Annotated in this window: 46 protein-coding genes, 1 tRNA gene and 3 pseudogenes (2 of these 50 cut by a window edge); 29 read left to right on the top strand and 21 right to left on the bottom strand. The window is 44.0% G+C overall.

Annotated elements, in window-relative coordinates:
• A protein-coding gene (locus CS948_RS19775) for a carboxypeptidase-like regulatory domain-containing protein (RefSeq protein ID WP_099293915.1) crosses the window boundary here: on the top strand, positions 1–423 show its final stretch. The gene continues 465 nt to the left of window position 1, outside the view; only the last 423 of its 888 coding nucleotides appear in the window; its start codon lies beyond the left edge, outside the window; it ends in the stop codon at positions 421–423.
• Positions 424–514: 91 nt separating this feature from the next.
• Here CS948_RS19775 and CS948_RS19770 read toward each other — a convergent pair whose 3' ends face one another.
• Positions 515–1,765 (bottom strand): aminotransferase class I/II-fold pyridoxal phosphate-dependent enzyme, encoded by a 1,251-nt coding sequence (locus tag CS948_RS19770; RefSeq protein ID WP_099293913.1) that lies wholly within the window; start codon positions 1,763–1,765, stop codon positions 515–517.
• Between the two features lie 348 nt (positions 1,766–2,113).
• Here CS948_RS19770 and CS948_RS19760 point away from each other — a divergent pair, with 348 nt between their 5' ends.
• The 5 genes from CS948_RS19760 to pyrI all read left to right on the top strand — a co-directional run bounded on the left by CS948_RS19760 (position 2,114) and on the right by pyrI (position 6,361).
• Complete coding sequence (locus CS948_RS19760) at positions 2,114–2,926, top strand: outer membrane protein assembly factor BamD (protein WP_099293909.1); 813 nt, start codon at positions 2,114–2,116, stop codon at positions 2,924–2,926.
• Positions 2,927–2,956: 30 nt separating this feature from the next.
• Positions 2,957–3,310, top strand: coding sequence for a DNA-directed RNA polymerase subunit omega (locus tag CS948_RS19755; RefSeq protein WP_099293907.1), 354 nt, complete (start codon positions 2,957–2,959; stop codon positions 3,308–3,310).
• 69 nt (positions 3,311–3,379) lie between these two features.
• Positions 3,380–4,588 (top strand): bifunctional phosphopantothenoylcysteine decarboxylase/phosphopantothenate--cysteine ligase CoaBC, encoded by a 1,209-nt coding sequence (gene coaBC, locus CS948_RS19750; protein ID WP_099293905.1) that lies wholly within the window; start codon positions 3,380–3,382, stop codon positions 4,586–4,588.
• Positions 4,589–4,973: 385 nt separating this feature from the next.
• A complete protein-coding gene (gene pyrB / locus CS948_RS19745; RefSeq protein ID WP_099293903.1) occupies positions 4,974–5,885 on the top strand; it encodes an aspartate carbamoyltransferase in 912 nt (303 codons plus the stop codon).
• A gap of 17 nt (positions 5,886–5,902) precedes the next feature.
• Complete coding sequence (gene pyrI / locus CS948_RS19740) at positions 5,903–6,361, top strand: aspartate carbamoyltransferase regulatory subunit (RefSeq protein WP_099294725.1); 459 nt, start codon at positions 5,903–5,905, stop codon at positions 6,359–6,361.
• Between the two features lie 72 nt (positions 6,362–6,433).
• Here the strand turns inward: pyrI and CS948_RS19735 are convergent, their stop codons facing one another.
• Positions 6,434–6,727, bottom strand: coding sequence for an HU family DNA-binding protein (locus tag CS948_RS19735; protein WP_099293902.1), 294 nt, complete (start codon positions 6,725–6,727; stop codon positions 6,434–6,436).
• 339 nt (positions 6,728–7,066) lie between these two features.
• Here CS948_RS19735 and CS948_RS19730 point away from each other — a divergent pair, with 339 nt between their 5' ends.
• On the top strand, positions 7,067–7,663 hold the full coding sequence (locus CS948_RS19730) for a recombinase family protein (protein ID WP_099293901.1): 597 nt from the start codon (positions 7,067–7,069) through the stop codon (positions 7,661–7,663).
• A gap of 63 nt (positions 7,664–7,726) precedes the next feature.
• Here the strand turns inward: CS948_RS19730 and pruA are convergent, their stop codons facing one another.
• Positions 7,727–9,358 (bottom strand): L-glutamate gamma-semialdehyde dehydrogenase, encoded by a 1,632-nt coding sequence (gene pruA / locus CS948_RS19725; protein ID WP_099293900.1) that lies wholly within the window; start codon positions 9,356–9,358, stop codon positions 7,727–7,729.
• Positions 9,359–9,547: 189 nt separating this feature from the next.
• On the opposite strand from pruA, the gene abc-f reads away from it, so the two are divergent.
• The gene (gene abc-f / locus CS948_RS19720) at positions 9,548–11,494 is read left to right on the top strand and encodes a ribosomal protection-like ABC-F family protein (RefSeq protein WP_176555146.1); all 1,947 of its coding nucleotides are present in this window, start codon (positions 9,548–9,550) and stop codon (positions 11,492–11,494) included.
• 51 nt (positions 11,495–11,545) lie between these two features.
• Positions 11,546–12,286 (top strand): 23S rRNA (guanosine(2251)-2'-O)-methyltransferase RlmB, encoded by a 741-nt coding sequence (rlmB, locus tag CS948_RS19715; RefSeq protein WP_099293899.1) that lies wholly within the window; start codon positions 11,546–11,548, stop codon positions 12,284–12,286.
• A 4-nt stretch (positions 12,287–12,290) separates the two neighbouring features.
• Here rlmB and CS948_RS19710 read toward each other — a convergent pair whose 3' ends face one another.
• Complete coding sequence (locus CS948_RS19710) at positions 12,291–14,972, bottom strand: putative LPS assembly protein LptD (protein ID WP_099293898.1); 2,682 nt, start codon at positions 14,970–14,972, stop codon at positions 12,291–12,293.
• Positions 14,973–15,142: 170 nt separating this feature from the next.
• Between CS948_RS19710 and CS948_RS19705 the strand changes: the two genes are divergently transcribed.
• From CS948_RS19705 to CS948_RS19680, 5 genes are all read left to right on the top strand, one after another.
• Entirely contained in the window at positions 15,143–16,297 is a 1,155-nt protein-coding gene (locus tag CS948_RS19705; protein ID WP_099293897.1) for an N-acetylmuramoyl-L-alanine amidase, read from the top strand.
• Positions 16,298–16,314: 17 nt separating this feature from the next.
• Complete coding sequence (locus tag CS948_RS19700) at positions 16,315–17,502, top strand: MlaD family protein (RefSeq protein WP_099293896.1); 1,188 nt, start codon at positions 16,315–16,317, stop codon at positions 17,500–17,502.
• A gap of 376 nt (positions 17,503–17,878) precedes the next feature.
• Entirely contained in the window at positions 17,879–19,306 is a 1,428-nt protein-coding gene (gene dnaA, locus CS948_RS19690) for a chromosomal replication initiator protein DnaA (RefSeq protein WP_099293894.1), read from the top strand.
• Positions 19,307–19,312: 6 nt separating this feature from the next.
• The gene (locus tag CS948_RS19685) at positions 19,313–19,912 is read left to right on the top strand and encodes a YigZ family protein (RefSeq protein ID WP_099293893.1); all 600 of its coding nucleotides are present in this window, start codon (positions 19,313–19,315) and stop codon (positions 19,910–19,912) included.
• A gap of 119 nt (positions 19,913–20,031) precedes the next feature.
• A tRNA-Lys gene (locus tag CS948_RS19680) sits at positions 20,032–20,104 on the top strand.
• A 191-nt stretch (positions 20,105–20,295) separates the two neighbouring features.
• Here CS948_RS19680 and CS948_RS19675 read toward each other — a convergent pair.
• From CS948_RS19675 to CS948_RS19650, 6 genes are all read right to left on the bottom strand, one after another.
• Positions 20,296–22,635, bottom strand: a complete 2,340-nt coding sequence (locus CS948_RS19675; protein ID WP_099294719.1) for a DUF4906 domain-containing protein — start codon at positions 22,633–22,635, stop codon at positions 20,296–20,298.
• Between the two features lie 46 nt (positions 22,636–22,681).
• Positions 22,682–23,824 (bottom strand): hypothetical protein, encoded by a 1,143-nt coding sequence (locus CS948_RS19670; RefSeq protein WP_099294721.1) that lies wholly within the window; start codon positions 23,822–23,824, stop codon positions 22,682–22,684.
• A 14-nt stretch (positions 23,825–23,838) separates the two neighbouring features.
• Complete coding sequence (locus CS948_RS19665; protein ID WP_176555145.1) at positions 23,839–24,873, bottom strand: FimB/Mfa2 family fimbrial subunit; 1,035 nt, start codon at positions 24,871–24,873, stop codon at positions 23,839–23,841.
• 109 nt (positions 24,874–24,982) lie between these two features.
• Positions 24,983–26,719, bottom strand: coding sequence for an Mfa1 family fimbria major subunit (locus CS948_RS19660; protein WP_176555144.1), 1,737 nt, complete (start codon positions 26,717–26,719; stop codon positions 24,983–24,985).
• 47 nt (positions 26,720–26,766) lie between these two features.
• The gene (locus CS948_RS19655; protein ID WP_099293892.1) at positions 26,767–28,203 is read right to left on the bottom strand and encodes a DUF3868 domain-containing protein; all 1,437 of its coding nucleotides are present in this window, start codon (positions 28,201–28,203) and stop codon (positions 26,767–26,769) included.
• Positions 28,204–28,214: 11 nt separating this feature from the next.
• Positions 28,215–28,814, bottom strand: coding sequence for a DUF3575 domain-containing protein (locus CS948_RS19650; RefSeq protein WP_099293891.1), 600 nt, complete (start codon positions 28,812–28,814; stop codon positions 28,215–28,217).
• 412 nt (positions 28,815–29,226) lie between these two features.
• Between CS948_RS19650 and CS948_RS19645 the strand changes: the two genes are divergently transcribed.
• From CS948_RS19645 to CS948_RS19635, 3 genes and pseudogenes are all read left to right on the top strand, one after another.
• Positions 29,227–30,399 carry an AraC family transcriptional regulator gene (locus tag CS948_RS19645; RefSeq protein ID WP_099294713.1) on the top strand — a complete coding sequence of 391 codons (1,173 nt, stop codon included), beginning with the start codon at positions 29,227–29,229 and terminating at the stop codon, positions 30,397–30,399.
• Positions 30,400–30,413: 14 nt separating this feature from the next.
• Positions 30,414–31,532: an AraC family transcriptional regulator gene (locus tag CS948_RS19640; protein WP_099293890.1), complete on the top strand. Its 1,119-nt coding sequence runs from the start codon at positions 30,414–30,416 to the stop codon at positions 31,530–31,532.
• A 25-nt stretch (positions 31,533–31,557) separates the two neighbouring features.
• Positions 31,558–31,767, top strand: a pseudogene (locus tag CS948_RS19635) (winged helix-turn-helix transcriptional regulator); the annotation flags it as partial.
• Between the two features lie 119 nt (positions 31,768–31,886).
• Here the strand turns inward: CS948_RS19635 and CS948_RS19630 are convergent.
• The 10 genes and pseudogenes from CS948_RS19630 to CS948_RS21770 all read right to left on the bottom strand — a co-directional run bounded on the left by CS948_RS19630 (position 31,887) and on the right by CS948_RS21770 (position 41,179).
• Entirely contained in the window at positions 31,887–34,220 is a 2,334-nt protein-coding gene (locus tag CS948_RS19630) for an outer membrane beta-barrel family protein (RefSeq protein WP_099293886.1), read from the bottom strand.
• A gap of 107 nt (positions 34,221–34,327) precedes the next feature.
• Complete coding sequence (locus tag CS948_RS19625) at positions 34,328–34,912, bottom strand: TetR/AcrR family transcriptional regulator (protein WP_099293884.1); 585 nt, start codon at positions 34,910–34,912, stop codon at positions 34,328–34,330.
• Positions 34,913–35,601: 689 nt separating this feature from the next.
• Positions 35,602–36,015: pseudogene (locus tag CS948_RS19620) on the bottom strand (PDDEXK nuclease domain-containing protein); the annotation flags it as partial.
• Between the two features lie 212 nt (positions 36,016–36,227).
• Complete coding sequence (gene rsgA / locus CS948_RS19615) at positions 36,228–37,238, bottom strand: ribosome small subunit-dependent GTPase A (protein WP_099293882.1); 1,011 nt, start codon at positions 37,236–37,238, stop codon at positions 36,228–36,230.
• Complete coding sequence (locus CS948_RS19610; protein WP_099293880.1) at positions 37,235–38,014, bottom strand: class I SAM-dependent methyltransferase; 780 nt, start codon at positions 38,012–38,014, stop codon at positions 37,235–37,237. The genes rsgA and CS948_RS19610 overlap by 4 nt, the downstream gene beginning before the upstream one ends.
• Positions 38,015–38,360: 346 nt before the next feature.
• Positions 38,361–39,287 carry a DUF1848 domain-containing protein gene (locus CS948_RS19605; RefSeq protein WP_099293878.1) on the bottom strand — a complete coding sequence of 309 codons (927 nt, stop codon included), beginning with the start codon at positions 39,285–39,287 and terminating at the stop codon, positions 38,361–38,363.
• Between the two features lie 67 nt (positions 39,288–39,354).
• Positions 39,355–39,990, bottom strand: coding sequence for a flavodoxin family protein (locus tag CS948_RS19600; protein ID WP_099293876.1), 636 nt, complete (start codon positions 39,988–39,990; stop codon positions 39,355–39,357).
• A 134-nt stretch (positions 39,991–40,124) separates the two neighbouring features.
• Complete coding sequence (locus CS948_RS19595; protein ID WP_099293874.1) at positions 40,125–40,667, bottom strand: RNA polymerase sigma factor; 543 nt, start codon at positions 40,665–40,667, stop codon at positions 40,125–40,127.
• Between the two features lie 6 nt (positions 40,668–40,673).
• On the bottom strand, positions 40,674–40,979 hold the full coding sequence (locus CS948_RS19590) for a hypothetical protein (protein WP_099293872.1): 306 nt from the start codon (positions 40,977–40,979) through the stop codon (positions 40,674–40,676).
• Between the two features lie 53 nt (positions 40,980–41,032).
• Entirely contained in the window at positions 41,033–41,179 is a 147-nt protein-coding gene (locus tag CS948_RS21770; RefSeq protein ID WP_176555142.1) for a hypothetical protein, read from the bottom strand.
• A 411-nt stretch (positions 41,180–41,590) separates the two neighbouring features.
• Between CS948_RS21770 and CS948_RS19585 the strand changes: the two genes are divergently transcribed.
• The 9 genes from CS948_RS19585 (at position 41,591) to CS948_RS19545 (ending at position 54,719) form a co-directional block, all read left to right on the top strand.
• The gene (locus CS948_RS19585) at positions 41,591–42,154 is read left to right on the top strand and encodes an RNA polymerase sigma factor (protein ID WP_099293870.1); all 564 of its coding nucleotides are present in this window, start codon (positions 41,591–41,593) and stop codon (positions 42,152–42,154) included.
• 88 nt (positions 42,155–42,242) lie between these two features.
• On the top strand, positions 42,243–43,424 hold the full coding sequence (locus CS948_RS19580; RefSeq protein WP_099293868.1) for a FecR family protein: 1,182 nt from the start codon (positions 42,243–42,245) through the stop codon (positions 43,422–43,424).
• 139 nt (positions 43,425–43,563) lie between these two features.
• Positions 43,564–47,082, top strand: coding sequence for a SusC/RagA family TonB-linked outer membrane protein (locus CS948_RS19575; protein WP_255302087.1), 3,519 nt, complete (start codon positions 43,564–43,566; stop codon positions 47,080–47,082).
• Between the two features lie 18 nt (positions 47,083–47,100).
• Positions 47,101–48,495, top strand: a complete 1,395-nt coding sequence (locus CS948_RS19570) for a RagB/SusD family nutrient uptake outer membrane protein (RefSeq protein WP_099293864.1) — start codon at positions 47,101–47,103, stop codon at positions 48,493–48,495.
• Between the two features lie 18 nt (positions 48,496–48,513).
• Positions 48,514–49,368, top strand: coding sequence for a putative zinc-binding metallopeptidase (locus tag CS948_RS19565; RefSeq protein WP_176555141.1), 855 nt, complete (start codon positions 48,514–48,516; stop codon positions 49,366–49,368).
• Positions 49,369–49,400: 32 nt separating this feature from the next.
• Positions 49,401–52,070, top strand: coding sequence for a zinc-dependent metalloprotease (locus tag CS948_RS19560; protein ID WP_099293860.1), 2,670 nt, complete (start codon positions 49,401–49,403; stop codon positions 52,068–52,070).
• Between the two features lie 183 nt (positions 52,071–52,253).
• Positions 52,254–53,528 carry a uracil-xanthine permease family protein gene (locus CS948_RS19555; RefSeq protein ID WP_099293858.1) on the top strand — a complete coding sequence of 425 codons (1,275 nt, stop codon included), beginning with the start codon at positions 52,254–52,256 and terminating at the stop codon, positions 53,526–53,528.
• A gap of 27 nt (positions 53,529–53,555) precedes the next feature.
• On the top strand, positions 53,556–54,278 hold the full coding sequence (locus tag CS948_RS19550; RefSeq protein ID WP_099293856.1) for an MBL fold metallo-hydrolase: 723 nt from the start codon (positions 53,556–53,558) through the stop codon (positions 54,276–54,278).
• A 66-nt stretch (positions 54,279–54,344) separates the two neighbouring features.
• Positions 54,345–54,719 (top strand): VOC family protein, encoded by a 375-nt coding sequence (locus CS948_RS19545; RefSeq protein ID WP_099293854.1) that lies wholly within the window; start codon positions 54,345–54,347, stop codon positions 54,717–54,719.
• A gap of 72 nt (positions 54,720–54,791) precedes the next feature.
• Here CS948_RS19545 and CS948_RS21935 read toward each other — a convergent pair.
• Positions 54,792–54,887 (bottom strand): annotated as a pseudogene (locus tag CS948_RS21935) (AraC family transcriptional regulator); the annotation flags it as partial.
• 91 nt (positions 54,888–54,978) lie between these two features.
• Here CS948_RS21935 and CS948_RS19540 point away from each other — a divergent pair.
• The 3 genes from CS948_RS19540 to CS948_RS19530 all read left to right on the top strand — a co-directional run.
• Positions 54,979–55,557, top strand: coding sequence for an RNA polymerase sigma-70 factor (locus tag CS948_RS19540; protein ID WP_099293852.1), 579 nt, complete (start codon positions 54,979–54,981; stop codon positions 55,555–55,557).
• Between the two features lie 92 nt (positions 55,558–55,649).
• Positions 55,650–56,810 carry a FecR domain-containing protein gene (locus tag CS948_RS19535; RefSeq protein WP_099293850.1) on the top strand — a complete coding sequence of 387 codons (1,161 nt, stop codon included), beginning with the start codon at positions 55,650–55,652 and terminating at the stop codon, positions 56,808–56,810.
• Between the two features lie 99 nt (positions 56,811–56,909).
• A protein-coding gene (locus CS948_RS19530) for a SusC/RagA family TonB-linked outer membrane protein (protein WP_255302086.1) crosses the window boundary here: on the top strand, positions 56,910–57,671 show its 5' end (the start). The gene runs 2,637 nt beyond the window's last position; the window shows 762 of its 3,399 coding nt (coding positions 1–762); the start codon lies at positions 56,910–56,912; its stop codon lies off the right edge, out of view.

Here is a 57,671-nt window from a genome sequence, read left to right as displayed (position 1 = left end):
GAAACGAAAGAGGTTTGGGTGCCGAAGTGTGGGTTTTCTGATTTGAGGGTTGTGTTGAATACTGAAGTCATTGCATTGAATGAAATTGAATCAGATAATTATTTGCGTGTCCATAAAAAGTATGTTTTAACAGGGGCGGTTGTTACCATGGGGGCATCGCCTTTACAAGCAGACGGAACGTTTCGGGTAGAAGGGCGTGTGGTGGATGAGAATGGAATCCCTTTGTTGGGGGTTGAAATCTATCGTAAACGGTGTAAAAAAGAAATCCACGTGTGTTATGTCAAGCATAAGGGAGAGTTTGAGTTTCCCTTGAAACGGTGTAGGCAACTTTGGTTTGTTAAGGAGGGGTATTTGCCGCAGAAGGTGAAGGTCAAGAAGAAAAATGCCAAAGGTTTGCAGGTGGTGCTGAAAAGAGAAGAATGATTTTGCAGGAGAGTGGATATAAATTAACCCCGGAAGTTCGATAACGACTTCCGGGGTTAATTTGTTTTATTTTTACGGCTTTCAGTAAGTATTATAGCGCATTGGCATCAACCACCACGTCTTTGCTGTATTCTCCGTTAGCTAATTTTTGAGCCACGTTCTTGAACGCTTTCACCGTGTAATCTACGTCTTCCAGCGTGTGCATAGCGGTCGGGATCAGGCGGAGTAACAATTGTCCTTTCGGGATTACGGGGTAAACCACGATAGAGCAGAATAAGTTGTAATTCTCACGTAAATCCATAGCCACTTGGGTACCCTCGGCAACGCTACCGGACAGGTAAACGGGGGTTACAGGTGAATTGGTAACACCGATGTTCAGTCCGTCTGCTTTCAAACCGGCTTGCAAGGCACGAACGATAGTCCATAATTTTTCGCGTAATTCCGGACGGGTTCTCAATAATTCCAATCGCTTGATCGCACCTTCAACCATCGGCATGGGGAGTGATTTGGCGAAAGTCTGAGAACGCATATTGTATCTTAAATACATACAGATGTCTTCATCGCAAGCGATAAATGCTCCGATACCTGCCATCGCTTTGGCGAAGGTGGCGAAATAAAGGTCAATTCCGTCCATTACCCCGAAATGGTCGCCCGTTCCGGCTCCATTGGGCCCCATGGTTCCGAAACCGTGAGCATCATCCACGAGTAAACGGAAGTTAAAGTCTTTCTTCATGGCGACGATTTCGTCCAATTTACCGAGGTCACCGGCCATACCGAATAGACCTTCGGTCACAACCAAGATACCGCCACCGGTGTTCTCAACCCATTTGGTTGCTCTTTCCAGTTGTTTGCGGAGGCTATCCATGTCATTGTGCTGGTACACGTATCTTTTCGCGGGAGATAAGCGAAGACCGTCCATGATACAAGCGTGGTCTTCCGCGTCATACACGATGCAATCGTGACGGCTGGTCATGGCGTCGATGATTGACACCATTCCTTGATAACCGAAGTTCAGCAAAAATGCATCCGGTTTGCCGACAAATTCGGCTAACTGTGATTCCAGATACTCGTGACGAGAAGTCTGTCCGCTCATCATACGGGCACCCATCGGGTATGCCATTCCGTATTTAGCAGCGGCTTCAGCATCTGCTTTCCGAACTTCCGGGTCGTTAGCAAGACCGATATAATTGTTCAAACTCCAGTTTAATACTTCCTTACCGCGGAATTTCATGCGAGGACCTATTTCGCCCTCTAATTTCGGGAAAGAGAAATAGCCATGAGCTTGTTTGGCATATTGACCAATGTTTCCCTTCTGTTTTCTTACTCTTTCAAAAATGTCCACTTTGATAATATTTTGAAATTCTTAATTTTGTATTTCTAATATGGAAACAAAGGTAACTAAAAAAATGTATTCCGAATAGGTTCTGCCGAAAAGTTGTGGGGCAGGGAAACGAAATACGCTTAAATACTTAGTCTTTTTTCGCCGGTGGCGAAAGTTACTAGTTGCAGGTTACAGGTTACAAGTTTTTTAGTCGAAAATTTATTGATTTTAGATTTACGATTTATGGTTCTTCGACTTACTCCTCGCTCGTTTGTTTTATCCAATCTGAAATCGTCAATCATAAATCTGAAATTATTTTGTAGTTTGATTTTATTCATATATCTTTGCCTGATGCAAAAAAGGCACTTTATGATGAAGAATTTTATAGGATTTCTGCTTGTAATATTTTTGATGAGTTCATGTGGTGAATACCAGAAACTTCTGAAGAGCGGTGACAATCAACAGATTTATAAAAAAGCTGTGGAGTACTATAACAACGGGGATTACACGAAAGCGTCCAACTTGTTTGACGCTGTTCGCTTGGCTTTCCGAGGAAACACGAGGGGGCAAAGTGTGGCCTATTACCGGGCGTTCTGTAGTTTCAACCAGAAAGATTATGAAGTTGCTGCCGAGTTGTTCAAAAATTTCGTGTCACAATACCCGGAAAGTTCTTATGCTGAAGAATGTCTTTACATGATCGGGTATTGTAATTACAAGGCATCCCCGAAAGCCCGTCTGGATCAAACGGTGACTCAAAGTGCTATCGAGAGTTTCAATTTGTATTTAAGCCGTTACCCCAACAGTACCCGTAAGGAACAGATTAACGCGTATATGGATGAAATGCGGGATAAATTGTCATATAAAGATTATCTAAGTGCCCGGAATTATTACTTGAGAGAAAGATATAAAGCTGCCGTGGTGAGCTTGGAAAACTGTTTGAGAGATTATCCCGGTTCCAAATACCGTGAGGAAATCATGTACATGTTGTTCAATTCCAAGTACGAGATGGCTGTAAATAGTGTCGAAGACAAGAAATACGAGCGTTACAATGCGGCGAAAGAGGAGTACTATTATTTCGAAGAGGAATACCCGGAAAGCCGCTATGCCAAAGAGATGGCTAAGAAGTACGAGGATATCAACGAGTTCTTGAAAACGTATGATATCAATGAAGAGGATGATTAACCAGATAAAATAATAATATTCAAATTAACCATGGTAGATTTTAAGAAAGTTAAAGCGCCGAATAATACTATTACTCGCAATCCGGCTGTATTGGCTAGTAAAGCTGATAATATTTATGAGGCTGTTGCGGTAATCGGTAAGAGAGCTAATCAGATTTCGGTTGAAATGAAAGAGGAGTTAAGCAGGAAACTTCAAGAGTTTGCCTCTTACGCGGATAATTTGGAGGAGATATTTGAAAATCGGGAGCAGATAGAGATTTCCAAATATTACGAGCGTTTACCTAAACCGGTATTAATTGCTACTCAAGAGTTCGAGGACGGGGATATCTATTTCCGTGCATCATCCAAGGACAAGGTTGAGGCAAATAGTGCGGGAGAGGAATAGTTCGATTTTTAAAAGAATAATATACCTGAAAGTGATCCGCTTTCAGGTATTTTTAATTTTGAGCGCGTTATGCTAAAAGGGAAACATATTATACTGGGAATTACGGGTAGCATCGCGGCTTATAAGGCTGCAACGCTGACTCGTTTGCTCGTGAAAGAAGGGGCTACCGTGAAAGTGGTCATGACACCGTTGGCGAAAGAGTTCATCACCCCGTTGACGATTGCCACGTTGTCCAAAAGTCCGATTATGGTCGATTTTTATAATCCGGAAAACGGGGATTGGAACTCTCATGTTGATTTGGGATTGTGGGCGGATCTTTATTTGGTGGCGCCCGCCTCGGCTAACACGATCGGGAAAATGGCGAACGGGATAGCCGACAATCTGCTGCTGACGACTTATCTTTCCGCCAAATGTACGGTGATGGTTGCCCCGGCAATGGATTTGGATATGTATCGTCATCCGGCGACGCAACGAAATCTGGAGATATTAAGGTCATTCGGGAATATTATTATTGAACCGGAAAGCGGAGAACTTGCCAGTGGGCTGATCGGGAAGGGAAGAATGGAAGAGCCGGAACAAATTGTCGAATTTTTGAAAAGGCATTTTGAACGGCAGGAAGATTTCAAGGGAAAGAAAGTGTTGATCACGGCGGGACCTACTTATGAAAAAATTGATCCGGGTCGTTTTATCGGGAATTATTCTTCCGGTAAGATGGGAATAGCTTTGGCGGAAGAGTTAGCGGGACGCGGGGCAGAGGTATTGCTCGTTTGTGGTCCCGTGAATCAGAAGACAAGTCACCCTGCTATCCGTCGGGTGGATGTGGAGTCCGCTTCACAAATGTGTGAGGTTGCCGTGAAGGAATTTCCCGGTTGTGATTTGGCTATATTAAGCGCAGCAGTAGCTGATTTTACCCCGAAAGAGAAGGCAAATTGCAAGATAAAACGGGAAAAGGAAGATTTGCTACTGGAGTTGATGCCGACTCAAGATATAGCGGCAGAGTTGGGACAGATGAAAAAGGATTCGCAATTGCTGGTGGGATTTGCGTTGGAGACGAATGACGAAGAGAGTAACGCGCGTTCTAAAATGCAGCGGAAGAATTTGGATATGATCGTGCTGAATAGCTTGAATGATAAAGGGGCCGGTTTCGGTGGTGATACCAATAAGGTTACAATCATGCACCGGGAGGGAGAAAAGAACGTCTACGAGTTGAAGACGAAAGTGGAAGTGGCAAAGGATATTGCGGATCAAATAGCTGCAAGATATTTGATGGGTTTATAAAGTTGAGCTTTCAGCTCTTAAAGTTTATAAGGTTTATAAGGTAACGGGAGTCCTTCGGACGAGTTCATAGACTTTGTGAACCTTATAAACTTTATAAACCTTTGACTGAAAGGGCAAATACTTTTGCCCTTTTCGATGGGTGAAATATTTTGAAAAATAAAAATGAAAATCACTTTGTTCGGATAGAAATTATATCTAATTTTGTATTCCGATATGAAGATAGAACATCAAAATATTCGGCGAAGATTGTTATTATGCCTACAGTTCAGGCAAAAACATGATCATTGCTGTTTTAAGATACAGAAAACCAACATTGTCGTTAGTTGACAACGTTGGTTTTTTTTTATATGGATGAGAAAGAACATAAACACTTAAATGTAGCAATATGAATAAACGTAGCTTAGTATCCATTACCGACTACTCGAAAGAGGACATTCTGGAAGTATTGAAAATCGCTTCTGAATTTGAGAAAAACCCGAATCGCAATTTGTTGGAAGGGAAGGTAGTAGCATCATTGTTTTTTGAACCGTCTACCCGTACGCGATTAAGTTTTGAAACGGCCATCAGTAGAATGGGAGGCCGCATCGTGGGATTTTCCGATGCATCGTCTTCCAGTACAACGAAAGGAGAATCTTTGAAAGATACGACCAAGATGGTGGATAACTACTGCGATCTGATCGTGATGCGCCACCCGTTGGAGGGAGCTGCCCGTTTCGCAAGTGAAGTTGCCAACGTGCCGGTGATTAATGCCGGTGACGGAGCCAACCAACACCCAACGCAGACGATGTTGGACTTGTACTCGATCTACAAGACACAAGGTACGCTTGAAAACTTGAATATATTCATGGTGGGTGACTTGAAGTACGGGCGTACGGTTCACTCTTTGCTACAAGCCATGAGTCACTTTAACCCCACTTTCCACTTTATTTCACCGAAAGAGTTGGAAATGCCTCAAGCTTACAAGTTGTTCCTCGACAAATTGCACATTCCTTATTACGAGCATTCGGAATTGGATGACGTGATTAATGATGCGGATATTCTCTACATGACTCGGGTGCAACGCGAGCGTTTCGCTGACCCGTTGGAATATGAGAAAGTGAAAAACGTGTATATACTGAAGAATTCCATGTTGGCAGGCACGAAAGACACGATGCGTATTCTCCACCCGCTACCCCGTGTGAACGAGATTGACGAGGATGTGGACGACAACAAGAAAGCATACTATTTCCAACAGGCTCTGAACGGCGTGTTTACCCGTCAGGCAATTATTTTCAAGGCATTAGATTTAAAATGGTAATTAAAGAAGAAAAAGATATGGCAGCAAAAAAAGAATTACAGGTGAGCGCCGTGGAAAACGGTACGGTAATAGACCACATTCCTGCTGGTAAATTGTTTGACGTGATCAACGTGTTGGGGATCCAAGATCTGGAGAACACGGTTACTTTCGGGTATAACCTTGTTAGTAGTAAGCTGGAGAAAAAAGCGATTATCAAAATCTGGGATAAATTCTTGAAGGATGATGAGGTGAATAAATTGGCTTTGGTTGCTCCTACTGCCAAAATCAATATTATCCGGGATTTTGAAGTAGCAGAAAAGAAAGCGGTGATGGTACCGGAGCACGTGGAAGGTATTGCTAAATGCGTGAACCCGAAATGTATCACGAACAACCAAAAGGTACGCACGAAATTTGATGTGGTAGGTAGTTCTCCGATCGTTTTGAAATGTCATTATTGCGAGAAATTGACCGATCAAGAGCATATTGTGATTATCTAAGATAGACACTCGAAATTGAAAATGAGGCTGACCGCTTGCCGGAAAGCCTCATTTTGTTTTTATCAGACAGGATTATTCCTTCTTGACCGATTTTTCTTTTTGTTTTATTTTCACGGACTTGCTGGCTGTAAATTTGATGTAATCGTAGGGTAAATAGGTTTCTACTTTGTTCGTTGCCAGATTGAAACGTTCTCTTTTCTTTTGCTGCTTCACGCTTAAGGTTCCGAAATCTTGAATAGTTATCTTTTCTCCAGCTTCTAAAGATTCCAAAATGCAAGAGATGAAAGTGTTGATAACAAGAGTAGAAACTACTTGGCTTTGCCCGCATTTCTCGGCAACTCTTTTGGCTAATTCTCTTTTGTTCATAATTAATTCTTGCGTGGTATTTGAGTTTATATTTTAATTTTGAATGATTTAACGCTATTTTGGCAATAATCTGTCAAAATATTCGTTCATTTGCACAGACAAATATACCAATTTTTGAAAAAACTGAGTCAATCGTTACTAAAAATATTACGTATAAGTCGTTAGATTGTAAATTCAAATAGCTAAAATACCTGTTATCCACGCTAAAATGGGTGTCCAATTAAACGAACGTTTTTATTGACAACTGTATTGCTGTGTATTTGATGATTATGACTTTGTAGTTATAAAATTGCGACCCTTTGTCTGAAGGTTCATATTTTATTTTTTAAAGTTTTGATTATGATAATAGGTTATTTGCGGGTCAGCACGGGGAAGCAACATATTGAAAACCAAAAAGAAGAAATTCAGAAATTCGCGGCCCGAAGGAATTTGAAAATTGATAAATGGGTAACAGAAGTTGTTAGCGGTAAAAAGAATGAACACGATCGTAAGCTTGGAAAACTATTGAAAAGTTTAAGGAAGGGAGATGTGTTAATTGTGACGGAATTGTCCCGTCTAAGTAGGACTTTGTTGAATATCATGTCTATCCTGCACCGTTGTTTGGAAAAAGAGATTATCATTTATAGTACGAAAGATGGCTACGCTTTTGATAATAGTATAAACAGCAAGGTGCTGGCATTTGCGTTTGCGCTAGTGGCAGAGATCGAGCATAATTTGATTTCTATGAGAACGAAAGAAGCGCTGGCGCATCGGAAGTCGGAAGGTGTTCGCTTGGGACGTCCCCTTGGGGCTATAAAGCAGCAGGTTATATTGGAGAACAGAGAAGAGATACATCGCTTGTTGAAGAGTGGAGTTTCGGTTTCGGCTATCTGCCGGATGTATAATGTATCGCGGGAAACATTCTATACCGTGAATCGGAAACATCCGTTGATATAATAAAAAGGCTGCCAAAAAAGTGAATTGGCAGCCTCGTTTTGTTTTACAAACGTGTAAACTTTATTACTCTTCCAAGAAGTTAGGATACATATAATTTGTAGCCGGTACAAATGTTTCTTTAATCGCTTGCGGGGAAACCCAACGCAATAAATTAAAGATTGTACCTGCTTTATCGTTTGTTCCGGATGCGCGTCCGCCACCGAAGGGTTGTTGGTCAACAACCGCACCTGTCGGTTTGTCGTTGATGTAAAAGTTCCCGGCGGTATGTGTCAGACGCTCTGTCATTCGCTCAATATTAGTCCGGTCTTTTGAGAAAATAGCCCCGGTAAGAGCGTAAGTGGAAGTTTTATCCAGAATATCCAGTGTTTCATCCACTTTCTCCGGATCGTAAACATATGTCGTGAGAATCGGGCCGAACAGTTCCTCGCGCATAGTGATATAATCCGGTTTAAACGCTTGGATTACGGTCGGTTGTATGAAATATCCCGCGCTCATATCATAATGACCGCCGGCAATAACTTCGGCATCAGACGATTTGTTTGCTTCGTCAATAGCGTTGGCTAATTTAACGAAAGAAGCCTCGTCAATAACAGCGTTCACGAAATTCGTGAAATCTTCGACACCGCCTACTTTGATAGCAGCCAAGTCTTTTTGCACGTAGCTTTCGACTTCCGGCCAGATATTTGAAGGTATGTATGCACGCGAAGCGGCAGAACATTTTTGTCCTTGATACTCGAATGCTCCCCGTACGATAGCGGTAGCTATTTCTCTCGGGCAAGCTGTCGGGTCAGCGAAGATATAATCTTTACCTCCGGTTTCACCAACGATTCTCGGGTAACTCCGGTATTTTTCGATATTCTTCACGATGGTAGCCCAAATGTCGTTGAATACTTGGGTGGAACCGGTGAAGTGAATACCTGCAAATTCTCTATGTGAGAATATCACTTCGGAAGCCGTAGGCCCGGAGCAGTACACCAGATTGATTACACCGTCGGGTAAGCCTGCTTCTTTCAGGATTTCCATGATCAAGTGAGCGGAATAAACCGCGGTCTTCGAGGGTTTCCACACGCAAACATTACCCATAAGAGCAGGTGCTCCCGGAAGGTTTCCGGCGATAGAGGTAAAGTTGAACGGGGTTAATGCAAAGATAAATCCTTCTAACGGACGCCAAACCGTACGATTCCAGATTCCGGGGGCAGAATTTGGTTGCATGTGATATATTTCATACATATTCTTCACGTTGAAACGGAAGAAGTCGGCTAACTCGGCGACAGCATCAATCTCGGCTTGAAAAGCATTCTTGGATTGTCCTAACATAGTCACGGCGTTCATTCGTTGACGGTAGGGACCCGATAATAAATCGGCTGCTTTCAAGAAAATCGCGGCACGGCTCTCCCAGCTCATTTTTTCCCATTCCGGTTTTGCCTTTAATGCGGCGTCAATAGCCATTTGCACGTGGCTCGCGTCACCTTGGTGATAATGTCCCAGCAAATGATGGTGATCATGCGGCGGACGGATATCCATTAATTTATCGGTGCGGACTTCTTTGCCCCCGATGATCATTGGAATATCCACAACTGTAGCACGCAAAGCATTAAGTTGTGACTTCAACTCTTTTCTTTCCGGAGAACCCGGCGCGTAGCTCTTGATGGGTTCATTGGTAATGTTAGGTAATTTGAATACTCCTTTGGACATATTTTATTCTTTTTTGTAGTTAGTATTTTTCAAGATTTCCCAAATATACAAAAATATTTTAAGGATAAAACATGACATATGTTAGTTTTCGCATTTTTAAATGTAAATTTAGTTGTTTCGTGCAACAAAATAAGTTTCGTATATTTGCATCCGTTAAATACGGAAGGTTTCAATTTTCAAGTTATTGTAATGATTTCAATTAATAATGTAAGTGTTTTATTCGGGGATTACGTGTTGTTGGATTCCATTTCGTTTTTGGTAAACAAAAGGGACAGGATTGGTCTGACCGGACGTAACGGAGCGGGCAAGTCTACTTTGTTGAAAATTCTTGCCGGGGTGCAGGAACCGTCCGAAGGAAGTGTGTCGATGCCCTCCGGTTTGAAGGTCGGTTATTTGCCGCAGACGAAAGTGTATGCGGAAGGGAAAACCGTGCGGGAAGAGGCGAGGACGGCTTTCAATGACGTGTTGGGATTGCAACGGGAAGTGGAGAGATTGCATGCCGAGTTGGCGGAAAGGACTGATTATGAATCCGACAGTTACATGTCTTTAATTGATAAATTGAACGAGAAAACCGAGATGTTGCATATGCGGGGAGCCGATAATATGAACGGAGAGGTTGAGGTCGTGTTGAAAGGATTGGGATTCCGTCAAGAAGATATGGATCGTCGTTGTGAAGAATTCAGTGGAGGGTGGCGTATGCGTATCGAGTTGGCGAAGATATTATTGGCACGTCCGGATGTTTTTTTATTGGACGAGCCGACGAACCACTTGGATATAGAATCCATTTCATGGTTGGAATCATTCTTGCAGGGATACCCGGGGGCGGTAGTGCTTGTTTCGCACGACCGGGCTTTTTTGGATAATATCACGAGCCGTACTGTCGAAATATCTTTGAGTAAGATATACGATTATAAAGTATCTTACACGAAATTTACCGAGTTGCGCAAGGAGCGGATCGAGCAGCAATTGCGTGCTTACGAGAATCAACAGAAACAGATTAAAGATACGGAAGACTTTATAGAGCGTTTCCGCTACAAGGCGACGAAAGCGGTACAAGTGCAATCGCGCATTAAACAACTGGAAAAGATAGAGCGGATTGAAGTGGAACAGGAGGATTCCGCACGAATTAACGTGCGTTTCCAACCGGCTGTACGTTCGGGTGATGTGGTGGTGAGCGGTCGTGATTTGACGAAAGTTTATGGCAATCACGTGGTATTGCAGGACGTGAATTTGGACGTGTTGAGAGGGGAGAAGGTGGCTTTCGTGGGAAGGAACGGAGAGGGAAAAACCACTTTGGTGAAAATGATAATGGATCAGATCCCTTACGAGGGGACGCTAAAGATCGGACATAACGTGAATATCGGGTACTTTGCGCAGAATCAGGCGGATTTACTTGATCCCTCATTGAGTGTACTCGACACCGTGGATCAAGTGGCAGTCGGGGATATACGGAAAAAGATACGGGATATTCTGGGGGCTTTTTTGTTCTCGGGAGAGGATGTTGACAAGAAAGTGAAAGTGCTTTCCGGGGGAGAACGAACCCGGCTTGCTATGGTACGCCTGCTGTTGGAACCCTACAATGTGCTGATTCTCGACGAGCCGACGAACCATTTGGATATGCGCACGAAAGACATTTTGAAAGATGCCTTGAAGAAATTCGAAGGTACCATTATCGTCGTGTCGCATGACCGTGATTTCCTGATTGGGTTGGCTGATAAAGTGTATGAATTCACGAATAAGAATATAAAGGAGTATTTGGGTGGGGTGACTCACTTCTTGGAAGCGAAAAAGTTAGAGTGTTTTCGGGAGTATGAACAGATGCATCCCCGGAAAGTGCAGGCGGAAGAGAAGGTGGCGGAAGAACCCGTTTCCGAGAATAAAGCTGCTTTCGAGGAACGTAAACTGTGGAATAAGGAAATCAAACGTTCGGAGGTGAAAATTGAAAAATCGGAGTTGGAGATTGCCGATTTGGAACAAGCGATAGTGGATGCCGAGGGAAAAATGGCAACAGGGACGATTAGCGATGAGCTACTGAAGACGTATGATGAAGTGAAAAAACGCTTGGAAGCGTGTATGAGAGAGTGGGAAGAAGAGAACGAACGCTTGGAAATACTGAAATCGAAGGTCGGGAATTAATCGGCAATAGTCAAATCACGAAATTATTAAATTGTAAATTGAATAGGTAAGATGGCAAAGTTTAAACAAGAATGTATTTTCGGAATCCGTGCCGTACAGGAGGCGATACTGGATGAAAAAGAGATTGATAAAGTAATGTTCAGACAAGGGATAAAGGGTGATTTATTCCAACAGTTGTTCGCGTTGGTGCGTGAACGTCAGATTCCGTTCCAGTATGTTCCGGAAGAAGTATTTAAACCGTTTGCCGGACGCAACCATCAAGGGGTGTTGGCTGAGGTTTCCCCGATACCTTATCAAGATATCGATGAGGTAATCGGTAGCGTGGTTGCGGCAGGAAAGACCCCGTTCGTTTTGGTGTTGGACAGAATCACGGACGTGCGCAATTTGGGTGGAATTGCTCGTACGGCGGAATGTGCCGGGGTGGATGCGATTCTGATTCCCAATAAAAATTCAGCGAAAATATCATCCGATGCCATCAAGACATCAGCGGGAGCGTTATATCATTTACCGGTGTGTCGGGAGAAGAACCTGAAGAAAACAATCCGGGAATTAAAACGGAGGGGATTGACCGTGTTTGCCGCCACAGAGAAAGCCGATAAGTTCTACACCGAGGCAAACATGAAAGACGGATGCCTGCTTATCATGGGAGCGGAGGATACCGGTATAGATGAAGAATTGTTGGCTTTGGCAGACGAACGTATCAAGATACCCCAACTCGGTAAAATCGAATCGCTGAATGTTTCCGCCGCCGCGGCTATATTGATGTACGAAGCCGTACGACAGAGGTCGTAATTTATTATCGATTGTATAACCTTGAGTCGGTAAAGGATTCCCGTTTGGTCAGTTTCAAGTCTCTCAACATGGAAGAACGCACGTGTATCTCGAAGTTGTAGGACTGGTGCTGACCGAACGGCATACAATTGAATACCATTTCCCAACAATGCAAGTCCCGCGTGATACTGAAACTTGTTGAGGTAACTTCATTGGCTTTGAAATCATATCCCGATTGGAAAGATATTTTCCATTTCGGTGTCAACGAGAGATCTCCGTTGATACTTAAAATTTGTCGAATATCTCCTTTTCCCTTTGGGGAGGCCGAAGAGTAAGTTTTGGTATAATTCAGGTTGTACCCCAGACTCAGGTTCCAAGGAACATCAAAATCCATATAGTCATCGTAATAACCGCCCACCATTTCGTTTTTCTTCTCTTTGTTTTTTCCGTTGTCACCCGATAGACTAAAGTTACTGGATATGGTAGCATTTGTCAATCGCCCGATTCCACCGTGGTATTTATTGATTTTACGTCCGTTCCCATCGACAGCGTAAGGATCCAACGTTCCGGAGAAGTTCAAATCGACCTTATTGTTGAATACTTTGGTACGGGCGCTTAAACCGATAGTGGAAAATCTCATGCTATCCGCAAAAGGATTGTAAGAAACCCTTATCTGGAAACTCTCCAGTAGTTTTACTTTTTTGAATTGCTCATCCCCGGTCGTGTCATTATCGTTACGGACTTTCATCTCGACATTGTTGTCCAAGCTGAAACTGATGCTTCCCGATTGTGTGCCGATAGTCGTCTTTGGGGTATAAGGCAATCCCTCGTGAATAGCGTATTCGACGTATTTTTCCCCGTCAAAATATTCCTTCGTGTATTTGCCCAAAGGCTTTAACGCGGGCGTGTAGGACGCCGAGAAAGACGGTCGTATCATGTGACGGATAGCGGCAACCTTACTGCCCGGTTTGAACAAGAACATACCGTAAATGGTCGGCGTGTAGCCAATGGAGGCACTTGCCGAATAGTCATGCGAATAGTTTATACCCGGTATGACTCTTTTGACAACTTGTCCCCCGGCACGGCTGGTATCCGGTATCCATATTTTCTCGAAAGTCTTCGTGTTGAGGTACCCGTTATAGTTTAGAGAAGGGGTAAATGTCACGTCTTTCGCTATTTTGAAAGACAAGCTCAGCGGGATATTGTGCTTGAATCCGTTATCCCAATCTCTTTCAAAAGACGATTTGAACAGTTTGTTTTCTTTTGTCTGGATATTGTTTCTTAGCTCTGCCGAATAGGAGATACCGATATTGTCGTACCATTTCATTTCTCCCACCTTGTCTTTTTTACGGAAAGGATAGATTTGTGTCATGCGCAAGCTGATGTTTGGTAGCGTGAGGGAGATAGAGGTGTCCCGACTGTTCTGGCTGTGGCTGAGTGAGCCGCTTAAACTGAAAGGACTTTCCGGCCATTTCTTGCTCCAAGATATACTGGATTGCTTCCGTTGATTGGCAATATCATTTATATTGTTTCCGTTATAGTAATTATTGCTCGCGGAAGACATATCCACCGATGCCGAGAAAGAACTGTAAGGGTTGGCTTTACCGTCTTGCGAGTGAGTCCAGCGGACAGACCAGTCGGAAGATTCCTGATAGTCGGGCAGCCCTTTCTCGCTCACGTGGTTCTTGCTCATCGTGGCGTTGAATTGCCCGTTGTATTTATATCTTTTTCTATACGTGGTGGCATATTGCAATCCCCATGAACCGTTGGTATATATGTCACCCGTGAGAGTCATATCAATATAGTCATTGATATAGAGGTAATATCCACCACCCCGGAGGTTGAAACCTCTCATTCGTTCCTCCCCGTATGTCGGCATGATGATACCTGACGTCCCCTTGTTCGTGATCGGGAAGAAACCGAACGGGATAAACAAGGGCAGGGGAACATCTTCGAGTTCCAAGTAGGTGAAGCCCACGAAGATTCTTTTGTCTTTAATCATTTTCGCCCGGCTCATCCGAAGACGGAAGTGAGGATGGTCGTGATTGTCACACGTGGTATATGAACCGTGTACCACGCAATACACCGAGTCGCTCATTTTTTTCGTGGTTTGTCCCTGCACGTATCCTTCGCCTTCTTGCGTGATGATTTCTGTAATAAGTCCTTTTTTCGAATCAAAATTATATCTCAACTCTTTCCCCTCGAATTCTTGTGCCCCGTCTTTGAATTTCGGGGTACCTGTAAGTTCTCCGACGGAATCGGGAACCCCGGTAGCGTATGCTTCTTTTTTTTCCATATCCAGTACGATATAATCAGCCTTCAGTTCGCTCGTGAGGTATTTCACGAACCCGTTACCGTACAAGTAAACTTTCTTGCCGTTGATGGAAAATTTCACGGAGTCGTCCGCGTTATAAGTGATTAAATCATTAAATAACGGTTTTGAAACCGTGGAGTCATTCCGGATCGTGTCAATTGCCATACCTGTTGAATCATACACGATACGAATGCTGTCGCCCGGTTGCCCGGACGTGTCGCGGGCGAGGACGGGAAGTCTTTTAGGAGTCGGAATCGTGGTATCGAGATTGATGACAGGCCACTGATCTCTGACTTCTTTCGTGGTGTCACTGACAAATACATCAATTCCGTCTCCGAAAAGAAGCTCGGATGCAACACCGTTGGATGATAGTATTATCGGCAGGGCGATCATCGTTAAAATGATACATTTCTTAATAAAAAGCCCTGTATATAATCTAATTTGCAATTTAATATATTATTTTTGTGACTAATATTGCATGACGCATATAGCATTTTTGCTTTGCAAATGTAAGAAATAATGGTTGTTAATGGTCATGATTCTTTTTAAAAAGTTTTAAATACATGATAAATCAGTGCAGGTTTGTAGGTTTCTTGTTGGTTATCTTTCTGTTAGGGGGAATAAAAACTCTCGATGCTCAAGATAATTTGGGTAGAATTACTTGTATTTGTATTGACGCGGGACACGGGGGGAAAGACCCGGGTGCGATAAGCGGACGCTTGAGAGAGAAGGATATAACTTTGGCTGTTGCCTTGAAGTTGGGGAAAATGATAAAGGATGCTTATCCGAATATCAAAATAGTGTATACCCGAACAAAAGATGTTGCGGTGGACTTGAGGGAACGGGGAAGAATAGCGAATAAAGCAAAAGCGCAGTTGTTCATTTCCATTCACGTGAACAAGTTTTCCAAGTCTACCGTGCGAGGGGTAGAAACTTACGTGTTGGGATTGCATAAATCGGAAGCGAGTTTTCAAGTTGCCATGAAAGAAAACGAGGCGATTCATTACGAGGAAGACTATTCGGTGAAGTACGACGGCTTTGATCCCAAGAAAGCAGAGTCCTACATCATGTTCAATTTTCTGAAGAACAGTCATTTGAAAAATAGTATGGAATTTGCGGCTCCCGTGCAGAATGAACTGGTGAAACGCACGAAAATGCCGGACCGGGAAGTACGGCAAGCCGGGTTTATCGTTTTGATGGATGTCGGGATGCCTGCCGTGTTAATAGAAACGGGTTTTATCTCGAACCCGCATGACCAGAAAATATTGACGTCGGAATCCGGGCAGACAAATTTGGCGCGTGCTATTTTTTCGGGATTCCAATCGTATAAAAATAATGTGGAGCGGAATAGTGTCGTGATAAAGGTGGAAAACCCTGTCACTCAGTCTGAAGAAAAGAAAGTAACCGGAACGGAGAAGAAAAAAACGGAGAATGTTGTTGCTCCTCAAAATAAAAATGACTTATTTTACGCTGTTCAAGTAGCCTCGTCCAAGACAAGAATCAAGGATTTCGGGTATCTGAAGTTGAAAGAAAAGATAGAGGAGTTGAAAGGAGAAGAGCGTTACCGTTATTACGTCGGGAAAACTTCTACCTACGAAAAAGCGTTGGAAAACCAGAAGAGTATCCGGAAGGCGGTGAAAGACTGTTTTATCATTGCTATATATAAAGGTAAACAGATAACGGTCGCGGAGGCAAGAAAAATAGAACAAAAGAAGTAAAGAATAAAATTATACTCATGAAACTAAAAAGAGAAGCCAAACTGGCATTAACTGCAATAGCCGCGGTGCTTATTTTAATCTGGGGAATCAATTTTCTGAAAGGTTCGTCACTATTTGAATCTAAAAGTATATTTTACGGGGTATATAATAGCGTGGAAGGATTGAAAGTGTCCAGTGGTGTCGTGTACCGGGGATATCAGGTGGGGCAGGTCATCTCTATTCAGTTCACGGGTGAACGGTATGATAAAGTGCTGGTGAAGTTCTCCGTCAACAAGGGATTGGAGTTACCTTCCAATAGTTTGGCGATGATTCAGAGTGCCGATCTGATGGGTTCCAAGGTGGTGGATTTGATTCCGGGCGATTCTCCCGTTTTTGCCGTTAGCGGTGACACGTTGACTTCTAAAATAGAACAGGGATTGATGGAGCAGGTAAGTCGTCAAATGCTGCCTTTAAAGCAAAAAGCGGAACGTCTTCTGGGTTCTCTCGATTCCGTTATGGTTATTGTACAAGGCGTCTTCAATGAAGAAACCAAAAAGAATTTGAGTAATAGTTTTGCCAGTATAGATCGCACTTTACGGAATCTTGAAGGTGCTTCCGGTAATTTGGATACACTGATGCAGTCGGAATCCGCGCGTGTCAGCGAGATATTGCGGAATATAAATAGTATTACGGCCAATCTGTCGGATAACAATGAAGAAATATCCAATATACTGGGTAACTTCTCGGCGATCAGCGATTCCTTGCGTGGTGCCAGTTTGGGTGAGATGTTGACTAACGTCGATAATATACTTGCACATGTTGATACGATCTTTGCTAAAATAAACCGGGGAGAGGGAACGATTGGTGCTCTCGTGAATGATAATGACCTTTATTATAATCTGAATCAAGTGAGTGAAAATCTCAATCGTCTGTTAGTCGAATTCAGGTATAACCCAAGACGCTTCATTAACCTTTCCTTAATAGATTTTTCTTCCGGCAAGATCGGCTTGGATGAGTACGGAATAGTGATTTTCGAGTCGTCCGAACGTCTGGATATAAATTCGGAATTATATGTACAAAACTCTGAATTAAAGGAGATTAAATATAAAGATAAGTATCTGTATATAATTGATAGTTTCAAGAAATTGAAAGCCGCGCAACGGAAATTAGATGATGTTATGAAACGTTACAAAGACGCTTATATAGTTAAAATTGACTTTGTCTGAAAAAATAGAATGATTCTAAATAATGCATGTAAGGCATCTATTTTTATTAACATAAACCGAAACTTTTTAAAACTCTATTTTGATATTTCGAATCAATTTTTAGACCTAAGACTTAAAGCTTTATCTAGGAAAATCGCTCAAAATATTGTTACGTTTATGTTAAGATTGCAAAGGCAATTTTGTAATGCGGTCAATATGTAACAAATGAATTAATCTATTGGTTGTTAGTGTGTTATATCTAAAGGATTGATACCTAACCCGTAAGCCATTCTTGGTAAAAAGCAAGCAAAAGGCTCATTTTTTTTAGAGAAATATTTTTTCGAATTTAGCGTTCTATTTCATATAGGATGAATAGGGAATAAAACGATATATATAAATGAAAAGGGATTGTAAAAGTGTTTGGTCGGAATGTCTGGACCTAATTAAAGAACAAGTGGCGCCAAGAACATTTAAAACGTGGTTCTTGCCTATACGTGCTTTGAACTTTCAGCAGGACGTGTTGACAATTCAAGTTCCGAGTCAATACGTGTACGAGTGTCTGGAAGAACACTTTGTGGAGATTTTGCGGAAAGCTATTCGTACCGTGATCGGTCCGAAAGCTAAACTGGAATATTCTGTTGTGGTAGAGGAGAGTCACCCTCGTGACCCGATATCAGTGACGATGTCTTCCACGCACGTGAAGAAGGTTGAGCCAAGTACCGTTTATCTGAACGGTAAAACAGGAGATAATGCCCCGAAAAATCCTTTTGAGCGTAATAATAATCGTGTACAGATTGACCCGCAACTGAACCCTTCCTATACATTGGATAGTTATATAGAAGGTAGCTGCAACCGGTTGGCAAAATCTGCCGCGGTAGCTATTGCCCAGAATCCCGGTGGAACGGCTTTCAATCCTTTGTTGATATACGGGGGCTCCGGTTTGGGTAAAACGCATCTGGCACAGGCAATCGGTATGGAAGTAAAGCAAAACCACCCGAATAAGGTGGTGTTGTACGTGACAACCAATGTCTTCCAGACGCAATTCACGGAAGCCGTGCGCAAGAACGAGATTAACGATTTCTTGCACTTCTATCAATTGATAGATGTGTTGATTCTGGACGATATTCACGAGTTGGCGGGGAAGACTGCCACGCAGAATACGTTTTTCCATATATTCAATCATTTGCATCAATCCGGTAAACAATTGATATTGACATCCGATCGTTCCCCGGCAGAATTGAGCGGATTGGAAGAGCGTTTGCTCTCTCGTTTCCGCTGGGGATTGTCGGCAGAGATAAAAGCCCCGGATTACGAAACGCGGGTAGCGATAGCCCGATACAAAGCCCGTAAAGACGGTATTGATTTCTCCGACGAGATATTGGAGTATATATGTAAATACGTGTGCACCAACGTGCGGGAATTGGAAGGAGCCATGATTTCTTTGTTAGCTCAAGCTACTTTTAATCATCGGGATTTGACGATAGATGTCGTTAAGGATATTTTGGGTAAAATGGTCAAAGACCAGAAAAAGGAACTGACCGTGGAATACATACAGGAAGTTGTTTGCCAACACTTCAATATGGCACCCGAACTGTTGCAGGAAAAAACACGCAAACGGGAAGTGGTGCAAGCCCGCCAGTTGGCGATGTATTTCAGCAAGAATTACACGAATGCCTCGTTGGCTTATATCGGGAAGCTGATAGGACGTAAAGATCACACGACGGTATTGTATGCCTGTAAGGCTGTCACCGACATGATGGAAACGGATCGTGCTTTCCGTGCCCAAGTGGAAGAGTTGCAAAAGAAACTCTATTGCGCGAATTAATTTCTCATGGAAGAGGATAAATATAGAACAGTAAAAGCGATTGCCGAAGGCCTGTACAAGGAGAAAGGCAGTCGCTTTATTTCTTTTATTTACCCGGTGAAGACAGAGGAAGAGGTTAAAGATATCCTGACAGAGATAAAAACCAAGTATTATGATGCCCGTCATCATTGTTATGCCTATTGTCTGGGGGCAAACCGGGAACGCTTTCGGGCGAATGACGACGGGGAGCCTTCCTCCACGGCAGGGAAACCCATTCTGGGACAAATCGTATCCAACGATCTTTCCAATGTTCTCGTGGTTGTCGTGCGTTATTTCGGGGGGATAAAACTCGGTGTATCCGGTTTGATTCAAGCGTACAGGGATGCCGCCGCCAATGCCATCCTCCATGCCGAGATTGTCGAACGCACGGTGGATGAAGAAATTCGTATCCGTTTCACCTACGTGGTGATGAATGACGTGATGAAAGTACTGAAAGAAGAAGAACCGGAAGTGCTATCCCGAAATTTCGAAATGGAGTGCGAAATGACTCTCTCTATCAGGCAGAAAGATATGCCCCGGTTGAAAGAACGTTTGTTGAAAATAGAGTCGCTTGCGATTGAAGAATAGTTCGTGAAAGCTTATCTGTGTTGTATCGCCATATTTTTTTCATAAAAAAAGCCCCTTGTCTTTGGGAGTTTAAATAGAATTACTATCTTTGCATCCGCAATTGAGAAACACAATTGAAGGATTCAATAGCTCAGCTGGTAGAGCACAACACTTTTAATGTTGGGGTCCTGGGTTCGAGTCCCAGTTGGATCACCGAAGAGTCTGGAAATGACTACATTAAAAAGATAAAGCCTAAGAATTAGATTATTTTTAGGCTTTTTTTTATTTCCTTAAAGACCCAATAAGTCCTTGTTTAGTTCATGATTTCGATCAATGTCGATAGTGTCCTCTGCATAGGTGAATTCGGTGATAATGGGAAAATCTTCCAGCTCAAGTGTGCTGTTTCATTTCGAATCGCGCACGCATCGGATTGGTCCTGCTACTGATTTTACATAGTAGAAATAGAATTGATATTCGAATATATGGAACAGGCTATGATCCTTATGGATATGTAAAATATTCACTCGGTTATCCGTGTCCGTGGTTGCATTATGATAGTTTCCGCAACTATTTGAACGAATGCCTCCTCCATCACCTACACGTGTTCCCTGTACCGGAAAATAAGATGTCGGACCGTCTTTCCATTGCTGCATATACATATTCATGCCATATCCGTCTGGAAACTTGTCGTCATAATTGATATCACTCATAGATCCCGGATTGAGTCCTGTATTTGTAAACTCGAGCCACAATTCACCCGAGGCAACCCTCCAGCCCGTGGGGCAGGGGTCGAAAATGGATTTTTCCGTTCCGTAGTTATCGTATATGTGTACATTATTATTTTGATTAATCGTGTAGCCCTTCATTCCCTCGGAGGCTGGTTCCAGTCCACCCCAAAGTTTATTGTCGCTTTCTCCTACCGGACACCAGTCTCCATTATTGAAATAGCTACTCTTTGTTTGTACATAAGATTCACCTCGTTTCACCTCGTTTGTTCCACAGATGAAAACCGTGGGGTTGGCTATGGCGTGTCTGATGGCTCCGGTTAGGGTATTTCCAATCACCGAATGAAACAGCTTGTTTTCATCGATATCGGATGTCTTGTGCACTTCAATCTGGTTGGAGTTGTCATAGTGTATATCTGTATGTTCGTCATTATAATCCTGATATGCATTTGTAATATTGCGTAAAGGAGGGAACGGATCTTTTCGTCCCCATTGATACAACATACCGAAAGCCTGTGTCATTTCATTCGGATACCGATAAAGACCATTTCCTGTACCTTTTTGATTCTCCGCCAGCGCACCGAGGTTGCATGGCATAACGGCATAGCCTTGAACGCGTGGCTTCTCGGGATATATGCCGTTCTTGTCCCAATCGTATGTGTAATAAGTAACGGCTTTGCCGAGATTGTCCGGTTCATGGTCAGTAACCCAGATGTGCCAAGACCATATAATGTTTCCCTTGCTATTGTAAGCACCGATCAAGGCATTCCCTTTCTTTTGTGTTCTAACATAGATTTTCTGATGAATGTCGCCTGTGTTCTCACCGAGTTGCACCAGCGTTCCATTCGTATTATCACCGATGCAGTCTTTGGTTTGCCAGATAATGCCGACACGGGCTATTTTCAGGTTCTCGTCATGAGGGCTTAAATAGTCTGCAAAATTGTATCCGCCTCCTGTCTCTACACGGTAATAGGGTTCAAAAGAGAGGAAACCGTTGGGTTTTACAACAAAACAATTGGACGATGGATTGTTTTGGCCTTTTTCTCCTGTGATAGTCAACGTTATGCGGTAAACTTGATTACGTTGTATATTAAAATTATTAAGTGAGTTTCCCCCGGGATAAGCTACATAGAGATATCTTTCGCCACCGATTTCGGTGGTTATATCCACCACAAGCGCGTTGGAGGGGGCGGCATCAGACTTGTTACCACCCTGAGTTTCTGTTTCCCCTTGCAGGTTTTCCGGGACATAGAAAACAGCCCATTCCTTATCTTCATTCTTTTCCAAGTCCGAAGCGGCAAAGGCTATGGAGCTGAATGTTGTTCCATCAGGGAATGGAACCGCATTCATCGGTTCTTCCTGTCCATCTCCGGCCAGTGTCTCCACCCGGCAAATATTGGGAATTTGTCTTACGTTGACATTGTTCAGTTCCATTCCTGCCTTCAGCATTTCTACTTTTACTTTGAGTTTGGCATACATACGTGTAACCGGTACCGTGACCGTAATACCTGTCGTTATCTCTACCTCCTCGCTTGCTCCGGCCATTGGGAGCGACACCTTGTCTATCGACCGAGCCGGGAAAGCGGTAGGCAAAGTTTGCTTTTTCAGTTGTTCCAATTTTTTGAACGTTTGCCATGAAGCATCCGTGCCATCGTTAGCCCAGTTGTCATAGCCCGTGTTGGTTACGACATATACGATGGATGGAACTCCCGCTTTCAGATATACGGGCAGGTCTTGCAACATAGTTTGGTCATTGATGGTGTAGTAACGAGGCTTTATCAACAGTTCTTGTGTTGTCGCGTCATATTGGAATACCCAGATGTTGTGTATCTCTTTTTCTTCCGAAGTCTCCTTTTCGGGAATGCTGCTTGGTATGGATGCCCTTGTATTTGCTTTTGTCCCAATGATAAATGCATTGACGGACAAATTCAATACTGCTTCCGTCAGTTCGCCCTCATCAAGGACTGTTCCGTTTGTTTCACTTGCCTCCGGTTGAAGTTCGTCTATGCAACTACCCATTGTGATGATTGCTAATAAGAGTACGAGTAAGAAGTAATGTTTCATATCAGTCAAAAGTATATTCGTTGTCATAAGCATATTTCCATTCCTGCACGTTCACCGAGAGTCTGTTGTCGCGGACAGTGATGGTGAAACGGTAGAGGTTATTGCGGGTGACGTTGAAACGCTGGGCATTGTCGTTATTATCTGTCTTGCCACTCTCGTCGTATCTTGCGAAATAGACTTTGTGCGGTTCGTCCTCACCGGTCTGGGCATCGAGTCTTGCTTCAATGCACGAGTATTTGTCGCCTGCGTCAATGTTTTGGTATTCGGGCAGGTAGGCAATCCATTTCTCGTATTTGTTTCCGTCAGTATCTATCCACCGGTTTGCGAAGTGAAAATTTTGTATTTTTTCTTCCGTGTCGTTACTGTTCTCCACGAGGTGCAAGTCACTAACGTAATCATTGTTCCACTCACCGCCGTGATCGTAGTCCTCTTGCGAGAAAACGTCTTTCGGGGCACAGTATCCCTTTTTATTATAGCGACGGATTTTCACCTCGCTGAATGATAAGTCGAAATGTTCGTCCGTTTTGAGTATCACCTCCACCTTTGCCATGGCACGGAGCAAGGTGACAGGATCGGGTAGCAATGTGGCCTCTCCGGGCTTGAACTCTATATTATTGTATTCGTGGACACCATAGAAAGGAATTAGCCGTTTCGGTCCCAACTCGAAAGAAGAAAAACTATCGAATTGTCCCCATCCGGCATCACAGATGTCCGTGAGTAACGTTTCTCCGGTCTTCATCATATCATCGCCATATTGCGGCCAGTTGGCAAGTACGACCATCTTGAAGTTTTCGTGATTGGTCAAAGAGGCGGGAGCCTTGCCAAGCACGCTGTAATCCCGGTAATCGCTTCCTGTGGTCACCACGAAACCGGACGGTTCAAAACGGGCGATGAACTTATTGTCTGAAGTGAAGAAATAAATCCTGTAGTTGTTGTTCTCTATGTCTATATAGTTTTCATAGGTATCGCCGACCTCGTAGCCTTCAGTGGCCTTTGGGCTTCTTGCGGGTAATCTGAGGCCGATGCTGAGAGCTGTTTCTTTATCGGGTATATCGAAGGTTTCCGTGTCATGGCTACACGAGGTGTTCCACAACCCAAGAAACATCAGAGTTCCCGTGATGATATGTTGTGCCACATTTTTCATTTGCATTCCTCCTATTACAATTCGCTGTTTTGCAGTACTACTTTCCAAGAGTTGATATAAATGTAGGCATCAAGCCAACGATCACCTTCATCGAGGAAAAACATCATGTCGTACACGTCCTGCCTGTCGAGATACTCTTGATCGCCCATATCCCGGTTATAGAAACCTTTCACGAGCAAGGCATAATCGATAAGGGGAATGGAGAAAACTGTTTTTCCTGTTTCCTTGTTGGTCACGGTGAGCCGTTTTTCCTGTCCTTTCACTAGGCGCGGCACGGTCAGTTCAGCTATGGTCGCACTGAAAGCGGTACGAGGTGCGGTCTGTGTTTCTTCGGTCTGGGAGTCCATGCCCGCTTCCCCGGAGTCAGTATGCCATGCGTAGAAAGTCACCGGCTCGTCGGGCAGCAGCGTGTTGTCCCAATCCATGCTTCCGTTAGTGCCGGTGATAGTGAAAACGAATTTGTCTTTGTCCACGGCTTCTCCCGAAAGGTGTTGTAATACCACTCGCACGTTGTTGGTGTTCTTCACCAGCGGTACGGTATAAGTGTACGTACCTTCGGTTTCACCGAACGTCTGTTCCGGCAGCCAGCCGTGGAACAAGCGATCGAGATCTTCGATAACGAATGCCTTGTTCCCGGCATCGTGTTGCCTTTCAAGTGTGCAGGTCAGTTCTTTGCCGACGGTTGTTTCTGGTATCGAGAAAGAGCCTTTGTCGGTAGTACCACACCAAACAAGCAGGTCGTATTTGCCCGGTTCTACATCTACAGTCATGACATAGCCATCGGTTGCAAGGGCTTCTCCTTGTTCTGTACGTTGCCAAACCACTCTGCCGTCGGCAGCGAGCAGGTAAAGTGTCACTACGTTCACCTCGTGGGCAAAAGCATCGGCAAACTTCATGTTGTAATCGTAACGGAACTTCACACGGTAGTTTACCGAGCAATCACCCTCACCGTCATAGATTAAGCTGTTGCAGGCGTATAGCATCGAAGCGCAAGCGATGGCTGCCATCAACTTGCAGCTTGTTTTTCTTATGTAAGACCGTATATCCATTTGACTTATGTTGTTTTATTCTCTCTATAAGCGCTTTTCTAAAACCATTCCATGCGGAGAAAAACCTCATGGAATGGTTGTTTATAAGATAAGGATTACTTCAAGCAAATTAAAGTTCCACGTTTTGGCTGACAATTTTCCAAGAGAGGATATTGATTTTCGCACCAACGTAATAAGTGTCACCGTCCGGATCGCCGGGAACGATTCTTTCGTCTTCGTCAAAAATACCTTTACCAATCTTTTCCAATTTGTCGATGGTAACTACATAGTGGTGATTGCGTACCACGCCGTATTTGGCTTCTGGAATAGTTCCGTTTGCCGCGATAGCGCCATTGTTGAGGTGTTCGATAGGAATATTGTAGTACATCAATCCGCCGTTGTAAGCAATGGCGCCTGCGGAAGCAGCAGCCAAATTATCGTTAAGATCGGTTATGCTTTGATTCGAGTAAGTGGTGCCGTCTTCTTCATATAACGGGGTTGCATTCTCATTCGTAAATACCACTTTCACTTTCCCGTCACCCACGTTCTCCAACTTCACATACTCTCTGCCAATTTGGGTATATTTAGTATTACCTTTATCATCTTTGCCGTCTTCATACCACACGTTCAGTTGGTTCTTCGTCTTCAGTATGTTAAGCACGTATTCGAGAAAAGAGTCTTGTTTGAAAAGCACACCGTTGTAACGTACGAGGTCTAGTGCATTGCCGTTTGCATCGCAAACCTTGGCTTTCAACAAGATGCTCGTGACGGCAGAAGGAAAGTTGGCGGTAACGATGGTATTCGTGTTGGTGTTCTCGGCGCAATAGGCAGGGGCTTCCAATTCGATTAAGTCATTTTTCAAATCGACATAGTTTAGGTATTGGGAATTGGCAGGGATTCCCGCTGCATTTTCAGGATAGCCGGAAAAACCGTAGTTGAACGACTTGCTCCAATGGCTACGGTAGTCGGTCGGTCTGTTCCATGTAAAGCCCAAAGCATCATTCGTCCAAGTTACATCCATGTTCTTGACCATGTATGATTTCTTCGCCGTGGCATTCAATTTCCATCCGAGCAATTCCACGTAAAGGTCTTCCGAAGCGATATTACCGCTTCCGGCCGAGTTGTCTTCGCCTGCCACGGTGACTTTTATCGGGTAACGTCCGTTTGCATCCTTTGGGAGTTCTCCGGACACATTCAAGGTTACTTTGGCTGCCAGACGCTCCACGTAGACAGTCATTGCGTTAGTAATGGCATTCATGTCCGTTACCGGTTCAAGAGAGAAATTTTCCTCTTTAACTTCCGTCACGAAATATTTTGCCCGATTAGCTTCGGTGTAACTCGTGGTACTCATCGTAAAGTAATTGGTAGTGACGTCATTGGTGGTTGTCGGGTAATAAATGCCTTCTGCGTTATTGTCCGCGAGTGCCGTTTGCATTTCATCGAGCGTTTTCCCATACACGAAGTTATCCGGTTTGTTAAGCACTGTTACCATGTACTTGGGATACTCCTTTTTGTCCAGCCCTTGCAGCACAACAACATTGTTGCTTTTGAATTCAATGTTTTCGGCTGGGGTTGTCACTGAGGCGTTGCCATCCGTCCAAACATCGCCTTGCGTTACGAATACGCCGTCGGCATCATAAAAATAAAAGTAAACGTTTTTTACGGATTGTTCGTTTGTTCCGTATTCAAAGTCACCCTCTTGCGCCCTTGTAAGGGAGCTTGCGTCGGCGAGGCGGATATTGATGTACGCTTTATCGCTTGTAAAAACATTCGGTGTTTCATTTAGAATGAGTTCCGATTCATCGTTCGAGCATGCACACAATGCAGTACATGCGAACAGACCTAAAAATAATTTATTCATCTTCATAATGTGTATAATTTGATTTTATTAATGATATATTTTCTTGTTCGTATTTAGTGTTTACCATTTTCAAGCTGTTCAAGCGTGGTGCCGGCTTGCTCTAGTCCTAGTGATTTCGCCTCATTCAAGTAACGTCGGGCATTGTCGTAATCCTTTTGCCGGATGGCCAGTGCACCTCGGGCATAAACAGCTTCGGGTGAATTGCCCGCCTTGGCAAGGTAGCGCTTTGCGCCTGTGAGATCGCCACGGCGCATGGCGGCATTGGCGGCGTTCAGGTTGGCAATGGAGTCATCCGGGAACATGCGCACCGCTGTCTCGAACACCTCGGCGAACTCATCCGTACCGGGTTCATACTCCTGTGCGGCAAGGTAAAACTCGTTCAGGCTTAGTTTCTGCGGTCGTTCACGCATGATTCTTTTTATCTCCTCCACGTCGCTGTAACTGCGGATGATATAGGATATGCGGTAGTCGGTGCGGCGCAACGCCGGATAACAATTCTGTAACAGGAAGCGGTATTCCGCCGGATAGTCATGTTTTATTTTCAGTTCTTTGGCATCCGGTTTCAAGTCGCTGTCTATCAAAGCTATGATTTCCGTGAGATGTTCAAGGTTCGACCGTTCCACGTGGCGGCGCAATCCTGCCCAATCTTCCGGTTCGTGGTCGGTTATTATTACATCACCTTCAAACCGGTAGAGTTGCTGTATATGTTTCTTCAATGCGGCGGTACGTCCGATAGCCAACTCTTTATTATGTGCGTAAGGACTTTCGGGCGAAGCGTAACCTTTCAGCCATACCGAAGTGATGGTTATGTCTGCGTCGCTTCGCACGGAGTCTATCGATGACTGTATTTTCTCAAGTTCGGCGGCGTTGTGTCGATAGTTCGGATAAATCACCGTTTGATCTACCGGAAAGTCGATGAATGCCGAGCCTTCGAGTGAATCCCGTTTTTCGATCTGCCCTTGCGGATGTACATATACCAGTTCGGGGAAAAACGCCTCTGAGTGTCGTCCGAGCGTACCATTTTGCTCTGCCAACAAAGTGTGGCAACACCCGTAGTCGCTGCGGCGAAGCAATAGCACGCAGCTGTTCATCCATTCGGCGTATGGTACCATGTTATGATATTCGATGGTATTGGGCTTCTCCGAGACCTTGTAGCTCTTTTCATCCTTACCCGACAGCATACTCTCGCCGTTGCGTATATAGAAGTAGTAACGGCGTCTGCCGTAGATCCCTACCGATTGCAGGTCGAGCGAGTCGTTACCATTGACGAGCCATGGTGTAAGAAGCACAGCACGATTATTGTCTACGTCGAGTCCGGACAAATCCAAAAGCATATCTATGGTGATGTACTTGCCGTTACGTTCTATTCTAAGATTTTCCACGGAAACATCATCCACGATATCTTCTTTCCGCGTGTCGGTTCCGGTTTGCGCTTCCGTTACCACAACTATGCCCAAAAAGGCTGATAGGATACATAATGTCTTTTTCATTCTGCACACGATTAAAATACATAAACAAGATTAATAGCCGCTTTCGTCGGTCCCACGTAGTGGTGCGGCTTGTTCCTTTCTGTTCTTCTGCCGCACCCGGCACACTCGAAGCGGTCATAGCGTGTATAGGAATATCCAAAGCCAATTTCCGCCTCAAGATTCCAATGCCGTCCCAGTATCCACGTGTAACCATAAGCGATACCTGCACCGACGAACCAGCCCTGATAACGGGAATCCTTCAGTTTGCGGGCATCCGTGCCGAGGAAGTTGATTCTTCCGTCAAAACCTCCGATGTTATACTGTCCGCCATGAATGTGAGCACCCACAAAGTGCCCTGAGAACCGGTCGCAGAACCAGTATCTGACTTCAGGTTGAACAGCCCAGTGTTTCCAGTGCCGGTCGTGCGAGAGCGTCCATGCGTTGAACTGTCCCGTAACGTCCAAAGTCCATTTAGGTGCGAATCCGACCTCTATTCCAAAATTCGGGTTCAGGAAAGCGTCCGCCAGAACATTACTCTTGACAGCCACGTTCTGGGCTTTGACACCTTGCGTTATACCGGCGATGGCAACTACCAGCAGAACAAACATTCGTTTTATAATTCCATTGTTCATACTTTATTGTTATAGTTAATAATTCCATTGCAAACTTTACTGTCTGTCCTTGTATTAGGCTTAAGAGGGCAGTTGCAGTTTCCTTGCTTTCTTTTTTATTCTACACAAAGAAACGACGCATTTATTGTCGCGTAATGCCAAAACGTATAAATCATTATTGGTAAAATCGTAATGTTCATTATATGCAAACTGCAATTTTGTAACGGATATGTCAAATCATAAAAGTCAAACTCATTTTTTTAACGTACGGAATCATTATTAACAGTTATAATGCCTATAAGTACAGTAAATTAGATTATCTTTGTATATCACAATGCCGGAGTGTATATGGCTGTCTACCCAAGCAATTTTAGTCACTGGGAAAAACCGGCAGAAATATACATTCGAGAAGAATAATTTGAATTCGATTGACATGGGAGCATTTGTCACATATAGCAACTTGATAACCTATATTTTACCAATATTTTGTTCGGCCATATGTTCAGTCTTTACCTTATTACTGTTATTGAATTATCGTAATCTTGCCGAAAGGAAATTAAGGCGGGTAGTGAGTATTTATTGTATTCTGATAGCCGTATGGTGGTCATCCGTTTTGTGGCATGCTCTCTCTGGCGATTCGATATTCCTTCCGGTCGATATTCCTTTTGCCCTGTCATATATCTACATTCCCGTATTGTTCTATAACATCGTTTATTACTTGACCTATTTAGAGGGCAAAAGAAATATTCCCGTGCTGAATTACCTTTGGCCGGTACCCACGTTGGCAATTATCTTGATAGCGGCAGTCCGAATATCGCCTCTCGGGGAAGAAATTTTTACCGGATTGTCATTGTTCGAGCGATATATGGAGTTTTTTATATTCAGCTCTTTATTGCGGTTTGTCATGGCGGTTGTCTATATCGTTCCGACCGTCCTGTTATTGTTGTGGTATTATAAACAGACTGTACTTCAAAAGACCGACACGGATCGAAAATATCTCAGTATAAAATCATCGCGTTGGCTCATCGTGTTTTTCATACTTTCCATCGCGATACTGCTGATCGCGTTTTTGCCTATATTGGTCGGCACAAGCCAATGGCTTATCCGGCTGAACGCGTTATGCATTATGGTACAGGAAATATTGCTTGTATACCAAGTTATCCGTAGACAATATCTCTCTTACAAAACATTCGATTTGTTACCGACCAACGAAAAGAAAACAGGAAACAACGGTTTGAGTGCCAAACAGCGCCTTGCGCCGGACAACGCACGCGGACAATTGAACAAGAGGGTATTCGAAAACTATTTGTCTCAACAAAAACCATATCTCGATCCTGATTTCAAACTGATTGATATGGCTGAGGTGATGGGGGTAAACCGTACTATCATGTCCAATTTTATCAATCAAACTTATGGCATGAATTTCAGGCGTTACTTGAACCAGTGGCGAATCAAGGAGTACCAGATTCTGATAGAGCAGCCTTCGAACGAACGTAAAAATCCGTATCAGGTAATGGTCATGGCGGGATTCAAAGACTCCAGACATTTTCAGCGTGCGATCCAATTGGAGAATACATATAAAGAACAATCTGACCAAAAACCATAAATAAATAGAAAAGGATGAATCAAGATATCGGACGTGCAATAGTTTTTTCAATACCCGTGGTAAGCGCTGCGGTCAGCTTGATCATGATTTTGCTCGACATAACCCGCTCTTCCAATACGGTCAACCGGAAGATACATTACAGCATACTCACTGTATACTGTCTGATCATGCTGTACTGGAGCGGACTGGTTATGCATTCCATTGCCCGTGACGCTTTCATTGCATACCTGCCTGTTTTCTTTTCCTCGTTCAGCTTTATTCCCATATTCTTGTACTTGATCACCTATATTATTACGGGAACAGGCGAACGGAAACGTTTCCCCGCGTATCATTTCATCCTTCCGTCGTGTTTGACCGTCACTATCTACGTGGTCGCATTTATAGTGCCGTTCCGGCAACGATGGACAGCTATTTATGATAACGATACAAGTTTGACAACCGCGATCATCGACATCACGTTTGTCGTCTGTATTGTGTTGAGCGTTTTATACTCCGGGTTGAGCTTGCTCCGCATAAAGTCGTATAAACGTCAGGTAACCGATTATTCCGCTGATATCTACCGGATGTCGTTGGATTGGTTGTCCTTTATTATCCTTTTTAGAGTCGTGCTGCAAACCTTGCCGATAGCCGGATTAATATTGGGCATCGAATTATTCAATAAGGTGGGGGGAATCTGGGCATTTACAACATTGCCGGCGGTCTTTACCCATATCGTGCTGTGCCTGAATATCCTTTCGGAGAATTACGTGATTATCGAACCTATTACCGTCAAAGAAAAGGAAATGACCGCCTCGGGAAATTATGCGCAACTGGGGCGGCAGCGGGTAGAGGAGTATTTGGAGAATAAGAAGCCTTATCTAAATCCGGAATTCAAAATAACCGACATGGCCAAAGACCTTATTTCCAACAGGACATATATATCGGCTTTCATCAACCGAGAATATGGCATGAATTTCAACCGTTTCGTTAATAATTACCGGCTGAAGGAAGTAGAAAGATTACAGTCTGAGGCCGTACAAAGAAAGCAAAAAATATCTTCGTTGGATATTGTTATCCATGCCGGATTCAGTAATTACCGCAGTTATTTCCGGGCTAAGAAAATGGTGAAAAACGATGCCATTCCTATAGAATAAAAATGTAGTTAGATTTTCAGTAACCAATCCCCGCGTGATTAATCAACAATTGAAGGAACTTGAAAAGTACGGCATTATCGAGAAGAAAATATATGCCGTACTTCCGCCTCATTCCGAATATTCGCTCACGTCGACGGGCAAAACACTTATCCCTGTCATTGACAAACTGGAAGAATGGGGGGATTTTTTCCGCCCGACGATGAAAAAGATTCTTGAGGCAGAGAGGGGCTCCTAATTCGCGAAACTTGTGTCGGGAAGCGAAGCGGGTGCCGTGCACGAGCGGGAAGCCCGAATAAAGCTCTTTGCGATGAAAATGAACACAAAGCCATAGCCCATGCAAGTCCGGCTTTCGGTTTAATGAAAACGTTGCATTTCCTCTGTGCCGGCTCCTGTACCTTTATACTTGTTTTCCTTGTGGTTGAACCGGTAGCTTACGGTCAATTTGATTTGGCGCGTATTGTCTTTGACAGCCCGATATTCCGAAGTTTTTCCGTCATAGAAATAAGAGGCATCTCGCATGGTATGGAATAGATCGTTGCCTTCGAGCAGAATATTCCATTTGCCTCCTGCAAACTCTTTGTTGAAACTGGCATTCATATACCAAGAAGATTTCATCTTTCTGTTCTGAATATAACCGTCGCTGTCCCAACCACCGTCGATACGAAGTAAAAAAACTGCCGGCAGTGTAATGGCATTTTCCCAACTCAAATGGAAGATCGTTCCGTCCATGTTTTTCGGCTTGCCCAGATATTCGATGTCTAACCATTGTGTGTTGCTGGCGACCGACCACCTAGGCTGCCATACACCGAAAGTAGGGGCATAGGCGGCTGAAAAAAACAACTCGTCGCGCGATTTTTCGTTTCGGAATTTATTGACGGTAATCTTCGGATCGGCGTTCAACTGCTCGAATGCGAAAAAAATATCATCCTTGTAGAGGTTGTAGCCGATTAGAACTTGCAGGTTGTTTCGCCAGATTGCCCCGAAACTTACGGAATTGATATAGGTGGGTTGCAGATCGGGAGTTCCGCTCAGATACGTGAGTCGGTTGCCGTAACTTACCGCACTGTTTAGCATTTCGTACATGGGACGTATCGTTTGAATACGATAGTCCAGCGACAACTGTGTCTTGCCGACGGCGGCATTCAGCGAGACGGAAGGGAAGAAATTGTCGTAAAACTTGCTCCGTTCGGCTTGAAACAGCCCGTTCTCATAAAAATCATACGTCACATGTTCATAGCGGAACCCAGCATTAACGTTTACCGGTCCGAAAGCTGCTTCGTAGCTCGTGAATACGGCCACGTTTCTGTCGGTTATCTTATCGTCGGAAGCTGTGATGATTTCTTCGAATCCGCTCGACTGCGACCGTTTGTACGTGTCGGTATATTCCGAACCCAGCGACAGCTTTCCTTTCCACACAGGATAGGAAAGCACGAGTTTTCCTGCAAACAGGCGGTTGGTGTAGTTGTCGCTCGTTCCTAAAAAATAATCCTCGTGGTTCAGGCTTCGGTCTGCCACCTCGCTGCTCCCGTTGCCGTCACCCAGCAAAGCATCGGTATTGAAATCGATAGTCAACTTGCCGACCTCTCCTGCATAGTAAGCATTGACGTGATGAGTCGACGATTTTTGCATTGCAGTTTCCGATGTATTCCAACTGTCAAATGGGCGGTCATCGATGAATACGTCCGTCAGATTCCGGTTGGCGGTTTTATAGTGCGGCATCGAGGTCAGTTCGTACATGCCTCCGAGCGAGTGGCGGGAGTTGATTTCATAATTGGCTCCTATCTGTCCGAAATAACCTTGATTAGAGCCTTTGTCTTCTGATGTAGCAGCCTGTGTCCATCGTTTATCAACACGAGTTTCGATGTCGGTGACAGCCGTTTGGTGAGAATGTGTCAGGTCGTAACGGAACGAACCGAAAAGCGAAAAGCCGCCTTGTCGGTAATTCATGTCCAATTGTTGGGACGTATTGAATTTATCGGCATAATCGACCTCCGAACTGACGCTTATCCCGAAACTATCATCCGAATTTCTCTTTGTCTTGATTTTCAATACCGCTCCAACAGAAGCATCGTATTCCGGCCCCGGATTGGTAATGAGCTGTATATTTTGAATAGCGTCCGACCGAAGTCTTTCGAGTTCCGATTGGTCGCGCACCATGCGGTTGTTGATATAAACGACGGGAGCGCCTTTGCCGATGACCTCGAATGTACCGTCGATTTTTTTGCGGATGCCCGCCAGATGCCCGATTACGTCTTTCGCGGTTCCGGCCTTGCCGAGCACGTTGTTTTCCACTTGCGTGGAGATACCTCCCGCAATAGCCTTGTATTTTGGGCGGTATCCGGTCACGATCACATCGCCCAATTCCAAAACATCCGGCTTCAAGACAATCGTTCCCAAATCGCACGGAGCGGATTCGAGCGTGCGGGTTTGAAATCCAATGAACGATATTTGCACCGTATATGTTCCCGAATTGGCAGCTTTCAATGAAAAACGACCGTCTTCTCCGGTGATTCCTCCTTGAATCACAGAGGAATCGGTTTTATGGTACAGGGCAACGGTTGCATAGCCGACGGGAACGGCTTGTTCGTCTACAACCTTGCCCGTAAATACTTGGGCAGAAGCACCCAATGATAAGAACAGCATCCCTACGGACAGCCAAATGCGAATTGTTTTTTTTCTTGGTTTCATAATTGTTGTATTTAAATTGTTTGTAGACCATTTGGTCTAATTGTCCCTATGTGAATTTCCGCCGAATACAATTCGACGAGTCTACGATAGGATGATTTTAATATGTATTATTGCGTTATCAGCGCATAAAGACTTTCCCAGTCGCGTTTGATATATTTCAAAGTGTCTATGTTGCAAAGGCTTTTCAATTGTTTGGAACTTACGCCTTCATATACGTCCATAAACAATGCAACGATTTCTTCGTCGGGTAAGTTGGTCGCTATCTCACCACGCTCCCGGCCGACTGCAAGAGCTTTTCCCCATGCCTCGCGCTCCCGCTGTTCCTGCTCCGAAATCATCTTTCCCAGTGCCGGTATGCGCATGGAGGCTTGTCCAATCAATATCTGCACTTTGAATTTTTCGCCCAGTCCCGACATTTTGCGGGCTGCTTTTTCACGTACATGGAATAGGGAATCGATAAAACTTCGCACCGACTCGTAAGACAAACGGCTGTGATTGATCGTCATATAGTTCACGATCAAGTATCTGGCCGATTCCTCGAACACAGTCTCCTTGTTCTTGAAGTGATAATAGAAAGTGCCTTTGGCCTGCCCCGAAGCATCCAGAATATCCTGCATGGTGATTTCCCGATACCCCTTTTGGAGGAACAGGCGCAAGGCGGTAAGGAGAATAATATTTTTCGTATCGTTCATATTAAAGAGTGATATAATCTTTATTAGACTGTTTGGTCTACAAAAGTAGAGCGTTTATTTTTATTTTCAAAATAATCGGGCTATTTTTTTGAGAAACAAGAAATTCACCTGCACATTTTTTTGTGAGCAGGTTTATTTCTTTTTACTCAATATGTGTCTTCCTGAAGTAGGTTTACTAATTGTGAGAGTAAACTTTTTCAGGATAATACAGATTTGTGTTTGTAACTTTTGTTTATACTTTTGATTTATTTCCCTGAAAAAATTTTTAAAGTAGATGGAGGAAGTTCGACATTCTCGTTATATTGGGCGATTGTCAAAATGGAATGGTGAGAAGATTGAACTTTTTCCTCTTGTGTTCAAGCTAAAATAAGTTAAATGATAAGTATATATTGTATATATACATTATAGTTGATTTATAGCATCTCCTATTCAACTCCTATTTAACCCCTATTCATCTCCTATTTTAAAGGTGTAGAAATAGAAATTTAATTGTAATTAAATAAAATTTAATAATAGCAAAATATATGGAATATTTATTATTAATTCTTGTTAGATAACTGAATAGGGCAGTAATTTATCACGAACAGGGGTGGAAAACAGTGAAAAGTATTTTGATTCTGTTTTGCGCGGGTTAGATACTGTTTTTAGGTTGTTATGTGAAGATTCACAATAGAAGTGCAATCTTCTGGTTATAATAGCTTTTTAAGTTCTTCCATATCAGGCAGGACATTTCTTAATCGTTCAGGCATATCTCATGCTGTCTTGTATGTCGCAACTTCCATAGGTTTATTATAATCCTTAACAACATATTTCACATACGCTTTATCTGCGCTCTTGCATAAAACAATATCAATCGAAGGATTTTCATTTGGTTTGCGGACAAAATCGTCAAGTACACGAAGATACATATTCAGTTGTCCCAAGTATGCCGTTTTGAATGCTCCTGTCTTCAATTCTATTGCAACTAGTGAGGATAATTCACGATTAAAGAAAAGCAAGTCTATTATATGAGTATGCCCTAATGCTTCAACACGGAACTGATTTCCAATGAATGTAAAATCCCTGCCAAATGTCATAATGAAATTCTTGATGTTCTGCATAATCTTGTTTTTTCATAAAATGTCCGCATGTTTTTCAAATTGCGTTCAGAAAAGCCTCTAAGTCCGGGTAATTCCATCTGCAATTTGTTACTGAAATGCTATTTGTGTTCCCGGGTGAAGCGAAAGATCTCTTGCCAACAGTGACTTTTAGGAGATCTTTCGCTTTGCTCCCGGGGTACAAACGGGGCTTTCGGGGCAACCTCTTGAAGCCGAGATTAGCGATTCTCTTTCTGCTTCTTTACCTCGTCCACGAGTTTTGAAAAGGTTTTGTCTTTTTTACGCTTTTCGTGTTCGGAAGTGGAGAAATGCCATGCTTCTCGCCGGAGTTTCATGTAGCTTTTGTATACCTCGATATCTAATATACCGTTGTTTATTGCTTCCAGAACCGCGCAGCCGGGTTCATTCGTGTGCGTGCAATCCTTGAAACGACACGATTCGGCATAGTCCGAAATGTCCAGCATTTCCGCTAAAGAATCGGGATTGTCAATTGCTAACCCGAATTCCCGAACGCCGGGTGTGTCAATCAGTATGCCCGAGCCGTCCAGCAATAGCATTTCTCGGCGTGTGGACGTGTGGCGTCCTTTTCCGGTGGATTGGCTTACGTCGGACGTGAGCAATACCGATTTCTCGCTAAGGGCGTTAATCAAGGAACTTTTCCCGACTCCCGAAGAGCCGACAAATACCACTGTTTCGCCTTCCTTTATGGATTCCCGTAACCGGAGTATAGTTTCGGGATGATGAATGCTCGTGAAAAACACGGGCATCCGGCAGGCGCTGTGCTTCAACGCTTCTTCCACTTCCCGTCTGTCAAAACCTAAATCGGCTTTGTTGAGTACCAGCACGGGTTTGATGTTTTCTTCCAGTATTTGAATCATGAAGCGTTCAACCCTGCGGAGGTTGAAGTTACCGTCAAGACTCTGCACGATAAATGCCTTGTCAACATGTGCGGCAATGGCTTGTTTGTCGGCGACTGTCCCGACTTTCTTGCGATACAGAGTTCGCTCGCGGGGTAACATATCGACGATTATTCCTTTGTTTTCATCGAACGGTTGGAAAATTACCCAATCGCCCGTGCAAGGCAGTTCAAAGTCCGATTTGCCGAACATCATGTTGCCCGTTAGTTCACATTGGAACACCCCGTTTTCGGAAATCACTTCATAACAAGTGCGGTGTACGATAGCCACTCGCCCTCGTGGCAGAGTGGCGTAAGTATTTAGATTATTCATTGTTTTATTTTTTTCGCGATGTAAAATACATAACCGTAGAATTCTTTATACTTGCGGTATAGTTCCTCTTCGTGGCGCGAGGAGGAGATGAGTTCTTCGGCGGTTTTATTTCCCGGGTATTTGGCAGTGAATTTTTCTCTTGCTTTTACCAGTGGGGTATAATAATGCTCTGTCCAGCAGGTTGTAGGCAGGATAAAGGAAGCGACGAGAAGATACCCTGCTTTCTGTATTCGGGCTAATTGACGGGGAATCGTGTCTATCTCCGGGTAGGCTGCCATCCAGAAATCATGAATTTCCGCGGGGCGTTCTTCGGTAAACCATGCGCTTTCGGAAACGGCGATGTATCCCCCTGTTTTCAAATATTTGCGCCACTCGTTCAGTCCTCGTTCAAACCCGATGTTATAGATAGCTCCTTCCGACCAGATTAAGTCCAGTTCTTCCTCTCCGAAAGGAAGGTTGTCCATCGAGCCGACGATTCCTTTTACTCGATGCTGAAGATTCAATTCCCCGGCGTTGTGGTTGAACCGGTCAATGAATCCCGGGAAGAAGTCAAGACCTGTAATGTGTCCCGGGGCGTGTTGTGCCAATATCATTGTCTGACCACCCGTGCCGCAACCTAAATCGGCGATGCGGGATTGGTCGGAAAGATTGTCTATAAAGCCCAGCGCTTTAAGGGTTGCCTCGGGACTTCCGGGTCCTTGACGTTCTGTACTTAGGAAATATTCGCAGATTAAATTGAAATCGAATTCATGAATTGTTTTATTTTCGTTACTCATTTTCTTAACGTATACGGTATACAAGCGAAAGCATAATTAATGCTGTCATTATTGTATACGGGTTAAAAATTTAATTAATACAATAGATAATATACTCGAATGGAATTACTCGAGAATAAACGAAGGGGACAACCTGTACGGGAAATACAGATTGTTTACAATACCAAATCCGAAATAATAAATAAACTATTAAACATCAAATAATTTTTAGTGTTACAAATATACGCGGAATTTAGGTTCGTTGCAAGCTAAAACTGTAATAAAATGGAAATATAACGCGGAAACGAGTGTTTCGCCCGTGCTGGGGAAGGGGTGTCGGGATTGTGACCGGATTTGAAGAGAGGCGTTAAAATAACGTGGGGTCGCTTCGCAGGCTTTTCATTTCCCGCTCTTTTATCACGTCGTCTTCCAGAACGTGTCCGACGAGTTTGGGCGAATGTTTGTCGTGCCGTTCCGTGTTGCGTGACAGTTTCCCTTTGCCCGTGTTGGCGTAACAGTATATGCAACCGTTGAGGCAGGAGTCATACGTGCCGATGTCGATGCTCTCGATACATTGGCATATATCCCGTTGATTCTTGTCCTTTCTTGCCGTGATCGGGTAACCGATAATCCTTTCTATCAGTTCTTTGTCGATGCACATTCCGGCGGGAATGCCCATGTCCCGAAGATCGACTTTCACGGTACACGTGTCGAGGTGTATCGTGTCGGGGATTGTCTGCACGAAAGAGGTTGCCATTTCCCGGATTTCTTCCATGGATAGGGGGTGAATGTCATGTCGCGTGACGGCTTGCCGGACGTGGGTGTAGTGATCGATAAAGCCGAGCATGCATCTTTCCGTGTGGTCTTTCAGTCGCGAGGCGATAGATGCGAATGCTTCTTCGTGGAATCGCGTGTTATACTTGGAGTTCGTCAATATGGGATCGTACCGCCATATCACTTTTTCTTTGCCGATCTTTTCGGCAAGGCGTTTGAAGGTGTCTATCCGTTGTTCGAGCGACGGGAGGTTTCCTTCAATCTCTTTCCCGTAAGGGTTTAACGTGAATTGGAAATAATACTTGAAATCCTTTAAGGCATCCAGTTTATCAAGCATCGGGGCGGCATTCTTTGTCCAGAAAACCATACAGTCGACGACATCCGGCGTGAGCCGCACCCGGCTGAGCTGTTTCGGGTTAAAAGGATTTGGAACGAGTACGTACCCTTCCTTTACTCGGTTGACGAACCATTCCGAGTAAAAAGAGGGGATGTCTGTTCTTCTGCTGGCACTGATGATCATGTAGTAAAATTACTATTTCAACTCCTCCTCTATAAACAGAGGGAGAGCTAGTTACTCTCTATTCTTTTTAGCGGATGAAATTAGTCATAATTTTACTCTCCCCTTCGGGTGGAGTGAGCGTGTCTTTCGTCTGTTCTTTCATTTTCATCAACCAAGCCATATTTTTCCCCAGTGTTCGCATGATTTGTAGCCCTTCGTTGTCTTGAATGATTTCTCCGGCTTTCAACCCGTGGATAATATTCCAGTAATTGGAGGTCGGCACGAGCATTTCGGAATACGTGAGGTAATGATTCAGCCCGTCCAGCGTGGCAGAACCGCCTGAACGGCGAACGGCAACGATGGCTGCCCCTACTTTATGGCGGAACCAGTTGCCGTTTGCCCCGGCAACGTAGAAGGTGCGGTCGAGGAAGCATTTCATTGTTCCGGCGATACCTGAATAATGAACGGGAGAACCGAGAATCAGCCCGTCGACATCTTTTATCTTTTGCAGCAAGTCGTTGAGCGTGTCCGTGGTAATGACGCACCGTTCGTTATGATTCTTGAAGCACATGTTGCATCCCATGCAACCGTGTATCTTCTGGCTTCCGACTTGCAGTATCTCAAATTCGATATTCTCTTTTTTCAATTCTTCTCCTATGACTTTTAAAGCCTGAAAAGTATTTCCTTGCGGGTGAGGACTTCCGTTAATAGCGATTACTTTCATTTGTTTGAGTTTTATTGTTTATTTGTCTTTTTACGTGTGTTCACGTGAAATGTTGGTTGCTGTGACAAACATACATTTTTTGGGTGAAGATTCATAGCAATTGTTAAAACATAATCCGAAAGGGTGGGGGGAGATTATTCCTGTAGCAATTCCTCGTATAGTTCGTATAGTTGTTCTCTCAAGTACAGCACCGCGTAGCGTTTGCGGGAAATAAGCGTGTTCACGGGGATGCCTGTCGATGCGGAAATCTCTTTGAACGAGATGCCTTGTAATTCGGTCAGTTCAAACACGGTGCGTTGTTCCTCGGGTAGTTCTGTCAAGGCTTTGTCCAGTTCTTCCCAGACGAGGGAACGGGTGTATTCTTTTTCCGGCGAGGTGTCGGCGTCGAACAGAAATTCCGACATTTCTTTCAGCACGAGCGTTTCATCGTCATATTGCGGCAGAAGCGGCATTTGTTCTTCTTTGTGCTTCCGGTTCTTGTCGATAATGAGGTTGCGTGCCACGGAATAGAGCCATGCTGATATCTGCCGAATGGGAGGCTCCGCGGGATCCGTTTGGAGTAATTTATAGAAGACATCTTGTAGTATGTCTTCCCGGTCTTCTCGTGAAGAAACCCGTTGGGCAATATAACCTTTCAGTCGCGACTGGTAGTTCTTGAAAATGGTCGTTACGTCCATGGGTATTTATTTTTCCTCGGGGGGACGGGCATTGTCTTCCGGCTGGTCGGGAAAGCGGTCGAAACGTCGATGAATGAAATTGCGGCGTTCTTCCGGTGTCATGTTTTTGAATTTTTCCCGAAAAAGATGAGGATGTTCTCCGTGCGGCATCCCGAATCCGTGACGACCGAAGCCCCCGAAAAATAGCCTGCTCAGGATGAAGAGTCCGAGGGCTTGCCAGTAGCTGATGGCAGACCAACCGATGATAGAGGGAATCAGCCAGTTCCACAACAGCATGATGATGGCCGGAATAGCGGCGAGTGCAAAGAGCATAAACAGCGCGTGTAAGCCTTTTCTGTGTTTATTGTTTTTCATAGTATTCGATATTAATAGGTTGTATAAATGTAATATATTTTCGTGAAGTCCTGTAAAAAGTGGACGGATAAAGTGAGTAGGGCGATGACGCCAAGCGTGACGATAAACGGTATCACCGCCCTTACTTCCCGGATTATTACTTTATTATGGTTTCTCATGTTCGTTTCTTTTTTATAGTTACTCTCGGATTGCAATCCTTTCTATTGTTATAGACGAACGAGAGGAAAGAATATTTTAAAATAAGTCATCTTTTTTTCGAGAAAGGTGTAAAATCTCTTGTAATGTACTATTTTTACACGTGTAAATACGAGATGAGATGAAATACGAATTGAATGATAAACCGGGGCTGTTGCCCATGTTGATGTACGGGTTGTAATGGTGGAGCGTTTCCCTGCCTTGCGGACGTGGTTATCACGGTTTGTCCTTCGTGTAAATGGGAGTTGTATAGGAATTTAATCACGATCTCGATGAAGGATAATTTTGTTGAGATGATGGGGAAAAATCGAATTTTGGATTTAAATAAATAATCTCTATTTTTGAAAGATAATAATTTATGAATCTCGTGGGATATGTGCCAGACAGATGAAACAGATAGTAAGTTGATCGCTTTTACCCGGGGGAACGAGCGTGCATTTCATTATTTCTATGATTTGTATTATAATGCTTTATGCCTTTTCGGGCTCCGCATGGTGAAGGACGAGGAGGCTTGCCGAGATATGGTGCAAGACGTGTTTATCAATTTGTGGAAAACACGTGAAAATATCGAGTCTTCCCTACATTTGAAAATGTATGTTTATCAATCCATGCGCCACCGATGTCTGAATTATTTGCAAGAGAGGAAAGTGCACGAAAAGTATTACAAGGAATATCTGTTGGAGGAGGCCGAGGAGGATTATCAGGATCGTGTGGTGGAAGAGGAAGTCCACCGACTCGTGATTGCGGAAATCAATCGTTTGCCTGCCGAGCAACGTCGGGTGCTCTCGCTTCATCTGGAGGGAAACAACAACAACGAGATTGCCGAGATCATGCAAGTGTCCGTGAATACGGTGAAAACTCATAAAGCAAGAGCACGTCAACAATTAAAAATCAAGCTGAAAGACCTGTTTATCATATCTGTGGTGCTGGGGTTATAATTTTTTTCAAAAAAAATTACAGTCCCTTGTCATCCTCTTTGCCGACTTCTTGGTAATAGTAATAAAAGGATGAATAAAATCCCGATTTATGGATATGAATACACAAATGACATGCACGACTATCGAAGAACGTATCCAACAGATAAAGAGGTATCTGGAAGGAACATTACCTGCAAAGGATTTGGAGATTTTTCAGCGGTGGATGGAAGAAAGTCCGGCTAACCGGAAATTGGTGGAAAGGATTGAAAATGAGGAGCTAATTGCATTCAAAATCCGATACTATGAGAATAGTCACAAAACAGAGGATTGGCAAAAAGTGAAACGTCATTTACAAGGATCGAAACGCATGAGATTTGTGACTCGCTACGCGATAGCCGCCACAATTGGTTTATTGATTAGTGTTGCTGTTTATCTTTTGTATTTTACTGACGTGACTTTAGAAGCGCCTCTCGTGGCTCAACAACAACCTATCATGAAAGGTGGTTCGAAAGCTTATTTGGAGCTGGCAACAGGGGAATATATCACGTTGGATAGTAATAGTCACATACCAACCCGTGTGGATGGTGCGATTCTGAAAACAGACCCGAAAGGCATGTTAGTCGTGGAAAAAGAAATGCAAGAGGATGTGGAGCAAGAAATAAAGTACCATCGTATAGTGGTGCCACAAACGGGAGAATACCACGTGATGTTGTCTGACAGTAGTAAGATTTGGCTAAATTCACTTTCAGTTCTTGAATTTCCGGTTCGGTTCACGGGCAAAGAACGCCGGGTGAGGTTAGTGGCAGGAGAAGCTTATTTCGAGGTAACTAAAAACACACGCCATCCTTTTATCGTGGAAGTGGAAAATAAAGAGGTACGGGTGTTAGGTACTAGTTTCAATATCAATCGTTACGAGCAAGCATTCATCGCAACTCTTGTGACGGGTAAAGTAGAAGTGTCCACGAGAGAGAAAACCTACACTCTATCCCCCTGTATGCAACTTAAGGAAGAGAATGGGAAAGTGTCCTTGCAAAAGGTGGATACCCGGGAATTCACTGCTTGGAAAGACGGCTGGTTTGTGTTCAAGAACCAGCGTTTGGAAGAAGTGCTCTCGACGCTTGCTCGCTGGTATGGGATAGAGGTGTTTTATCAAAAAGAGAAGTTGAAAGATTTGCACTTCACGGGTAATATCCAACGACACATTGATATATCGGAAGTCCTGCAATTTTTACAAAAAACGGGTTCCGTGAGATTTAATTTGAATCAGCAAATGTTGATTGTATCACAATAAGAAATACCGGGAACTGGTCCTTCCCGGTAAATAAGAAAGAAAAAATAATAAGTATTTAACTCTCTAACAAAACAAATGTATGACAAAAAAACGACATTTACGATTTTTACGGAATCGTATTTTAGAAAAATGGATCATCATGATGAAATTAATCACATTTCTATTGTTTGTAAGTTGTATGCAAGTGATGGCGGTAGCCTACTCGCAAAATGCACGGGTAAGTTTTTCCGTGAAGAACAGCCAGTTGGAAAAGGTGTTTGATTTGCTTGAAGAACAATCCGGTTACTCGTTCGTGTATAATCACGAGCAATTGAAATCTGCCGGATTGATTACTGCGGACTTTAAAAACGAAACGGTCGCTTCTATTCTGCAATATTGTTTGCAAGGCACGGGATTGAGTTACGAATTTCTGAATAACACAATTATCATCAGGCAAGTAGAAGAAGAAAGGGTAGCCCTCACGCTTAGGGGATTCGTGTGGGATACCAAAAGGCAACCCTTGCCGGGTGTGACCGTGAAATTAGTGGGAACTTCCGTGGGTACGGCCACGGATGCAAAGGGATGGTTTTCTGTTAAGTTGCCAGTGACGAAGGGACAGTTGGAGTTTTCTTTCGTTGGTTTCAAAAAGCATATAGTTACCTTCACGACCGAAACAGCCCGAGATACTTTACACGTAATCTTACAAGAGGATGTGCAAGCCATGGAAGAGGTGGTTGTGACCGGTTACGGGAACGTGACAAAAGGAAACTATACCGGAGCTTCCACCACGATTCGGGCAGAAAATATCATGATGGCGGGAGTTTCTTCCATAGACCAAATGCTACAAGGGGTTGTGCCCGGCATGCTGGTGATGAATAAGACGGGATTAGTGGGAGCATCTCCCAAAATTCGGGTGCGGGGAACATCCTCATTGTTAGGTAGTCAGGAACCTGTTTGGGTCGTGGACGGAGTAATTCAACGTGATCCTCAGCCCTTCAATCCAGAAGATAACACGAAATTTTCTGCGGATGCCGATGATATCAAACAATTGGCAGGAAACGCAATTTCTTGGTTAAACCCGAATGATATCGAAACGATCACAGTATTGAAAGATGCTTCTGCCACAGCTATCTACGGTTCGCAAGCGGCTAACGGGGTGATCGTGATTACCACGAAAAAAGCTATCGCAGGGAAAGTGCAGATCAGTTACAGCGGAGACTTTTCCATCGGGCAACGTCCTCATTACGGGTTATACGATTTGATGAACTCTGCGGAGCGGATGCAACTTTCCCAAGATATATACAAGGAACAACGGAAATTTGACCCGAATGATATCATTCTTTCCATCGGGTATGAAGGTTTGTTGAAACGTTACTTGAACAAGGAAATTTCTTTGAGCGAGATGGACAAGGAGTACCAAAATATGGCTCGCCAAAATACGGACTGGTTTGATATCTTGTTCCGGAATTCATTCAACCATTCTCATAACGTGAGCTTTAGCGGGGGATCGGACAAGATTCAGAACCGCACTTCGTTGAGTTTTACCAGCGAGGACGGGGAAGTGAAAGGGAATAGCTTGACCCAATTTGCTGCCACGTCGAACACGACGATCAATATCAGCGAGAAGTTGAGAGTAAATTTATTATTGAACGGAAGCTCACGTCAGGTGAAAGGTTTTGCTTATGAGGTAGATCCCTTCAAGTATGCTTATAACACCTCTCGCGTGATTCCTGCTTTCAACCCGGACGGGTCTTATTATTTCCATGAAAAATTGAGCGAAGAAGAATCAACTGTAGGCTATACAAGCATATACAATTACAATATATTAAATGAATTGGCCAACACGGGTAGCCGTAACGTGACTCGCACTTGGGGAGCCACCGTGGATTTGAAGTGGGAAATTCTCTCGGGCTTGGAATATCAAGGATTGGTGGCCTATTCCTCTTCTTCTGCCGACACGAAGAAACATGCCACGGAACATTCTTTCTATATCACCCAAATACGGTCATATGAATATGGTGCTTACGCGCCTAGTGCTCCCGAGATTGAATATTCTCGCCTACCCATGGGAGGTTTACTTGAAACGGATTTGACGAATGTAACTTCCGTGACGGTACGTAATGCCTTGGTATACGATCATTTATTTAAAGAGAAACATAGAGTGACATTGCAATTGGGTATTGAAACCAACTCGGTAAAAACCAGAGGAGAAGCCAACAAGCGATACGGTTATCTTCCCAATCGAGGAGAGTTGTTTGCGAACCCGCCTGCTGTATATAATCCGTTAGGTTGGTACGAAGAAGATAATACGGAAATAGGACAAGGTGAGCACAAGGTCTTAAACAGGGTCGAGAATAAATTGAGTGAATACGGGATGGCCGTGTACACGTATGACGATCGTTACGTGTTTAACTTTAGTGCTCGCATGGATGCTTCCAACCGCTTCGGTCAGGACAAGAACAAGCGTTTCCAACCCACTTGGTCGGCGGGTTTGAAATGGCGGATGGCTAGCGAGTCATTCTCCCGGGATTTGTGGTGGCTAAATAATCTCGACCTGTACGGTTCATACGGTTATCAAGGGAACTCGGTGGAGACTGTTTCTCCTTTCTTGGTTACCAAGACTTCATTTATTGAAGAGTATAGTTCTTACGGTTTGGAAATTCAATCTTTGCCTTATCCTAACTTGGGTTGGGAAAAAACGAAGACTTGGAATATTGGAGTAGACGGGGCTTTCTTGGAGGGGCGTTTGAACTTCACGTTTAACTATTTCAAGAAAATAAGCAGCGTGCTTTCTTCCCGCGGCGTGCCTCAAGAGAATGGCGTGGAAAATGGTATTGTTTCCGGTTCAACCATGCACAACGACGGTTACGAGTTTGTGATTAACGTCGTTCCCGTGCAAACGAAAGATTTCACGTGGCAGCTCTCGCTAAATACTTCCGTGACGCGTAACAGAGTGGAAAAGAATAGCCGCCAAAACACGTTGGATGATTACTTGAATGGTTCCGGAGTTATAGATGGACGCCCGTTCTCCACGTTCTATTCATACCAGTTCGACGGTTTGGAGCAAGAATACGGGCACCCCATATTCAAAGATTTAGACATCGAAGACGGGAAAAGTCCTAAAGATTTCTTGGTAGAAAGCGGTAAGTTGATACCTGATTTCTCCGGTGGGTTAAACATGTTGTTCAAGTATCGTCAATTCTCCTTGTACGCTTTGTTTGCCGTGCAATGGGGTGGACACGATCGTTTGCCGGATCTTTACAGTGGAGACGGTCTTCCCCGTTCGGAACAAAATGTGTCCCGCAAATTGCAAGACCGTTGGAAAAAAACGGGGGATAAAACTACGATACCTTCTTTACCATTAATTGATAACGAGTGGATAAGCGTACCGGCAACCCAAACTTCCAACAGAATGAATAAAAGTCGCTATGCGATGTATAACCAATCCGATGTTCGGGTGGCTAACACTGATTTTATTCGTTGCCGTTCCCTCTCTTTGAGTTATAATTTTAAAGGGGAGTGGTTACAGCAAACCGGTATCAACTACTTGCAAGTGAAGGCAAGCATGACGAACCCGTTCATGTGGGTGTCTGATAAAAAATGGGATGGTTTGGATCCTGAAACCGGGGATTGGCCTAGCCGTCGGGTAACCTCTTTGTCATTACAGGTAATATTTTAACAATTAAAGATATATAACATGAAACAGTTAACATGGATATTTATAGGATGGATTGGCCTAATGTTGACAAGCTCCTGCTCGCAATTCTTGGAAGAGCAGTCGCAAGACGAGGTGATCCCTACAAGCGCCACGGATTATCGTGAAATATTATTACATTACACACAAAGAGTAAAGTACGAGGTATTGGATTTCTTGGATGATGATATCGCAATAGGAGAGTTGGGCACGTACGAAAACTCTACCCTATTAAAGTATGGGGGATGTTTTTCGTGGCAACCCGATATGTGGGAACAGCCTAAAGCAATAGGTCAAATCGGTAAAGAATACAGCGAATCGTACAACCGCATTATGGCTTATAATGCCGTATTAAACGGTATCGACGAGGCTAGTGGCTCCAATGAAGAGAAAGAACGGGTAAAGGCGGAAGCTCTCGGGTTGCGTGCTTATACCTATTTCATGCTGGTAAACTTGTTCGGGGAACCTTATAACCATAATAAAACAGCCTTGGGAGTTCCCTTGAAATTAGACGCACCCTTGATTGAAAACGGGTTGCCTCGCAATACGGTAGAAGAAGTTTATAAACAAATTATTACAGACTTGGAAACTGCTTCCGCATTGCTGAATAAATACCCGAAACGGCGGGGTGATTATTATATAAATAATACGACCGTGGATATTTTATTATCTCGGGTTTGTCTTTACATGGAAAAGTGGGATGAAGCCATCACGGCAGCTTCTCGGGCAATAGCTTCTGCTGAGGGGTTAACGGACTACACGACATTATCCCCGGATGACGATTTTTACCTGAGTACTTATGAGCATTCTGAGGTAGAATGGTTATACGGAGCAATCCCGACTGTAGTTGGAGGAATATCCCAAGTGGTAGCTGCAAGCGATTTATTATCTGGATACGAGGCAAGGCAAGACAAGCGCTTGGAATTGTGGTTCGACGCGACAAACAAACGTCCCAAAAAACGTGATAGGGATGGTATCGTTCCCAATCAATCGATCCGGCTCTCGGAGGCCTACCTGAACAGGGCGGAAGCAAGAGTATTGGCAGAAAATGCGGATATCCCGGGTGCTTTGTCTGACTTGAACAACTTGCGTCGCCACCGGATTGTGAATTACCAAGATATCTCGGAAAGTAACAACCTTTTAGAAGAAATACGAGAGGAACGTCGTTTGGAATTGTGTTTTGAATACCATCGTTGGTTTGACTTGCGGCGTTACGGTATGCCTCCCATTTCTCATGACTATAGAACAAAATCGACTGCTCCTTGGGTCACTTACACGCTACGGCAAAATGATCCGCTTTACACGCTTCCGCTCCCACGGTCAGTGATGGATAACAATATGAGTCTGAAACAAAATGACTCGGCATACGCACCTCAAAGAGGTGGTACTCAAAAATAACTATAAAAAATAATGATGATGAAGAGAATATACATATATGTGATTGCTTCCGTTATTTTATGGGCAACGGCCTGCTCGGAGGACGATTCAATAGGTCACGTGGATCCCTTAGAACCGGACTATGTGTTACCCACGGGTACCCCGGTAGATGATACGATTGCTAACTATTACAAGCGGTACGGGAGCTATTTTTTATACAAGTATACGGATTTGGAATTCTATTATGAGATTTCTTACCGCGCAGATTATAGCTACGAAATAGCAGATCCCCTATACGTGGAGGATATGCTCGATTTGCTGAAAGAGGTGTGGATGGATTTCTACCCGACGGAGTTTCATCAAAAATACATGCCTCACAGAATCTTCATTGCGGGCACTCTGCTGGACTACTTCGAGGATGAAATTTTCACCTTCACGGGAACAAACTCCTTATACGTGGGCTTCTGTTCCAACGAGTTGGAGAATGTTACCCCTGAAAAGAAATGGGAATGTAAAAAGACTTTACAACGACTGCTTTGGTCAAAATGGGGAGTGGTTATAAATGCCCCGGAAGAGTTCACGCGGATCAGTGATTACGCCACGAGAGTGGAAGACGACTCAGAACAAGCACGTAACAGGGGATTTCTTTCCGGACACTTCGACGACGGTGAAGAATACGAGTGGAGTAGCGAGTTACACTATTACTCGAGAAAAGAAGTCGAGCAAAAAGATTTCTGTTCTTTCTTGGTCCATATGACAACCCGTACTTCTGCCGAATTGACCTCGGATCTGCAATATCCTTTAGTAAGAAAGAAGTATGATTTCCTTCAGAAGTGGTTTAAAGAGAAATATAATATTGATTTAAAAGAAATAGGTGACACGACTTACGAGTAACCTTATTATTTAATTGACTAAAAAACAGTAAGATGAAAAGATTGTATGTAATGCTACTAATGGTAGCAATGCTTGTTTCATGCCTTGAAATGACTGGGGCAGAACGTAAAAAAAAGAAAAAAGAAGAGGGAAAAACTGAGCAACAAAGCAAGTATGAAGAATTATTGGAAAAACCGGGAACGGTGACAGCCAAAGGTGGTTTTGCCACGGTACATAAAGTGGGACAGAAAATTTATCTCGAGTATCCTTTACAATACTTGGGACGAGAGGTATTGCTTGGAAGTGCGGTGAAATCAACCAGTGATGCCTTTTTGGTAACATTGGGTTATAAGGCAGCAGAAACTTTACACCTGAAATTTGAATTACAAGACTCCACGATTTGGGTAGAATATCCCAACACGGCTGTACTTCGTGAAAAAAATGAAACATCTGAAATTGGGAAAGCTCTTGATCGAGGCTACACTTCAAAATTTTACAAAAAGTTTAAAGTGACTACTTATAATAGCGATAGTACGGCTGTTGTGTTCGAAGCAACCAGTTTATTTAAAAATAAAGATTTGAATCCGACTTGGGGAATGCTAGGGAATGTTATTACAGAAAAGGAAGACAAAGATTCTTTCACGTTTGGAACGATAAAGGCTTTCGACGATAATTTATCCGTGGAGGTGAAACAAAATTTCTCAACTAAAATGGTATATGAAATGTTCATATTCACATTGGAATTTTCGTTAGGTGATGTGACTGCAAATTCTTCTATTTCCATGCTTTTATTACCGGAAGAAAAGATGCAACCTCGTGTACGTGATAGTCGCGTGGGTGTGTTTCCAAGTTATCATTTAACGGGTATATTTCCCTTTCCGAAATCAAGTTACGGGGACAAAGAAATAGATGGTGTGAAAACTTTTTATTTGGCCACTCGTTGGCGATTGGAGCCAGTAGATAAGGTGGCGTGGGAACGTGGCGAGTTAGTGGATGTGAAGAAACCGATTATTTGGTACGTGGATGACGCTTTCCCTGCTGAATGGCTCCCTGCTATTCACGAGGGTATTTTGGTTTGGAATCAAGCATTCGAAAAGATAGGGTTGAAGAACGTGATGCAAGCACGTAATTTCCCGACTAAAGAAGAAGACTCGGCTTTTGATCCGGATAACTTGAAGTACTCTTGTATCCGTTATGTTCCGGCAGCCATCGGCAATGGAATGGGACCTAGCTGGACTGATCCTGTAACGGGTGAAATTCTAAATGCTTCGGTATTTATCTGGAGTGATATAGCGAAATTGGTGAACGAATGGCGTTTTGTTCAGACGGCACAAATAGATGAACGAGTGCGTGGCAAAAAGCTCCCTGCCGACGTGATGCACGAGTCCATGGTTTACGTTATTGCGCATGAGATCGGTCACACGTTAGGTTTGATGCACAACATGAGTGCTTCCCACGTTTATCCGGTAGATTCTTTGCGGTCAGTTTCTTTCACGATGAAAAATGGAACAACCCCCTCTATCATGGATTACGCTCGTAATAATTACGTGGCTCAACCCGAAGACAAAGGTGTGAAATTGACCCCTCCCGACTTGGGTGTTTATGACGAGTACGTGATCAAGTGGCTTTATTCGCCTATTACAGGAGAAAAGAATATGTGGGAAGAAGCTGAAATCATTGAGAAATGGGTAGATGAGAAAGCAGGTGATCCGTTATATCGTTATGGGGAACAGCAATTCCGGAACATTTGGGATCCTAGTAGTATGAGCGAAGATTTAGGTGATGATCCGGTTAAGGCTGGGGACTACGGGATCAAGAACTTGAAATATATCTTGTCGAACTTGGAAGCGTGGAGTGGTGAGGAGGGAGATCTTTCACGCCGGGAAAGTTTGTATCAACAATTAGCTATGCAATACATGGGTTATTTATACAATGTGATTTTTCAAGTTGGAGGTGTTTATTTGACGAATGTGAAAGACGGCACTCCGGGGACTCCTCATCTCGCGGTAGCAAAGGCTGATCAAAGAAAAGCAGTAAAATGGGTAATTAATGAATTGCGTAATTGTGATTGGCTCGACGATGAAAAGTTATTAGGTAAATTACCCGTGCGAACTACTTACACCACGGCAATACGGGAAAGTTTATCTAAGCAATTATCGGAAGTATGGGCTAATAGAGTTTTAATAACTTCTAAATTGTCTACACCCCAGGAGGTTTATTCTGTGAAGGAATTGTACGAGGATTTGTATGCAGAGGCGTTTTACCCGACTTTGCAGGGGAAAACATTGACTGCTTTTGACAAGGCTTTACAAAAAGGATTGATGGCGGATGTAAATAAATCCGCTTCGGGAAAAAAGAACTTGTTCGGTCTTGTGGATGACTGTCCTGTTATGATCTATCCAACGTTAGATGAATTACGATTGTTTAACATAGTGCCTGCGAAATTGCTGGATCGCTTTGCCACTAAATTTGCCGAGGTAGAAAGTAAAGTTGGAGTAGGTTCCGTGGCTAAAGTACTTTTATCATGTCAATTTAGTGACGAGAATGGAACTATGGATAATTACATGGAAGGCGATCCGAATGAAAAAGCGGAAGCCCAATTGAACATCGTGAAAAAAATCAATACTTTGGCTAAAAGTAAAATGGCCACAGCTCCAGTGGTGGATCGGGCTCACTATGAGCTTCTTTATCGGGAAACTCAAAAAGCATTGAAGATAGAGTAGTGTAATATCGTAAATGCATTCAATTTCTATAAATAAAATTCATCGAGTCCCGCTACCCGCCCTGGTAACGGGACTCGCTTTTATTACTTCTTGTATATTGACACGTCCGAAACATCTTTTTTTCGAGAAAGGTGTAAAATCTCTTGTAATGTACTATTTTTACACGTGTAAATACGAGATGAGATGAAATACGAATTGAATGATAAACCGGGGCTGTTGCCCATGTTGATGTACGGGTTGCAATGGTGGATCGTTTCTCTGCCTTGCGTGGTGATCATGGGAATTATCGTTTCGAAGCTGCATTACACGGACGTGGCGGAACAGACTTTCTACCTGCAAAAGTTGTTCGGGATCATGGGCGTGGCGATGGTCGTGCAAGTGTTGTGGGGGCATCGGTTGCCGTTGGTTATCGGTCCGGCATCCGTGTTGCTGATAGGGATTCTTGCTACTGTTTCAGCGGGAATTTCCGCCATATACACGGGGATTCTGGTCGGGGGACTGGTGTTGACGGTATTGGCGTACAGTGGTTGGTTGGGAAAATTACAGTTTATTTTCACGCCTCGCGTTGTCACGGTCATTCTGATATTGATTGCTTTCACGTTGACTCCCGTTATTTTGAACCTTGTCATGGGAGATACGGCACACGGGTTGTTCAATTTGTTTTTCACGTTGCTCATCGTGTTTGCGTTGGTTATCGGGAATAAGTTTTTACGGGGGATATGGAAGTCTACCACGGTGTTGTGGGGGATAGCCGGAGGGGCGCTGGTGTATTATCTGGTGAATGGTTTTCCCGTGTTACCCTCGACGGGGGCGGAAAGCCAAGTATCTCTGTTTAATTTTTCACTGGATTTTGAGGCGGGGACGATATTTTCGTTTTTGTTCTGTTACGTGGCACTTATCGTGAACGAGTTGGGTTCGATTCAAGCCGTGGGATATATGTTGCAAGCCGATAACCTGAATAAACGTACAACCCGGGGCGTGGGGGTTGTCGGGCTCACTAACGTGTTGTCGGGATTGTTCGGGGTAATCGGTCCCGTGGATTATTCCATGAGCCCGGGAGTGATCGCCGCCACGGGGTGCGCCTCTCGCTATACCTTGATTCCGGCGGGTATCGGTTTGATAGCGTGTGCTTTTTTCCCGGCTGTGGTCGGGTTGTTGGTAACGTTGCCGGGGGTGGTCATGGGGGCGATATTGCTTTACTTGATGGCGACGCAGTTGGCGGCGGGGATGCAAATGTTGGTACGTGAACGGGCGATCACGGATTTCGATAGCGGCGTGGTAGTCGGCTTGCCCCTGATGGTGGCGTTGTTGCTGTCTTTCGCTCCCTCGGAAGTGGTGAATCTTATACCTTCTTTGTTTCGCCCGATCGTGGGAAACGGTTTCGTGATGGGAGTCGTGTCCGTGTTGATTCTGGAGCATCTGATCTTTAGAAAGAGCAAACCTGCGCAAGGGGCGTGACGTATACATGGGAAAAAGAAGATTTGTATGAAAGGAATTTATATCTATCATAGCGGGTTTGCCCTTTTGGACGAGGGTGTTACCGTGATTATCGATTATTATAAGGATTCGGCAAACCCGCCGTTGACGGGTGTCGTGCACGGGGAGTTGTTGGGACGTCCGGGTAAACTCTATGTTTTGGCATCCCATGTTCATGCCGATCATTTTAACCCGGATGTGTTGACTTGGAAACATTCACGACCTGATATTCAATATATTTTCTCTAAAGATATTCTTGAAGTGGGACATGTCGGTTTATGGGATGCCTGTTATATCGAGAAGGGTAACGTGTGGACAGATGGGATACTGGAAATAGAGGCGTTCGGTTCCACGGATGCCGGGATTTCATTCTTGCTGCGCTTACGCGGGAAGACGGTTTTTCATGCCGGGGATTTGAATAATTGGCATTGGAAAGAGGAGGCGACCGGGGAAGAGGTGCGGGAAGCGGAAAGTGCGTATCTGGCTGAACTCGATACGCTCGCGCGGAGAACGGATAGCATGGATTTGGTTATGTTTCCTGTCGATCCCCGTTTGGGGGAGGACTATATGTTGGGGGCGAAGCAATTTATAGATCGGTTCCGCGTGGGAACGTTTGTTCCGATGCATTTTGACGACGTTTACGATAAAGCGAATGCTTTCCGGGAATATGCCGGGGAACGAGGCGTTCGTTTCGTGAGTTTGGAGTATAAAGGAGAGGAGTTTATGATTTAAGATTGGGCGATTTACGATTGCCGATTCTGTGATTGTATGAATTTTTAAATTTAAAATTGTTGTGCTATGGAGATTAAAAGTCGATTTGACCATTTCAATTTTAACGTGCTTGATTTGAACAGAAGCATTCGTTTTTACGAGAAAGCCTTGGGATTAAAGGAAGTCCGCCGGATGGAAGCCAAAGACGGTTCCTTTATTTTAGTGTATATGGGTGAGGAAAAGACCGGGTTCCTGTTGGAATTGACGTGGATGCGGGATCGGAAAGAACCCTACGACTTGGGAGAGGGGGAATTTCACCTTTGTATGCGTGTTCCCGGCGATTATGATGAGGTACGGGCATACCACAAGCAAATGGATTGCGTGTGCTACGAGAATACTGATATGGGGCTTTATTTTATTGCTGATCCTGACGGGTATTGGATCGAGATACTGCCGGAATAAGATTTTGTGATGATTCAACCGGAAGTCTATAAAATTTTGCTTCCTTTTATAAATAATTAGGAATATAGGTAATATCCATTCCATAATCGTGCGGTTGCCCGCTTGACGGATCAGCGTGTTCAAGTAATGTAGCGTGAGGTACAGGTGGTCGGCATAAAACGCCACATTTATTAGGAACGAATAAGTTTTATTCGGAAATAAATGTGTTCGGGAATAATATATTTCTTTACATTTGTAATGTGGAATTTAGATAGCTAGTATGACGGAGCGAGTAAAATATGATGTAAATCAGTTGGTACAAGATTTGAAAAAGGGGTACGAACCGGCTTTTGATTACCTGTTTACAACCCGTTACGAGGACTTGTGCCGTTTTGCACGGGCTTTCGTGGGATCATATGACGTGGCGGAGGATATCGTGCAGGATGTTTTTGTCCGGATATGGGAGAATAACTTGAAGATTAGCAGCGATATTTCACTGGATAGTTATCTTTACGTGGCGGTGCGAAACGGTTGTGTCAGTTATGCGCGCCGACAAAGACCTCACGTGGGGTTGGAGGCATTGTCGGAGATGGAAACGGAAGAGATTTTGGCGGAGGATTGGAAATACGTGTGGGATGCCGTGGAAAGTTTGCCGGAGCAATGCCGTGTTGTTTTAAAATTGGTCGTACTCGAAGATATGAAGTACGCGGAGGCGGCAGAGAAACTGGATATCTCGGTCAATACGGTCAAAACGCAAATGAAGATTGCTTACCGGGAGTTGAGAAAGAAATTTACGTCGGGAGAGATTTCTGTTTTGTTCTATTATTTTTATGTGGGTGAGGGGTTTAATAGGCGGTAATTTATTTTTTTGAAAAATATTCTGTTTTCTTTTCACCCTTTTTTTATTCTTGTGCGTCCTCTCACGAAGAATATAAATCAGCTTGTCATTTTATGAACGAGAGAATAGAAGAATTATTGGTAAAAAGGATTGACGGGGAACTTTCTGCCGCGGAGGAGAAAGAATTGTCCGGGTGGTTGGCAGAGTCGGAGGCTCATGGACGAATCTTGCGGGAATTTGAAGCGGTGCGGCAGCGGTTGTCCGTGTTGCGGGAAGAATTTCACCCGAATGTGCAAGGACGTTTGCAGTCGGTTAAGAAGCATAAAAAACGACGGGTGCGTTATGTTGCGGGGTGGATGCGTTATGTTGCGGTCGGTATTTTACTTGTGAGCGTGGGGAGCTACTTGTTGTGGAATGATGGGAAAAAGAAAGAGGAGGAACATCGTATTTTCGCGAAAGTGGCGGTGCCCGGGAAAGAACAGGCGTATATCGTGTGGGCGAACGGGGTACAAGTGGCAATCGACGAAACGATGAAAGATACTTTGCTGACTGGGGACGGGGGAGCGGTAGTGCGGGTGGATTCCAACCGGGTGTTGCGTTACGAGGGAGGGAATAATGATGAAGGATTGGAACGGCGGGTGCATAAATTGGTGATCCCGAATGGAGGGGAGTATCGAATGGTGTTGGAAGACGGGTCGGTTGTTTGGTTGAATTCCGCTTCTTCGCTGGAAATACCGGAACGCTTTGCCGCGGGGGAGAGAAGGGTACGATTGGTGGGAGAGGCTTATTTTAAGGTGAAGAAAGATTCATCAAGACCGTTTTACGTGGCAACGGAACGTGCTGACGTGTGCGTGTTGGGTACGGAGTTCAACGTTTCAGCTTACGAGGAAGATCGTGATGCCGTGATGACGCTCGTGAACGGGGCGGTGCGGGTGGATGCCCGCGGAGGAGAGTCGGTGGTGCTGGAGCCGGGACAACAGGCGTTGACTGCGGGTGGAAAAATTGAGGTGCAGGATGTCGATGTGTCGTATGTCACGTCTTGGGTGAACGGGAAGTTTAGTTTTGATAATTCCCGTTTGGAAGATATCGCCCGGCAGGTTTCCCGCTGGTATGACGTGAAAATATCTTTTGATGATGATGATTTGAAAGATATTCGTTTTTCCGGGGCGATGTTGAAATTTAGACCGTTGAGCGATTTGATCGAGATGATTGAGGCAACGAGTTTTGTGCGGTTTAGCGTGAAAGGAGAAAATATTATAATATCTGGAAAATAAAAATCGAGGAAGTGGCTAGACTTCCCCGGTTTTGAGTGGTAATTGCTTTGTTACTGTTTGAGAGAGAACAAAGCTATGTATAACCTTAAATGCAAATATATGGAAAATAATCGAGAGCCTAACCGGTTTATGCGGTTAGGACGAAAAAAAATGTTATCGATGATGCGTTTGGCTAGTTTTTTTTGTTTGTTGAGTATCGTGTGCGGCGTGCAGGTGGCACATGGACAGGAACGTAGGGTTTCTTTGGAAGTGAAGGATACTCCGATCAATCAGGTGCTGCGTATGTTGGGAAAAGAGTTCGGGAAGGATTTCTTTTACAGTAATGTGCAGGTGGATATGAATGAAAAGGTGAACGTGAAGTTAGTGAATGCCACTATTGACGAAGCGTTGAAACAGGTGTTCGCGGGGAAGCAGGTGCGGTACGAGGAGAAGGAGAATTTCGTGTTGATTTTGGAAATTCGGGAAGTAAAGAAAGACACGAAAGTGCCGGAAGTGCGCGGTGTGGTGTATGATGACTTGAACGAGCCGTTGCCGGGAGTAACGATTATGCTCAAGGGAACAAGTACGGGTTTCGTCAGTGATGCGGATGGAAAATTCAAAAGTGCGTTGACGATGAAATTACCCATAACTTTGGTATTCTCTTTTATCGGTTTCGAAACTCAGGAAGTTGTGGTAACGGATAGCACGCGGGAGGTGACCGTGAAGATGAAACCTGACGTGAAACAAATGGAAGAGGTGGTCGTGACGGGATACGCTAACGTGAAAAAGTCCAGTTTTACCGGAAATGCGGTGAGGGTGGATAAAGAGGAGTTGTTCAAGGTATCGCCGACCAACGTGATCGATGTGTTGCAGGTGTTTGAT

The organism is Butyricimonas sp. Marseille-P3923, assembly GCF_900184685.1.
Classification (GTDB): domain Bacteria; phylum Bacteroidota; class Bacteroidia; order Bacteroidales; family Marinifilaceae; genus Butyricimonas; species Butyricimonas muris.
This window is presented reverse-complemented; position numbering and strand designations above follow the sequence as displayed.

Coding starts and splice junctions, on each gene's coding strand:
- CS948_RS19590 (WP_099293872.1), bottom strand. CDS start 40,979: ATGCTCTTTGCACTCGCCGCTATTCCGGCCATCATCATGCTGTTGTGG.
- CS948_RS19595 (WP_099293874.1), bottom strand. CDS start 40,667: ATGGACGTAACGACCATTTTCAAGAACTACCAGTCGCGACTGAAAGGT.
- abc-f (WP_176555146.1), top strand. CDS start 9,548: ATGATTTCAATTAATAATGTAAGTGTTTTATTCGGGGATTACGTGTTG.
- CS948_RS19655 (WP_099293892.1), bottom strand. CDS start 28,203: ATGAAAAAGACATTATGTATCCTATCAGCCTTTTTGGGCATAGTTGTG.
- CS948_RS19730 (WP_099293901.1), top strand. CDS start 7,067: ATGATAATAGGTTATTTGCGGGTCAGCACGGGGAAGCAACATATTGAA.
- CS948_RS21770 (WP_176555142.1), bottom strand. CDS start 41,179: ATGAGAAACCATAATAAAGTAATAATCCGGGAAGTAAGGGCGGTGATA.
- dnaA (WP_099293894.1), top strand. CDS start 17,879: ATGAAAAGGGATTGTAAAAGTGTTTGGTCGGAATGTCTGGACCTAATT.
- pyrB (WP_099293903.1), top strand. CDS start 4,974: ATGAATAAACGTAGCTTAGTATCCATTACCGACTACTCGAAAGAGGAC.
- CS948_RS19565 (WP_176555141.1), top strand. CDS start 48,514: ATGAAGAGAATATACATATATGTGATTGCTTCCGTTATTTTATGGGCA.
- CS948_RS19580 (WP_099293868.1), top strand. CDS start 42,243: ATGGATATGAATACACAAATGACATGCACGACTATCGAAGAACGTATC.
- CS948_RS19625 (WP_099293884.1), bottom strand. CDS start 34,912: ATGAACGATACGAAAAATATTATTCTCCTTACCGCCTTGCGCCTGTTC.
- CS948_RS19685 (WP_099293893.1), top strand. CDS start 19,313: ATGGAAGAGGATAAATATAGAACAGTAAAAGCGATTGCCGAAGGCCTG.
- CS948_RS19555 (WP_099293858.1), top strand. CDS start 52,254: ATGAAATACGAATTGAATGATAAACCGGGGCTGTTGCCCATGTTGATG.
- CS948_RS19700 (WP_099293896.1), top strand. CDS start 16,315: ATGAAACTAAAAAGAGAAGCCAAACTGGCATTAACTGCAATAGCCGCG.
- CS948_RS19760 (WP_099293909.1), top strand. CDS start 2,114: ATGATGAAGAATTTTATAGGATTTCTGCTTGTAATATTTTTGATGAGT.
- CS948_RS19540 (WP_099293852.1), top strand. CDS start 54,979: ATGACGGAGCGAGTAAAATATGATGTAAATCAGTTGGTACAAGATTTG.
- rlmB (WP_099293899.1), top strand. CDS start 11,546: ATGGCAAAGTTTAAACAAGAATGTATTTTCGGAATCCGTGCCGTACAG.
- CS948_RS19570 (WP_099293864.1), top strand. CDS start 47,101: ATGAAACAGTTAACATGGATATTTATAGGATGGATTGGCCTAATGTTG.
- coaBC (WP_099293905.1), top strand. CDS start 3,380: ATGCTAAAAGGGAAACATATTATACTGGGAATTACGGGTAGCATCGCG.
- CS948_RS19610 (WP_099293880.1), bottom strand. CDS start 38,014: ATGAGTAACGAAAATAAAACAATTCATGAATTCGATTTCAATTTAATC.
- rsgA (WP_099293882.1), bottom strand. CDS start 37,238: ATGAATAATCTAAATACTTACGCCACTCTGCCACGAGGGCGAGTGGCT.
- pyrI (WP_099294725.1), top strand. CDS start 5,903: ATGGCAGCAAAAAAAGAATTACAGGTGAGCGCCGTGGAAAACGGTACG.
- CS948_RS19545 (WP_099293854.1), top strand. CDS start 54,345: ATGGAGATTAAAAGTCGATTTGACCATTTCAATTTTAACGTGCTTGAT.
- CS948_RS19755 (WP_099293907.1), top strand. CDS start 2,957: ATGGTAGATTTTAAGAAAGTTAAAGCGCCGAATAATACTATTACTCGC.
- CS948_RS19670 (WP_099294721.1), bottom strand. CDS start 23,824: ATGAAAAATGTGGCACAACATATCATCACGGGAACTCTGATGTTTCTT.
- CS948_RS19600 (WP_099293876.1), bottom strand. CDS start 39,990: ATGAAAGTAATCGCTATTAACGGAAGTCCTCACCCGCAAGGAAATACT.
- CS948_RS19605 (WP_099293878.1), bottom strand. CDS start 39,287: ATGATCATCAGTGCCAGCAGAAGAACAGACATCCCCTCTTTTTACTCG.
- CS948_RS19585 (WP_099293870.1), top strand. CDS start 41,591: ATGTGCCAGACAGATGAAACAGATAGTAAGTTGATCGCTTTTACCCGG.
- CS948_RS19705 (WP_099293897.1), top strand. CDS start 15,143: ATGATAAATCAGTGCAGGTTTGTAGGTTTCTTGTTGGTTATCTTTCTG.
- CS948_RS19560 (WP_099293860.1), top strand. CDS start 49,401: ATGAAAAGATTGTATGTAATGCTACTAATGGTAGCAATGCTTGTTTCA.
- CS948_RS19675 (WP_099294719.1), bottom strand. CDS start 22,635: ATGGGTAGTTGCATAGACGAACTTCAACCGGAGGCAAGTGAAACAAAC.
- CS948_RS19630 (WP_099293886.1), bottom strand. CDS start 34,220: ATGAAACCAAGAAAAAAAACAATTCGCATTTGGCTGTCCGTAGGGATG.
- CS948_RS19735 (WP_099293902.1), bottom strand. CDS start 6,727: ATGAACAAAAGAGAATTAGCCAAAAGAGTTGCCGAGAAATGCGGGCAA.
- CS948_RS19650 (WP_099293891.1), bottom strand. CDS start 28,814: ATGAACAATGGAATTATAAAACGAATGTTTGTTCTGCTGGTAGTTGCC.
- CS948_RS19575 (WP_255302087.1), top strand. CDS start 43,564: ATGATGAAATTAATCACATTTCTATTGTTTGTAAGTTGTATGCAAGTG.
- CS948_RS19665 (WP_176555145.1), bottom strand. CDS start 24,873: ATGGATATACGGTCTTACATAAGAAAAACAAGCTGCAAGTTGATGGCA.
- CS948_RS19535 (WP_099293850.1), top strand. CDS start 55,650: ATGAACGAGAGAATAGAAGAATTATTGGTAAAAAGGATTGACGGGGAA.
- CS948_RS19660 (WP_176555144.1), bottom strand. CDS start 26,719: ATGAAGATGAATAAATTATTTTTAGGTCTGTTCGCATGTACTGCATTG.
- CS948_RS19550 (WP_099293856.1), top strand. CDS start 53,556: ATGAAAGGAATTTATATCTATCATAGCGGGTTTGCCCTTTTGGACGAG.
- CS948_RS19710 (WP_099293898.1), bottom strand. CDS start 14,972: ATGATCGCCCTGCCGATAATACTATCATCCAACGGTGTTGCATCCGAG.
- pruA (WP_099293900.1), bottom strand. CDS start 9,358: ATGTCCAAAGGAGTATTCAAATTACCTAACATTACCAATGAACCCATC.
- CS948_RS19645 (WP_099294713.1), top strand. CDS start 29,227: ATGGGAGCATTTGTCACATATAGCAACTTGATAACCTATATTTTACCA.
- CS948_RS19640 (WP_099293890.1), top strand. CDS start 30,414: ATGAATCAAGATATCGGACGTGCAATAGTTTTTTCAATACCCGTGGTA.